Below are 44,362 nucleotides of genomic sequence, written 5' to 3' on the forward strand. Positions count from 1 at the left end.
ACGAAACTGGGTATTCCCGAAGGGAAAGCCTGGGAATGGGCAAACACCCGAAAGGGGTACTGGCGTATCGCAAAATCCTTTATTCTTCACCGCTCTATCACAAAAGAAGCCCTTTCCAAGAAAGGACTTCTCAACATAGAGGGGTTCTATAAGAAAATGCAGGAAACCCACTCAACTTATTGAACCGCCGTGTACGGATCCGTACGCACGGTGGTGTGAGAGGACGGAGGGGCGAACCCTCCTCCTACTCGATTGTCAATCGATATAACGCATCCGTCTCATGGCGGTGATTTTCTCTGTGAATACCGCGATGAGTGACGATCCTGCCTGCTTTTTCTTCGTCATCATGGAATGATCAAGGCTGTATGGTCTCCACAGCTGGTTGTGGGGTACAGCGGGTCTGCGCGGAATATTCTCGGTCGTTTTTCGTGCCCAGCTCAGCGGAAGTTTTCCTGCAGCTGGCGAGGCTCTCATGGACCAATCACCCTTGCAGATAAAGAAGGCCCTCACCCAAAAGGGGAGAGGGCCTCTTTTATCATGATAAGAATGGATGCATTTTCATCTAAGAAGACGGCGTCGTGCGCATTGCTTGAAGGCGGGAAAAAAGAAGACGCCTTTCTTCACTTAAGAAGCCTGCAGCCCTCACTCTTACGCCCGAATGGGGGCTGCGCGCTTGCTTTCTTTTGGTTATGTCCATCCACGTTTCCTGTCCATGAGACAGAAAGATATGCTGGTGGATGATCAACCTGTACCGCCCAGAGGGAGTCTCCGCCCATCAGGCAGTCTCCTGACTGGAGGAAGGAAGTCCAACACGCTTTCCGCGGAACTGTCGTGTGAAAATAAACAGAGCCGTGATGGCGGTCAGGCTGATGAAGAGGAATAAATTAGAATAGAGAAATACTGCTTCTGAGCGGGCCAGGGGATTCAGCTGCAGGTCTGTTCGCTCCAGATCCAGAAAAGCGCCGAATACCGCACTGGAAACTGCGCCGGACATGAAGTTCATCAAGTTGAACATCCCCATGCCGACGCCGTTTTTCCCACTCGGGATGATGTCTGATAAAAGGTTGGCAGTGGAACTTTGGATCAACGGAAAAGCCATATACTGGATCATGATGCAGAATGCGACGAATACCGGCGGAAGGCCCGTAAATGTCGAGATGAGAAAGCTGCCTGAAACAGCCAGAATGAAGGCGCTTCGGAGCACGGGGTAGCTGCCGTGCTTTTCAACGAGCCGCCCCCCTTTCTGCCCAAGCAGAGCGGCCCCCATCGCCCCGGGGAAGAGGAGCAGTCCAATCTGCATCGTATCCAGATCGTATAAGGCGCGGGCCATAATCGGTACGATGAAAATCATGCCGAACATGACGCTCGTTCCGAGAAAACTGGTCAGCACAGCAGTTGTGTAGTCCCGGTCCTTCAGCATCGAAGGATCAATGAATGGAGCTGGGTGACGTCGAATATGAAGCACAAAGAAACAGCCGGCAGCGACAGCAGCTGCCAACCCGGCAAAGCTGAACATCGTAATAAAAAAGAGCATTCCAGAGACGCCGGCAGCGATCAGCAGCGCCCCGACGATATCAATGGTCCCCGGCCTTGTTTCTTCATCAGGCAGCCAGGCCCTCAGAAAGGGAATCGCTGCTAAGGAAATGACCGAAACGATAAAAAGCAGCCGCCAGTCAAACGCGCCACCGAGCAGACCGCCGACAATCGGACCGACCCCCGAGGCAAAAGCGACGACAGCAGAAACAGTTCCGAAAACCCGTCCACGCTCTTTCGGCATGAAGCGGGCTGGAATGATAAAAGCGAGCGCAGGGATCGTCGCACCACCCGCTGCCTGAATAAACCTTGCTGCGAGCAGCATCGGATAGTTCTGAGCGAAAAGACCGATGGCCGCACCGGAGGCGAAAAGAATGATACCAATAGTCAGGAGTCGTTTAATTGGATACATGTCTGCGAGTTTGCCGTACATGAGGGCACCGACGGCGAAGATCAGGATGTATCCGGTCATCACCCACGTCACCTGGGATGGGATAAGGTCAAAATCTTCAGCGATGTCCGGAATAGCAACATTGAACATCGTGCCGTTCATGACGGTGAAAGTAAGTATAAGAGAGAGAACAAAGACGAGCTTTTTTTTCTGGCCCTTCGTTAATTCTGGTGTCTGTTGTTCATCCATTTGTTTCCTCCCAAAGTGTGATGTCCGGTCAGCGGGATATGATCAGACGAAAAGTGTGTGAAACAAAAACAAACAGGGTATAGAAGCTGTACAAATATTGTACATTTCGGGAATGGAAAGATGTAGGGCTTGCATTATTGTACGATGGCCCGCCTGAAGTGTCAAAATAACAAATTGTATGGAGGAATCATTGTGGCATATCATGTAGCAGCCGTGAGAGGCAGTCTTCGGAAAGAGTCATTGAATAAACGGGTATTGGAACATATCAAGACGATGTCGACCGAGGAGATACAGATCGAAGAAGCATCCATCGATGCCCTTCCTCTATTTAATGCCGATCTGGAAGAGGGGGGAGATCCGCACGACGTGGCAAGCTTCAAACAGCAGCTCGCAGCTGCGGATGGCATTCTGATTGTGACGCCGGAATATTCGCACGGAATACCAGGCGTGTTAAAAAATGCGCTGGATTGGGCAGGAAGCATGAGTAATCAGAACGTGCTCAGCAAAAAACCGGTCATGCTGACGGGCGCTTCGCCGAGCGGGCTCGGTACGGCGTTCTCCCAGGGACAGCTGCGGCAGGTTTTGGATGCATGCGGAGCTTATCCGATGCCCCAGCCGGAAATTTTCATCGGCGCAGCACATCAGAAACTGGGAGAGAATGGACTTCAGGATGAAGATACGATAAAATTACTCGAAGATGGACTGCAGGCGTTCCACGACTGGATCGATCGGCTCTCCTGATCAACAAGCATAAAGCAGATAAAGACGAGGGCCGGCGGAAGCCGTGATTATAGACATTTCTGCAGTCGACATTGTACTGTAGATGCTCTAACGAAGCCCGTCAGAAGAGCTTCTTCTGACGGGCTTCGTCTCTGCTGGGATGGTTTGTGCAGAGCAGGCAGGACATCGATGGTGAAAAGAGGTTGATGAGTGATGGAATTAAAGGACTGGGGGTACGGGAGAAAATACAACATTAAAGCAGTCTTCTCTAAGTTTCCTCACTCCACGGTGATTTTTCGATCCTTTCCGGACTACTATTTTATCTATACCGTGCGCTGGTCTGAACAGGATCCTGTTGTCAGCAGGGAGGATTTGATTCAGATGGAGAAAATCATGAACGAGCGGCTCGGTCTGCTGGAAAACTATGAGAAGCGGGTGGAGCGGCGCGGCAGGTGGAAGCGGCAGTAAGCGCGCGTTACGACATGAAGAATGTTCCGAAAAGCCATGCACCGCCGAAACTGAGGATGAATGCTCCGGCTCCGGCAGAGATGACCACTATTGTTTTACGGCGGTCGCTGAGCGCCGCGAACTTTTGTAACATGCATCGTCCCTCCTCTATAAGCATTGGTATCATGAGGGAGATGCTTTGTAAAGCTTTGTGAGCAGAATTTTTGAACATACACAGGAACTCGTATAACATGACCTTATTGTCTCCATGTGTAAAATAAAGGAGAATGATGATGGACAACAGAGAAGAAAAAATCATTCAATCGTTTCAGCAAGATGAACAAATGATGGCGATGGTGTTCGTCCAGTACTGCATAAATCAGGCGTTAGACCCTGTGGAAATATACAGGCGCGCCTACGGCAGTACCGACAGTACAGTGCTCCACCGGGCACTGGAGCTGGCTGTCTCTAAAGAGGAGGCAGGGCCGATCGAAAAAGAAACGCTGTACGCAGTGCTTTCCATGTACGGCAACGAAGCTCTAGCTGAAGAAATTGAAAAAACAAACAGAAAAGAGGAGTAACAGATGAAAAAATTTCTATTACCTGCAGCTGCGGCTGTCATTCTTGCTGCGTGCGGTGCCGAGAACAACAATGAAAATGAAAACGAAAATGAGAACGGAGCCGATAACACGTCCGGAAGTGAAGCAGAAGATGGGGAGGTGTTTGAAGTAGCGGTCATCCCATCCCAGTCTATCGGTGAAATGCAGGAAGGACTCGACCGCCTTGAGGAACATCTGGCCGATAGTCTGGAGATGGACGTCGAAGTTGAACATTATCCCGGTTATAATGCGGTAGTGGAAGCGATCAACTTCGGTCATGTGGACCTCGCATACTTCGGACCGGTAACGTACTTAATTGCCCAGGAATCCAGCGGAGCGGAAGCCGTCCTGACACAGACGGTGGACGGTGATCCTTACTATCACTCCTATATATTGACCCAGCCGGACGCGCCCTGGGAGGACCTGGATGAGCTGCTGGAAGAGGTAGAAGACGTCAGCTTTGCTTACGGCAGTCAGTCCTCCACTTCCGGGTTTACGATTCCAGCCTACGAACTGTATGACCGAGGTGTTTACGAAAGCGAAAGCACGTATGAATTCGACAGTGTTCAGTTTACCGGCTCTCATGACATCACGGCGAATGCTATTGCGAGCGGGGATGTAGACGCTGGTGCCATCGACAGTGCCATCTTCCAGGCGCTGATCGAAGCAGGGGATATTGAGGAAGACGACTTCAAACTGCTTTGGGAGTCAGAGCAGCTGTATCAATATCCGTGGGCAGTGCCCGAGGGAACCAGTGAAGAGAGAATCAACGATGTGCAGGATGCGTTCACATCGATAGAAGATGACGAGATTTTATCCATCTTCGGCGGTGCTGATGCTTTCATCGAAATTTCCCCGGATGAGTATGACAATGTGATGGAGGCAGCGCGTCACTTTGATATGCTTGACCCGGAAACACTGGAAGATGATGATGACGAAGAAGAAGATAACGAAGAAAACAATAATGAGGATGACGCATAAGAAGGGTTGTTGATGATGGTCTGGTTCCAAAAGAAATTCTTTATTTATGCAGCCATCATAGCTGCCCTGCTGATCGTAAGTGCCCGTGGAGCTGATTTTTCATTCACGGCACTTATTGACCAGAGCAATACGTGGGAATTCATCCGGGATAATTTCTATCCCCTTCGGACGGATCTTCTGCCTTACCTGCTGGAGCAGTCGCTAATTACTCTGGCAGTGGCTTTTTTTGGGACCTTTACTGCCCTTCTCCTTGCACTGCCCATCAGCCTGCTGGCTGCCGAGAATACGGCTTCCGGCAGGTTCAGTTTCTACATCGTCCGATCGGTGTTGAGCCTGATCCGCTCGATACCGGAAATTGTCTTCGGCCTCATTTTCGTCGTCTCGCTGGGGCTCGGACCATTCGCCGCACTGATGGCGATCTTTCTTCACAACGTCTCCGTTTTGGGGAAGCTGATTGCTGAGCTGGTGGAGTCTTCAGATAAAGGACCGCAGGAAGCGATGAGTTCAGCCGGTGCCGGCAGAAGGACCGGTCAGATTTTTTCGATTCTTCCACAAATCTGGCCGAATGTACTCTCCCACTATTTTTACCGGCTGGAAGTAGCGATCCGTACTTCGCTCGTGCTCGGAATGATCGGCGGGGGCGGGCTCGGCCAGAGCCTTATGAATTATTACAACAGCCTCGCCTATGATTCCATGGCAACGGCCATCGTCGTCATTATGGGGCTTGTCATTATTGTCGATTTATTCGGCGGGATCGTGCGTAAACGCGTAATATAATCAATCTAAGCGGAAAACGATGGAGGAAGCACAATGCTGGAGATGAAAGAGGTAGTCGTTCAATATGAATCCGGCGCTGACCCGGCTGTTCGGGACTTGACGCTGTCCTTCGAGCAGGGAGAATTCGTCTGTGTTCTCGGTAGAAGCGGGGCGGGAAAATCGACCTTTATCCGGACGATCAACGGGCTGCAGCCGCAGACGTCCGGGCAGATCACCGTGCTCGGCTGTGAACTGAAAAAAATGTCGCAGAAAAAGCAGCGTAGCATGCGCAGGGAAATCGGAATGATTTTCCAGCACTTTCATTTAATCCCTCGATTAACGGTGGAACAGAACGTCTTTACCGGCCGGTTTGGGCATAAGCCGGCATGGAAAAACTTCCTGGGGTTATTCTCAGACGAAGAGAAATCACTGACGGATTATTACTTAAATGAAGTCGGACTTCTGGAATACAAGAACCGTCGCGTGGAGCGGTTGAGCGGCGGTCAGAAACAGCGTGTAGGCATAGCAAGAGCCATGGTGCAGCGCCCCTCCATCCTGCTCGGCGATGAACCTGTTGCAAGTCTGGATCCGACAACGGCGGACTATATTTTCCAGATACTCCGCCAGCTGCACGAAGAAAAAGAGCTGCTGACAGTCATCAACGTTCACGACATAGAACTGGCCAGAAAGTATGCCACAAGAATTATTGGCTTGAAACAAGGCCATCTCGTATTTGACGGGAGTCCCGGTCAGCTCTCCGATCATCATTTAAAGCAGATTTATGAATAAGAAATTGGATTCCGGTCTTTGGAGAGAGAGAACAGCATGATGTCTCTTTTACTCCATATCAACACCGGGCTGCAAGACGTGATATGTGCTGCCTGCTGTACTCTTACTCTACGGCCGGCAGTATTTTTTCTGTCGTTATTCGTGGGAGAAGTTTGGTTTCTCTACTAGCAGCAGCTGGTGGAAAGAGGCAGGCTGCTGCGTACGTATCCTGCAGCGTCGACGCGGGAAGAACCTCGTGCCGCGCAAAGCAGCCCACCGCTGTTCCTTTTGGTTCATGTTGTACTAGAGAGGCGATCCCGGCAGCCATGGTACAGACGAGAGAGATGACGCAGGATCTTCACGACCAATGCTTTCTTTCATATACAGGAACCACCGCAGCATGCAGCTGGGTGGCCAACCGGCTTACACAGCTGTCAAGGTGTGCAAAAAAGGTGCACGAATACACGGAAGAAGGCAGGATTTATTCTAGAAATGTCGAATTGGTTGTCAAGTAGGATCAGGCCGTTCTATTTTTCATACAAGAATCGAACCACTGTACCGTGAACCGCCGTGTGACGACCGGCGAGCAGTTCATCCTGAGAAGAATACGCGGATGGACGCGGTCAAGCCTGAAAATCTCAGCCAGGAAAGGAGGGTTTTTTTGGATCATTCCCCTCCAGCACAGAAAGAAGAAGTTTCCATATCTGACATGCAGAGCAGGGTGCTGCACGTATCCTCGCTTGCTATTATCGTCATCGGCCTTCTCCAGCTTTCCGTGCATCTCGCAAATGAGCTGTCTCTTGAGGCAGATCCGATGTCTCAGCTGGTGCTTCCGTTGTATCTGATTGTTACCGGCGTCTACTTGTTTCGACGCTATATTCCCTATGCTGTCCAGGCATGGGTGAATATTGGAGCAGTGGCTGGAACAGGAACCTTGAGTCTGCTCTATTATGGCATGGTAGGACCCGGCATTATTTTTGTTATCGCAGCCTCGTTTCTGGCGGCGGTACTCGTGTCCAGAAGGCAGGCCGGTATCTTTATGGGAGCCTGTTTTCTTATCACGGCACTCATCGGTTACTTATGGACGGCAGAACTGCTCAGCTATTCCTTTTCGCTTCAAGTGTATGCGTTCTCCATGGATACGTATATCTCACGCATCGTCAGTGTTGTTTTCTTCGGCCTGCTGATTCTCCTCAATCAGCGCATGATTGTCGATTTCTTAACGAAAGCCGTCCGTCGGCTGACGGAGACAACGGAAGTACTCGAAAATCAAGAAGAAGAACTGAAGGCGCAGAACGAAGCACTGCACGACCAGCGCCGGGAAGCTGTCCGAAGCGAGGCGAAATACCGGACGATCATTGAGAATACGGAAGACTTCATCTTTACGATGAGTGAATCCGGTCGTATCCTGTCGGCAAATAAAGCACTGCAGCAGGCTGTGAACATGAATGAAAGGCAGCTGCAGGATCAGCTCGTATCAGAAGTGCTCGTCGTGCCTGAGGTGGACGATACGTGGCAGAACGTACTGCAGGAAGTGAAAGGAGTCACGGGGAGTGCTTCGCTGCTGATTGATGTCTCTCTTCCGGACGGTGCGTACGAGACGCTGCACCTGTCTCTCCGGCGGGTGGAGGGTTCGAATGAGGAGGATCACCTGATCGTCGGACGGGCCAGCGATGTCTCTGATATATTAGTAAAAGAGCAGCAGATCTGGGATCTTGCCTACAAAGATCAGTTAACCGGGCTCTCGAACCGCCGGCATTTTGAGAAAACTGTCACCCGATTTATAGAAGAAGACAGCGACGGCACGATGCTGTTTCTGGATCTCGATGATTTCAAAAAAGTGAATGACATGATGGGGCATCACGCAGGAGATGAAGTCCTTCGGGTGATGACAGACCGTATCTCGGCTGTACTGGGCACCCATGCTTCCCTGGCAAGGCTGGGAGGAGATGAATTTGCTGTGTTCATCCGGCGGACGAGGAACACGGACGCAGTCCGGGAGATTGCCGGCAAGCTCATTGAAGAAATCCGCAGACCGGTGACTGTGGAAGACATGCCGTTCTACTTAGGTGCCAGTATCGGAATCTCGCTTTATCCGGAGCATGGAGAGGACTATGATACGTTGACCAAGCTTGCCGATACGGCGATGTACCGGGCAAAAGAAAAAGGGAAAAACCAGTACTTTTTCTATCGCGAAGGCATACAGCTATTGCAGCGGGAGACGATCCTTATGGAAGCTGCGCTGAGAGAAGCGGTACTGCATGAGGACATCACCATTTACTTTCATCCACTTGTGCAGTCTTCCGATGAAAAAATTATTGGTGCTGAAGTGCTTATGCGCTGGAACTCAGCTGAATTAGGCTCTATCCCGCCAGATACGTTCATCCCTTTGATGGAACAGACCGGTTTGATCGGTCCGTTTACAAAGCAGCTGCTTGACAGTGTATTTGAACTGCTGCAGTCATTGGAAGTGGAAGGGATGTCCAAGCTCACAGTCAATATTTCCCCGCTGCAGCTGCAGGACCCTGATTTTATTCAGCAGATCGAGCAGCAGCTGATGAAGACCGGAGTACCGGCATCGTGTCTGGAGCTGGAACTGACAGAGACCATGCTGATCGAACATGTGGAGGATGTGATCGAGCACGTGCATGCGCTTCGTCAGCTGGGCGTCCGCGTGGCTCTTGATGATTTCGGAACCGGCTTCTCATCGCTGAGTCATCTCCAGCGCATGCCAATCGATACGATTAAAATCGACAAAAGCTTTATCGCTGACATTCTCCACGGGCCGCACCAGCTTCATTTCATTCAGTCCCTGATCTTTATGTCCCACCATCTTTCCGCAAGTGTGACTGCCGAGGGTGTTGAGAATGAAGAGCAGGCCGCCATTTTGAGACAATCCGGTTGTGATATACTTCAAGGATACTGGATGTATCCGCCTATGTCAGAGCAAGCATTTCTGTCCATGTATCAGAAAGAACTAAAGGAGGATTAATATGTTCTGCAGAAGAGCTGTACCAGAAGATGCGAAGGAAATTCAGGATATTGCTGTGCAGTCCTGGCACGATACGTATGAAGACCTGATTCCAAGAGATGTACAGCAGGCCTATCTGGATAAAGTTTATCATGAAGAGAAAATCATCGAGCGGATGAAAGAGTCCAATTTATTCATCTGCGAAAAAGCCGGCAGAACGATCGGTTTTGCGGCCTTCTTTTACGAAACGCCTACCTCTGCCGAAGTAAGTGCTATTTATGTTCTCCCCGGAGCTCAGCGGGAAGGAGTCGGCTCCGCGCTCATGGAGCACCTGTGGAGTCACATGCAGAATGTGCGTGATGTTTACGTGGATGTGGAAGCCGGCAACGAGAAAGCTGAAACGTTTTATACTGCAAGGGGATTTAAAAAAGAAGCAGAATTTCAAGAAGACATAGAAGGATACCGGCTGCCGACAATCCGTCTGCGTCTGCGCATGCAGTAACTGCGCAGGAGGGCGGGGGATGAGTTTATTCAAAGGAATGGCCCCTATTAAGAAAGAAGATCCTCTTGCAGCGGCTCGCTGCATCTCTGTCCGCAGCCGGTGGTGATCTTGTGGACCGATCCGCCTTCTTGAACCTGAAGAGGCCCTCACCGTTTTTGGTGAGGGCCTCTTTATGCCTTGCGAGAAGTAAGTAGAAAGTTAACCGAAGGAGACAGCGGCTCCGCGCGCTGTAAGGGAAGAACGAAGACTCCGTTCTTCCCTTACAAACCTGAAGCGCATCCTGTTCCGACCAAAAGGCGCCCTGCGCTATTGGTCTGCAGCTGGACTACAGGTACTTTTTTCATCGATCGATGTAGGAGCCTTCCTTCTAGCAGTGCAGCTGCCGCGTCCTGTGCGCGGAGAACCCGCGGCTGAAGGGTTAAGTGCTTCTGCTCTTGAAACTTCACCCCTGTTCTCTGCTGCGGCGGGAATAAATGATGAGCGCTGTCCAGATACAGAGGAAAGCGGCGCCATCAATCCAGCTGAACGGTTCGCCGTAGACGAGGGTGCCGAGAACAAGCATCATCGTAGGCGCGATGAATTGAAGAAACCCAAGCACGGAGAGAGGGATTTTTTGGGCTGCGGAACCGAACAGCAGAAGTGGCACGGCAGTAGCAGCTCCGGTCCCGGCTAAGAGCATCATCGTCATCGGACTGCTTTCCATAAACGAAGTGCCGCCTCCGTAGACAGTAAAGTATAAAAGAGCAGGGGGAAGCAGGAGCATGGTTTCAATGGTGAGGCCTGTTAAAGACGCAATCTTGGTCTGTTTCTTCACAAGTCCGTAAAAGCCGAAGCTGAGCGCCAGCGCCAGAGCAATATAAGGAAAGACGCCAGAGGCTGCCGTCATGAGCAGCACGCCGAATGCGGCGAGGGCGACAGCGCTTTTCTGGCGCACACTCAACGACTCTTTAAACACGAGAACGCCAAGGACAACATTGATCAATGGGTTGATGTAATACCCGAGGCTCACTTCGACAATCCGTTCAGCAGAGACGGCCCAGATAAACAGGAGCCAGTTACAGCTGATCAGGCCGGCCGAAAGAAAAATACCCGCGATGATTTTCGGATGCTCTCTCAAATACCGTAGATCTTCTCGAAAAGCGTCCATCTTTCTCCAGGCTGCAAGTAAGAGCAGCATAAACAGACAGGACCAGACAATCCGATGGGCAAGAATATCCACAGCAGCAATGTGATCAAGAAGCTTCCAGTAGATCGGCAGGGTGCCCCAGACCACGTAAGCACCGATGCCAAGAAAGATGCCTTGTCTATAGTAGTCGTTCTGCACGGTATCCCTCCTTTTTCTGTGAATGATGGATGGTTTGATCAGGAGGACGTTCCACATGATTTCGGGCATAGTTAAAATCCCACCAGAAAACATCTGACGGGATGGGTCATCCAGAATCCGAAAGGCTTTAGTCTAGCAGGCTTGTCGATAGGATCGTTACGTTTTTGTGAGACTGGGCAGGAAGAAAGCAGGCCGGAAATAAAAATGCAGCAGGGGGACGGATAAAGAACGAAAAGTACTGAATATCAGCATCCCCCTGCTGGATTAATCATATTATAATCCTTCTCACCGAAAAAAGCCAGCTTTCTTTTATTGACAATACCCATTGGGGTATATATACTGAACGTATACCCCAATGGGTAAGGAGGATGAACATGCAGGTGGCAGACTGGTTGACAAGAAGCCCAAAAGAATATTGGAAAGGGGACGTTTCGGCGGGTATTCTCGTCGCGGTGATGCTGGTTCCTCAAGGGATGGCCTACGCTATGCTGGCTGGGATGCCCCCGGTAACAGGATTGTATGCAGCCGTTATTCCTATGCTGATCTATGCTATGTTCGGCTCATCCAGACAGCTGGCTGTGGGACCGGTAGCCGTCGTATCCCTGCTCGTTTATACAGGTGTTTCTCCTCTGGCGGAACCCGGATCTCCGGAATTCATTTCGCTGGCACTGCTTCTGATGTTGATGTCGGGAGGTATTCAGCTGATATTTGGTCTCTTGAAGCTTGGATTTATTGTGAAGTTTTTCTCCCATGCGGTGATCAGCGGATTCATCTCGGCAGCTGCATTGATCATCGCCTTTAGTCAACTCGAACATGCCCTTGGTATTTCGCTTCAGGCAGACAGCATTCCCATGATGCTTGCAGAGCTTCCATCGCATACAGGAAATGTCCATCTGATCACGCTGATGATCAGTGCAGGTGCGGTATTCGTCCTCCTTTACGGAAAAAAATGGATGAAATCGGTTCCGCCTGCGATCGTGGTGGTCGCCGCAAGCATTCTCCTTACAAGCCTGCTGTCATTGCAGCAGCAGGGCGTGCATATCGTCGGAGAGGTACCGGGTGGTCTTCCGCCGCTGACCCTTCCGGCAGTTGATTTTCAGGCAGTACAGCTGCTTCTGCCGGCTGCCCTGACAATATCGTTGATTGGATTTATTGAATCCTATGCGATGGCGAAAGTCATGGCGGAAAAAGACGGTATTCAGATCAGTGCAGATCGGGAACTCCGCAGTCTTGGACTCGCCAATGCAGGAGGATCGTTTTTCGGAGGTTTTCCAGTTACAGGGGGATTCTCAAGGTCGGCAGTGAATTACGATGCCGGCGCAACATCCCAGTTCTCCTCGGTGATTGCTGCACTGCTGCTGCTGTTGACGCTGCTGTTTTTCACCGATCTGTTTTACTTCCTTCCGCAGGCTGTTCTGGCTGCTGTCATTATTGCGGCTGTGATCAAGCTCGTAAACGTGAAAGAGGGCGTTCATTATTTCCGCGTTAACCGAACGGACGGGGCAGTCTGGCTGGTGACTTTTGCAGCAACGATCATCCTGGGGGTGGAAACGGGTATTCTTACCGGGATTCTCTTCTCTCTGGCAGCGCTGATCTGGCAGAGTGCCTACCCTCATATGGCGGAACTCGGCTATGTTAAAGAAAAAGACGTGCTGCGTAATGTGAAGCGTTACCCAGATGCTGTTACGACGGAGAAAAACATCATTCTTCGTATCGATGCCCCGTTTTACTTTGCCAACGCTGCCTTTGTAACAGAAAGACTGGAAAATGTGATTCGGGAACGAGAAAAGACAGAACGCATCATTCTTGATTGTTCGGGGGTCAACATGATGGATGCTGTCGCAGCAGAGGAAGCATTCAAGTGGAAGGCAATGGCAGATAGAGCAGGCAAAGAACTTTTGTTTGCAGAACTCCGTGGTCCAGTCAGAGATACGCTGCAGCGTGCCGGGTGGCCGGAGGAAGATCTGTACCTGACCTTGAAGGAAGTGGAAGCATATACATTGACGGACGCCCCTTCCATTCGTTAAGATATACCCAACCACGTACTCAGGAGGACGAATGACATGTTTAATGAAGTATATGATTACCCTTATACAGTTGACGAGACAGTGAATCGCTTAACAGAAGCTTTTCAAAACGAGTCGTTCGGCGTTCTCTGGGATTTCGATGTGAAAAATAAACTGGACGAAAAGGGTGTCGGACTTGAGAACCAATTCCGTATTCTGGAAGTCTGCGCACCGGATATTGCCAAAGACATGCTGAACATCAGCATGAAAACAGCTTATTTTCTGCCGTGTAAAGTCGTCGTCTATGAAGAAAATGGAACGACCAAAGCAGGAATGCCGCGGCCGGAAGTGCTGATGGAGCTTACAGAAGTGCCGGAAGCTGCTGAGAAAGCAAGAGACGTGGAAGAAAAAATGAACCGGGCCTTTAAAGCCGCCAAATAAAAAGAAGGAGGGGTGTATCATGGAATATACTCCACAGATGAAAAACCGCGTCAAGCGTGTGGAAGGGCAGGTACGGGCCGTCCTGCGCATGATGGAAGAAGAGAAAGACTGCCGCGAAATTGTCGGCCAGATGTCCGCCGCGCGCAACGCTATGGACCGGGCGATAGGTGTCGTTGTCAGTTCCAATCTCGAACAGTGTGTGCGTGAACAGATCGAACGCGGAGAAGACTCCGATGAGCTGATTCAGGAAGCTGTGCAGATGCTCGTGAAAACAAGATAACGAAAAGCTGAATTTATTTCAGCTTTTCCTATTGACTTCTAATACCCCTATGGGTATAATAAAGGATGTAGCAGGCGGTGCGGCCGCTAAAAAATTTTGATTTGTAATATACCCATACACGTATTAGTATAGGAGGATGGAAGATGGAAGAGAAAAAGAAAACGAATATCATTTTATTCAGCGGAGATTACGACAAGGCAATGGCTGCGTTTATCATTGCAAACGGGGCAGCTGCCTACGATCATGACGTCACGATTTTTGCTACATTCTGGGGATTGAATGCGTTCCGTAAAGAAGGCGGTGTGCACACTGATAAAGGCAGAATGGAAAAGATGTTTGAAAAGATGATGCCGCGCGGAGCAGAAAAAATGGGTCTCTCGAAAATGAATTACGCAGGCTTCGGTCAGAAAATGATCAAGAACGTCATGAAGAAACATCAGGCAATGCCGCTGCGGGACCTCATCGCCATGGCACAGGAGCAGGAGATCAACCTCGTCGCCTGCACGATGACGATGGACCTGCTTGGATTGAAGGAAGAAGAGCTGCTCGATGATATTCAACTCGGCGGCGTAGCTGCCTACCTGGCCGAAGCAGAAGACGGTCAAGTGAATCTCTTTATTTAATAAAATACCCAAGGAGGTATATTGATGACCATTTACGTGAATGAAAAACTCGATGCAAAGGGTCTGGCATGTCCAATGCCGATTGTAAAAACAAAAAAACAGATGGAAAACATGCAGCCAGGCGAAGTGATTGAAGTACAGGCGACTGACGAAGGATCTCTTGCGGACCTTCAGGCCTGGGCAGGTAAGTCGGGTCACCAGTACATTGGTACGAACAGGGAGAACGGCGTGCTCTTTCACTACCTTCGTAAATCCAGTGGGGAAGAAAATACCGAACACAGCTTCGAACCGATCGTGGATAACGAAGCTTTAAAGCAGAAGCTGCAGGAGGATATCCAGCTGGTGGATGTAAGAGAGGAAGCAGAATACGCATTTTCTCATATACCTGGAGCCGTATCAGCACCCTTGGGAGAACTCGATGCGAAGATGGAAGAGCTGGATAAGGACAAGCCGGTCTATGTCGTCTGCCGCACGGGGACACGCAGTGACCTTGCAGCACAGAAGCTGTCGGATGCTGCATTCAAAGAAGTATTCAACGTCGTTCCGGGCATGAGCAGCTGGGATGGAGAAACAGAGGGACGCTGAGCCCTCTCTGCACTCATTCGATAAAAACAGGAGGAGATTTGATGGCAGTAACAGCATGGACACCAGCAGAGACAGCAGCGAAAGTGATGAACGAGGAAAAGGTTTTTATTCTCGACGTTCGTAACGAAGATGCCTTTCAGGATTGGAAAATTGAATCAGAGCACTTTGAGTATTTAAATATTCCTTACTTTGACATGCTCGACGGAGTGGAAGATGTAGTAGAACAGCTTCCGAAAGACAAAGATATACTCGTTGTGTGTGCCAAAGTCGGTTCTTCCGAGATGGTAGCAGACATGCTGTCGGATGAAGGGCTGGACGTTGCCTATCTGGAAGGTGGGATGAAAGCCTGGAGCGAGCACCTGGAACCAGTAAAAGTAGGCGATATTCCGGGAGGCGCGCTTTATCAATTCCTCCGCCTCGGCAAAGGCTGCCTGTCGTATATGGCGGTTTCCAATGGGGAAGCCGTTGTCATTGATGCGGTTCGTATGACCGACACCTTCGAAGCGTTCGCTCAGAAGCAGGGAGCCGTCATCAAACACGTACTGGATACGCACCTTCACGCGGATCATATTTCCGGCGGAAGAATGCTGGCTGAAAACACCGGTGCTTCGTACTGGCTGCCCCCAAAAGATGCAGGTGAAGTAACCTTCCGCTATGAACCATTAGAAGATGAGCAGACCATCGCCTTTGGTGAAACGGAAGTTGCCGTGCATGCGGTATATTCACCAGGGCACACGATTGGCTCGACCTCTTTCATCATGAATCAGCAGTATCTATTCAGCGGAGACATTCTGTTCGTGGATTCTATCGGCCGCCCCGACCTGGCAGGGAAAGCAGAAGACTGGGTCGCCGATCTTCGGAACACGCTCTATCAAACGTATGCTTCGCTTTCTAAAGACCTGATTGTGCTTCCGGCCCATTTCATGAACATGTCGGAAATTGGAGACGATCATACGGTGAAAGCAGAGCTGGGTGAACTGTTCAAAAAAAACCACGGACTGAACATGGAAGACGAGGAAGCATTCCGCAGAACCGTCACGGAGAACCTGCCGCCGCAGCCGAATTCCCATGAGGAAATTCGTCAGACGAATATGGGAAAGATCACCCCGGAAGAAGAGAAGCAGCGTGAAATGGAAATCGGCCCGAACCGCTGTGCCGTTCAGCAGTAATAAAAATAACGTTGAGGAGAGATAAACATGGAAGCAGCTCAAATGATAGACGCAAAAGGAATGGCATGCCCGATGCCGATTGTAAAGACGAAAAAAGCGATGGATAAACTCGATTCAGGTGACGTGCTCGAACTGCGGGCAACAGATCAAGGGGCCAAAGCAGACGTGGCGGCATGGAGCAAATCCACAGGCCACGAACTTTTGGAACAAAAAGAAGAAGGCGGCGTGCTTACTTTCTGGATTAAGAAAAAATAAAGGATGAACCCTTAAGTCGAACCGGGAGTGTCTGCCGGTTCGGCTTTTCTCTTTTGGTGATAAGAATGAATTCATTATGGTTCAAAATAAATGAAATGTTGGGGAAGAGGTGCGTGTCCGTGACATCTTTTCATTTGTTTCAGGTGGACGCCTGCTTGGTCCCTCTGGCATCAACGCCCTTCCCTCCTGAAAAGGATTCGTTTTTGTTTTTTCAAAGAGAAGGCTACGTGCCTTTTGAAAAGCGTCTGAGTATGCCTAAGCCGATTCCCCCACCAGGATGTGAATGAGAACGTTCATTTTTCTCAAAAAAGACTGCGGAGCGCGCTGGGAAGAAAGAAAATCTCTTTCTTCCTGTCAAAAGATTTACGCGGCACCGCTCGCCGCTCCGACCAAAAGGCGTTCCGCAATGTTGTTCGGGAGAGAACCTGGGAAGTATTCTCCTGCAAACGGTGTGCACCTTCAGCCCATCCCCGGCTCCGGTGCGGGCGTGACAACAGGCGGCATGTTGAATAGAAAAAGATGTTTCCTCCTTCCATCTGCTCCCTCTTTACTAATTCTTTCGTAACAAAAAAGTTTTTCGATTCACCAATCAGGGAATGTGTGGTACAAAGACTTGAGTAGAAAGGAGTGGCAGTCTGATGTCTTCTTTAATGATGATGACCCACCGGACGATGCAACCGGAAATGGAACAAGAGCCGCTGTTCTGGGGATTGAGCGAGAAAGGTCGGTGTGAAGCCGAAGAAATAAGGGAGGAGCTTCCTTCTTTTTCTTTTGTCTACAGTGGAGCGTATCGGAGTGCGGTAGAAACTGCCTACATTGTAGCGGCTGGCGCCGGGGTGAAGTGGGGCGGACTCCGCGAAACGTTAAAAGATCCTGAACTGCCTGTCAGTAAACCGGAAGAGGCATCGAAGTTTTTTAACTACCCTGCCTCGGTGGAAGCAGGAAGGCTACCTGCTGATATGTGGCTGGAAGAAGCACAAAGCATCGTGGCAGATAAAATCGGCAGCGAGATTCGGGACAACCTGCTGCTCGTAGCCTCTCCGCAGCTTCTTGCTTTTATCGCGCACGTGTATACCGGGAAGGACCCGGAAGAACTATACGAGCAGCTCTACCACGGCAGAATCCTTATCTGCAGAGAAGAAAGCATTTCTGTCCGCCATACGGATATAGCAGCAGAACACCGGGATGCAGCAAGGTGCAGAGAATGAACCTCCTTCTTGTTGGCGATACGCACCTGCCTAAAAAAAGGCGTTTTTTTGACGATGAGGTACAACAGGAGATTCTGGCAGCAGATCATGTGATACATACGGGTGATTTTACGTCTCTGGAAGCATACCAGTGGTTTGAATCCCACACGTCCCTGTCCGCGGTTTACGGAAATGCGGATGAAGAGGAAGTGAAAAAACGTTTAAGGCCTTCACTGGAGATGCAGGCCGGCGCGTGGAAACTGGCTGTCATGCACGGACATGAAGGGAAGGGGAAAGGTGCGGAAGAACATGTCAGACGGGCCTGCAAGGAAACAGATGCAGATATCGTGATTTTCGGCCATTCCCATATACCGTACTGCAGATGGCATGGCAGCACCTTGTTCATCAACCCCGGTTCCTTGACCGACAGCAGAAAAGTACCGATGCGCTCCTGTGTGCACCTGGATTTGTCCGTACAGGCACCGGTCGTCGCTTTTCGGTATTTCTCTGGACGTTTCTGATTCCTGCATGATATGATTGTGTGCGGAATAAATAGGGATAGAGGTTCTAGCTCAACCCTCTATAAAAAACTAGGTCCCGCACATATGAACCCGTGTGCAGACTTTGCTGTGAGCTGATATTCAGCCGCAGCCTATTTTTTTGGACCTGAGGAAAAGGAGATACACCATGTCTGAAAAAGCAGTAGTCGTTTTCAGCGGTGGACAGGACAGCACGACTTGCCTGTTCTGGGCGCTGGAACGTTTTGATGAAGTACACCTCGTGACATTCGATTATCAGCAGCGGCACAGCCAGGAGCTGGAGACAGCAGCGGCGATCGCCGACGAGCTTGGGCTGCATCATAAAGTGATGGACATGTCGCTGTTGAACCAGCTTGCACCGAATGCGCTCACACGGGAAGATATCGATATTGAAACCGGAGAAGATGGTCTTCCGTCCACCTTTGTTCCCGGGAGAAATCATTTGTTCATGTCCTTTGCAGCCGTTTACGCCTATCAGCTCGGAGCTCGCCATATTATTACAGGCGTGTGTGAGACAGATTTCAGCGGATACCCCGACTGCAGGGATATGTTTATCAAGTCGCTGAATGTGACCCTCAATCTCGGCATGAATGCTGATTTCATTCTTCATACGCCTCTGATGTGGCTGGATAAAGCCGAAACCTGGGAATTGGCGGATGAGCTGGACGCGCTGGACTTTGTCCGGACGAAAACACTCACCTGCTATAACGGAATACCCGGCGACGGGTGCGGCAGCTGTCCAGCATGCGAACTGCGCAGTGCAGGGCTGCAGAAGTATTTGAAGCAGAAGGAGGCCCGATGATGTTTGGTTTCCGTATTGTAGAGAACCTGCAGAAGCTTGGTAAAGATATTCAGCGGTCTCAGCTGAAATACCACCATAAACGGGTGATGGTTTCGAAAGAATTTACGTTCGATGCTGCGCACCATCTGCACGATTATGAGGGGAAGTGCAAAAATCTCCACGGCCATACGTATACAGTAGTATTCGGTATCAGCGGGTATGTAGATGACCGTGGAATCATGATGGACTTCGGCGACATCAAAGACATCTGGAAAGAAGACATTGAGCCATACCTGGATCACCGCTATCTCAATGAAATGCTGCCGCCAATGAACACGACGGCGGAAAACATGGTGGTCTGGATCTATGAAAAAATGGAGGAGTCGCTTCACCAGCAGCAGGCTTCCTCGTCCCAGCATTTCCGTACCGAGTTTGTCCGCCTCTTCGAAACCCCGACCAGCTATGCTGAAGTAAGAAGGGAGTGGATGGAACATGGCAGCAGGTAAGATCCCCGTACTTGAAATCTTTGGGCCGACCTTTCAAGGGGAAGGCATGGTTATCGGTCAAAAAACAATGTTCGTCCGTACGGCAGGGTGCGATTATTCCTGCTCCTGGTGCGATTCAGCGTTTACGTGGGATGGCAGCGCTGCCTCTGACATCCGGATGATGACTGCGGAGGAAGTACTGGAAAAACTTCGTCTGAAAGCAGGAACGAACTTTTCTCATGTGACGATCTCAGGAGGAAACCCGGCTCTGTTGGAAGCCATTGGTCCGCTCGTGGATCTTCTGCATGAACATCACATCGATGCTGCGCTGGAAACCCAGGGGAGCCGCTGGCAGGACTGGTTTTATCAGATTGATGATCTGACCATTTCTCCGAAGCCGCCGAGTTCGAACATGACACCGGACATGGAACGGCTGGACACGATAGTGGAGAAACTGATCGAGGCAGGACGGGCTCCTAATACGAGCGTAAAAGTGGTTGTTTTTGATGAGGCTGACTTTCAGTTTGCCAAAAAGATTCACCACCGCTATCCGTCTCTTGCTTTTTATCTGCAGACGGGCAATGACGTACTGGATGAAAAAGCACCAGTGGAAAACTTGTCTTCCCATCTGCTTCATCAATACGAGAAACTCGTGGATCGAACGATGGAGGATGAAGCGATGAACCGTGTCCGCGTGCTGCCGCAGCTGCATACGCTTGTCTGGGGAAACCAGCGGGGCGTCTGAATACACAGGATCAGGCTTGGATACGGTGGACAGCATTTGGTATACTAACACCTGATTTCACATATTAAAAAAGGCACAGCATATCTGCTGTCACATCGATTAATCAAGGAGGAATCAGCAGTTATGAGCAGTAATTATCAAGTTCTGCTTTACTATCTATACACGGATATCAATAATCCGGAAGAAAAAACGCAGGAACATCTGGAGTATTGTAAAAGCCTCGGGCTCCGCGGCCGTATTTTAATTGCCGGGGAAGGCATCAATGGAACAGTGTCCGGGACAGTCGAGCAGACAGAACAGTACATGGAAGACATGAAGGCGGATCCGCTTTTTCAAGATATTACGTTCAAAATCGATGAAGCGGACGAACACGCATTTAAAAAGATGCATGTCCGTCACCGTCCGGAGCTGGTGACACTCCGGCTGGAAGAAGAAGATGTGGATCCAAGACAGGTGACCGGCCGTTACCTGAAGCCAAAAGAGTGGCTGGAAAAGCTTCAGGATCCAGACACAGTGGTTCTCGACGCACGAAACAAATACGAATACGACCTTGGTCATTTTGAAGGTGCGATCCGACCGGACATCGATACGTTCCGCGAACTGCCGGAATGGGTGGATGAGAACCGCGGGCTGCTGGAAGGCAAAGAAATCATGACGTACTGCACCGGTGGTATCCGCTGTGAGAAGTTCTCCGGGTGGCTGAAAGAAAAAGGATTCGATCAGGTGAATCACCTTGAAGGGGGCATCATCACGTACGGAAAGGATCCAGAAGCGAAAGGACGGCTCTGGAAAGGCCAGTGCTACGTATTTGACGAGCGTATCAGTGTTCCGGTGAATCAGGAGGAGCACGTCGTTGTCGGTCGGGATCATTTCGACGGGGAGCCATGCGAGCGCTACATCAACTGCGCGAATCCGGATTGCAACGATCAGATTCTTGCTTCTGAAGAAAACGAAGTATTCTACCTTGGCGGATGTTCGCACGAATGCCGCATCCATCCGAGAAACCGATTTATTGAAATGAACAGCATGAAAGCGGACGAGGTAGCTGAACAGCTGCAGCGTATCGAAGCATACCTCGGTGAAACCGCCCGCTGAAGACGGCAACAGAGGAATCCCCTTCGTTTCGGTTGCCCGGTCCGGGTGCTTCCTCTTTCTTTCACGAATTCGCCAGACTGTTTCTGGCGAATTTTGTCTATTATGCGGGTGGTGAGGCAGGTGTGATCATCAATACGTTTGATAGATGAATCGAATGTTGGTTCCATATACGCCTGTTAATGTCGAAAAATGTCGGTTGAATCACCTTTCCTTTTATGCCGGCCGCATCTACAATGAATCCAGATCTAATTTTACAAGGGGGGATCCCCATGCTGGAAGCACTGATTATTTTTACAGCGCAGTTATTGTATGTTCCGATGCTGACGCTGCGTACCATCATGATGGTCAAGTCAGAGAAAACGAAAGCCGCCGGACTTGGTGTGATGGAGGGTGTGATTTACGTTGTGGCAGTCGGTCTAGTTTTAAGTGACTTGTCCAACTTTTACAATATGGCAGCGTACGCGCTCGGTTTCGGTGCTGGTTTGTATATCGGCGCCTATGTAGAAGAAAAGCTGGCTATAGGTTACGTCACCATCGAAGCAAATATTCCAAACAGCAATCCGGAACTGACCACCCATCTCCGGGAAGTAGGATTCAGTGTCTCTACCTCCACTGTCCAGGGGATTAATCACGAACGATACATGCTTTTCTGCACGGCAAGAAGAGACAGAGAAAAAGAATTTTACCGTATCATCGAACAGCATGAAGAAAGTGCCTTTGTGGCCTCCTATGAACCGCGTTCGTTCAAAGGCGGCTATATTACAAAAGGCATGCGGCGGCGGAGAGAGAAGTATAAAAAGAAAGAGGAATCAGCATAAGTGGGAAGGGGTCTGCTCGGCCTGCACCTGAATGACTTTATTTTCTTCCTTTGTCGTACAGCTGCGTCCTTCCCATATAAGAGCGGACAGCTTCTTCCGCTGAGCGGGAAGACGGAGACGCTGTTATCCTGGCCCCGTCCACCTTGCCGATAAGACCCTTACCCTAACATGGGAAGGGCCTTTTTCCTTTGCAGGAAAAGAGAAGATGTCAAAGCAGGATGAAGGCAGATCGGCTCGCTGAGCGGAAAGAACGAAAACCTGTTTTTCTATCTATATACATACAGGGAGCTGCACGCAGCTCCAGCCGAAAATCGCGGTTCTCGGTTATGGACAGCGGCTGTTTTCTTTATAATAATAATATTTACAAAAACCGGAAGAAATAGCATTTACTCATTTTACATGCGATATATAGGTATTCACTTAGTTCTTGGAAGTCATTATGGCTTGTATTGGCAATTAATTAAATCATTAATAGAAAAAATATAATATTCAAAAAATATTATTTACTTCGACAACAGGTTGTAGTACATTTAAACATGTAGTACAACCTATTTCGGATTACATATTATTAGGGGGATGAAGCATGAAAAAAAGCAAGATGTTAAAGACAGCAGGTATGGCAGCTGCTGCAGTGATGTTCACGGCAGCCTGCGCAAGTGAGCCGGAAAATGACGGCGGCGGCAACAACACAGCGGCACCGGATAATAACACGAACAACGAAGCAGGTAATGAACCAGAAGAAGAGAACGCAGAAGAAGGAGACGGAGAAGCAGGAGATCTGGTAGACGGAAACGATTTAATCGTCGGTGTTCAATCGGATATTTCCTCACTGGATCCGCATACTACGAGCGATGTTCCATCCGGGAATATTCAAATCAATATTTTTGAATCCTTGACTACCATTGACGAAGAGAATGAACTGCAGCCGAACCTCGCTGAAAGCTGGGAAGACGTGGAAGACGATGTTTGGGAATTCGAACTTCGCGACGATGTGGAATTTCATGATGGTTCTTCCTTTAATGCGGAAGTCGTTCAAATGAACATCGACCGTATTCAGGACGAAGAAATCGCGTCCCCAAGAGCGGGTCTATTCGAAGTTATTGAGGAAGTCGAAGTAGTGGACGACTATACAGTCCGCTTCCACACCGATGCGCCTTTCTCTGCTCTTCCCTTCCACATGTCCACCTATGCGTCCAACATGATCTCTCCAGAGGTAATTGAAGCAGATTACGAGAACATCGAAGACGGTAATCAGCCGGGGGACTATGTGAATGAAAACCCTGTAGGTACGGGCATGTTTACATTTAATAACTGGGAGCCGGGCAGTGAAGTTGTGCTCGACCGTCATGATGATTACTGGAATGGCGAAGTAGCTGTTGATTCGGTCACGTTCAGTGTCATCCCGGAAGACTTGACACGTGTCGGGGAACTTGAAGATGGCGGCGCTCATATTATTGATCCGGTAACACCGTCCGACATGGACCGGGTAGAAGAAACGGATGGCACGAACATCTTCCAAACCGATGCAGCAAGCATTACGTACATGGGTTTTAACGCTGATAAAGAGCCGTTTGATGACCCACTGGTTCGCCGTGCAGTATCTCTTGCGGTAAACAAAGAGAACATGCTGGAAGGAGTGCTGGAAGGCACAGGTACTCCGGCGCTTGGACCAATCAACGAAACGCAGTTCGGCTATTCTGACAATGTAGATACGGTCGAGCAGGATATCGAAGAAGCACAGGCACTTCTGGAAGAAGCCGGACACGGTGACGGCTTCGAAACAACACTCTGGACGAATGATTCCCGAGAACGTATGGATGTTGCAGAGCTTGTTCAGGCGGACCTGGCACAGATTGGCATTGATATTGAAATCGAAGTCGTCGAGTGGGGTGCCTACCTCGATGCAACGGAACAAGGCGAGCATGACATGTACATCCTCGGTCTGTCGCTGCCTACGATGGATGCAGACTATCCAATGCATGAGCTTTTCCATACGGACAGCATTCCTACCGGAAACAGAACGTTCTGGTCCAATGAGACACACGATGATCTCGTACAGGAAGCGCGTGTAGAGCTCGATGAAGAGCGAAGGGTGGAATTGTACGAAGACGTAGTGAACAACCTCCTTGAAGAAAGCCCGATGTCCTTCCTGTATCATCCGGATCACATCATGGGGTACCGTGATGAAATCTCCGGATTCTGGGCAGATGCATCCGGTCTATATCAGCTTCATGATGTAGAAATCAACGAGTAAACTTCATATTGGACTTTGACTTGATCCCGCCTGGAAGCCTCGCCTTCCAGGCGGGATGTTTTTTTGCAGCGCAAGAAGAAAGAAGTATACATTCAAAAGAGTTCTAAAATTAATGTTGGAGTAGAGGTTCATGTTCGCGACATCTTTTCTTCCGTTTCAGGCGGATGCCTGCCAAGGGGCGCTGCCCGCAATGCTCCTCACGCTGGGTGGAGTTTCGGACGGTGCTTCATTAAACCGGCGTCTCTCCCGGAAGGCACGACAGCAGTTGACGACCTGTATCCTGTGACAGGCATGCGATGCCCTCATGACCCTCCGACACACCGGATGCGAATGCTCAAGGCGCTTCGATCGCTGCGGCAGGTTTGCAAGAGGACTGCACTGCTTTTCCTCCAGGGTGTTTGCTTTCATTGGCCGGAGGGAATAAGAATAAAAAATCTTTTTTTCAAGGTGTTTCACAGCGTATAATAGACGTATGAAGGAGGTGTCGCTTCTATGGCAGTGAAAACAATAACGATGGGACTTGGTTGATTCTGGGGACCTGACGGCCGGTACGGCCGTGAAAAAGGAGTCATCCGAACGACAGCCGGGTACGCAGGAGGAACAACCTCCAATCCGGTCTACAAGCGTATGGGGGACCACACCGAGTGTCTGGAAGTAGAATACGAGTCCGAGATCATCCGTCTGGAAGCATTGCTTGACTTGTTCTGGGAGCAGCACAGCGGAAAGAATCACCCGATCCGGGGAAATCAGTATGCGTCCCTGCTTTTGTACAGCGATGAAATGGAAAAGCAGATCATGGAAGAGAAAAAAAGCGAATGGGAAGAGAAAAAAGGGCATCCGATTGATACGAGAATCGAACCTTTTTCCGGCTTTACAACCGCCGAAGATTATCATCAGAAATATATGCTGAAGCGGCACAAACGTGCAATGAAGCCGATATATCTGGAAATGAATGAGAGCGACGTTCGAGATTCCACGCTTTGTGCACGGCTGAATGCTCTGGCAGGGGGCTGGATGTCAATGCAGGAGATCAAAGAAGAATTTCCGTCTGAAAAACTGCTGGGGCAGATCAGGTGGTAGGTTGAAGGAGGAGCAGGTTCATGACGGATCAGGAAACGGAACACGAACTGCCGCAGGTGAAGCGGCGGCCGCTGCAGCAGTTCGCAGCTTGGTGGCAGGAACGTTTTATAAAAATTCCTGCATGGGATAGAGGTCTGGAAGGTGTTGCTGCGGCCATGATACTCGCTGGCTTTGCCGCAGCATGGATTGGAGCTCTCTCCAATCCGACAGGTCTCGGGACTTTTCTGGATGTCCTTATTTATATGACCGCGAACGCGGGCATTTCCGCAGCGTTCATTTTTACCGCATCCTACTTACTGTCGTTACTCTATATACCGCTGCCACGCATCATTCTGAGCGCTTCGGCCTATACGGCTCTGCTCGTTTTTTACATACAGGATGAAGCGGGTTTCGGGGTGTTTTTTACGACGGTCATGACGGGCGTGTTTATCATCAGCGCCTATATGCTGGGAGCGGTATTTCATCTGGCGGTCAGTCGGATGGTGTTGTGGAAACGGCTGGCTGCCGCAGCTATTCCCGTTTTCTGGTTCATTCTGCTTTTTGCTTATCATCCGACGATTGCAGAGCATAACAGCGGACATGAGCTGAACGAAGACGACTACATTACTCCGCTTTCGGCGGAAGATCCCGGTGCGACAGGTCCTTATGAAGTAGAAACAGTCTATTATGGCAGCGGAGAAGACCTGCACCGTGATCACTTCGCTGACGAAACCGATATTACTTCCACCTCCGTCAACGCGTCCCATCTTTTTGGAGAGGGAGAGTGGGAAGGATGGCGTACCGAGTATTGGGGTTTTACGGATGAAAACCTGCCTTTGAACGGAGAAATGTGGCTTCCTGAGACAGAAGGTCCCTTCCCCGTCGTTCTGATAACACACGGGAATCACCGAATGGAGAGCTTTTCAGACGATGGCTATGCCTATCTCGGAGAGCACCTGGCCTCGCACGGGTACGCGGCCGTGTCGATTGATCAGAATTTCATCAACTATTCCAACTGGACCGGCAGTCCAAATGAGAACATGAAACTGCGGGCGTGGCTCTTTATGCAGCATCTCCTTGAACTGGAACGCTACAGCGAAGATGAGAACCATCCGCTTGCAGGCAGTTTAGATTTAACGAGTGCTGCACTTATCGGCCACTCGAGGGGCGGTCAGGCGGCAGCGATGGTACCGGACTATGAACGGTTCTTCCAGGACGATCCTACGCTGGAAGGGATGGAGAACATCGATGCGAGCCGTGTCATCGGCCTGGCACCGACGGACCAGGAAGTCGATGATATGCGACCGGCACCAGAGAACATTGATTATCTGACCCTTCACGGAGCAAGGGATGGAGACGTCCACAACTTCCGTGGTGACCGGCAGTTCAGCCGCATTTCCCTGGAGCCGGACAGCGGACGCCTTCTCTCTTCTATTTACATTGCCGATGCGAATCACAGTCAGTTCAATACTTCTTGGGGGCGTGCAGATATGAGTATGCCCGGTGATATGTTTTTGAGCCGGGAGCAGATGATGGCACCGGAAGACCAGCAGCGGTTGACGAATGTGCTGGTGACAGCATTTCTGGAGACGACGCTGCGAGGAGAAACGGCGTATCTGCCTCTTTTTGAAGATATCAGACATGGAGAAGAGTGGCTTCCTTCATCCACCTATGTGCATCGGTTCAAAACGAGCAGCTACAGTCCGCTCGTGACGTTTAACCGCTCGAATGAAAAAGAAACGTTTCCGGAAGGGGTAACTGCTGAAGGAGAAGGGTTTACCGAATGGGAAAAAGCGTCTACGGTCGACAGGGCCGGGAATCGAAAGGCGCCGGATGGTGTGCTGATGGAATGGGAGGACGAAGGCACCTATACGCTGCAGCTTCCTGAGAATTATGCGTCTTCCTACTTTGAGGAAGACGTAGAGGCCTTTTCGTTTACTCTGGCCCAGCTGGATCATCTTCTTCCCGAACCGGCACAAGGAGATACGACCCCTTCTCTGGAACTTGAATTTACGTTTCGGGACGGTGGATCCGAGCAGGTGGATATCAACAGCATGTATGAAATACCTGAAGCAGTATGGACCCAGTTTACACGGTATCCGCAGCTGGAAGCAGAATTCCGGGAAGGGAAGTACGAGAACCCGGTGGAACAAATCTACCAGACGATGCTGGTCCCCGTATCTCTCTTTGACGACGAAGTGGATATGCAGAACCTGGAGTCCATTTCGTGGAACTGGGGCAGCGGCCCCGGCAGGATTATGATGGACGATATTGGTTTTGAGCGGCCTTAGCCGTCCGGTTCTGCACTCGAAGCATGCAGGGCACCGACCAAAGAAAGATAAACGAAAGCAGACCGGCCGCATGCGGCCGGTCTGCTTTTCCGTTGGGTGACAAGCATGTATACGTTCTAACGCTGCGCGGGAAGTAAAAAGATCCTTCTTCGTCTCAACAAGCCTGCGGCATACGTCGTCCCGACCAAAAGGTGCTGCGCGCTTTTGTTCATGGATGAAGGAGCAAAGCGGTAAATGCCTTCTCCTTCTCGACCGCTTTGCGCTGCGTCCTCTGGCCTCCATCATTGTAAACGATCTTCAGGCTCTGCTGAATACCCTGCTGTCCCGATGCGGACGTCCGCTATGAACGGGCCGGCAGGTGTAGTCCGACTTCGTCCACTGGCATGTTGATTTAGTCTTCTTCGGAAATATCCCCATAGATGGCATTCATCTCTTTTATGAAAGTGCCGTTGTATTGGCTGACAATCGTCATACGGGCTCTGGCAAGTTCGACTTCCGTCTTGCAGCTTTTCCCCCGGCATCTCACCGTGTTCTGCCCGGGATGAATGACGTAGGGATGACGTTTTCTGCAGGATGGACACGTAGCCCGGATCATTTGAATCACCGGACTTCGGCTGTACGCGGTCTCTTGATGGCCTTTCGACAGCTTGTTCTCTTCCTGAAACAAATGCGCATTGGTCGCCGCCCGGGAAGTTCTCCGCACCAGCGTATCGAGTTTCAGCGCCGGTTTTTTGTTTCTGGTCGGATTTTTAACGATCGTAATCTTTCCGTATTCGTCCGCTTCCATGACCCCGTAGCCGGCAGGGAGCTCCTCTTTTTTGAGCATCCCTGCCGGCGTGAGGATATAAGCATAATCTGCTACGGCGGCATACCCCGAGGGAGAAGCGATGACGTCGTCCCGGAAATAATCCTGGCGGGAGGTTTTCACTTCAATGATCCGTGCTTCTCTTCTGCGGAAGCTGATCCCGACGGCGTCCGCCGTCCGTTTTTTTCTTCTGCACGAGTATTTCACTTCCACCGCGCAGAGATCTGTCATCTTATGCTTCAGCCAGTGAAGGGCCTGCATTTTTAAAAACTGGTGCTGGTGCTGTTCCATGGCCGGCAATCGGTCCTTTCCTTATTGGAGATCGGTTACGTAAAGAAAAATACATCCACGAGAAAAATACCGATGAGAAGCGCTTGGATTAAGGCTTTAGCAAAGGTTCCGGCGAGAAACCCGAGGATAGAGCCGAATGCGGTTTTCGCTGCCTCCCGGGGTGTACGCTGCTGGACAAGTTCTGTCAGAAAGACAAGTAGAAACGGAAGGACGAGAATCCCGAACGGCGGGATGATAAAGGCACCGAAAATGAGTCCCACCGTAGCAGCTGTCATTCCATGCTTTGTGGAGCCGTACTTCTTGACGAAAAACATCCCGGCGATATAATCAGCCACGAAAAGGACAATGGTGAGTACAGCAAAAGACAGCCATGTCCACCAGCTGACAGCACCGCCGTCAATCAGCAGCGCGTAGAGAATGACACCGCCCCAGATGACGAGGACAGATGGAATAATTGGATAGAGCAGGCCGATAAAGCTCAGAACGAATAAGACAGATATGATGGCCCATACAAGAATATCAAGCATCGGACAGACCTCCTTTCTTTTGCGCAGATGCGTGCAGTTTTTTCATTAGATGAGGAGCATTTCGCAACACATAATAGCTGTAGGTCCCGCGGTTCTGGTAAGCCGTATTTCTCGAGATCAGCCCTGCGTCCTCGAGTCTCGTAATACCCGGCGTGATCTGTTTAATTGTACAGACATGATCCTTATTTGTATGAAGGAGCAGCTGCCACAACAACTGTTTATCCCCGGAAGGAAGCCGTTGCAGCTGCAGCAGTGTTGCCCGCTCCTGGGAAGGAAGCTGTTCAGGACGGAGCAGCATGTGCGTCTCTCCCTTCACAATATGATAAGAGCCATGAGTATAGTATAATGGAAATCACGTCCATAATCCTAACAATACAACTGATTTTTCGAAAGGAGGAACATTTCATGAAAGCGCTTGTAGATCGAGGCGGTGGAAGTCTTGACGCATTGGAACTGTCAGACATGCCTGTCCCTGAGCCCGAAGACAATGAAATCAGGATCAAGGTGGTTCAGGCTGGGCTCAATCATAGAGATTTATTCATTCCCCATAGGAATAAAGGAAACAAAGAACCCGTCATCCCAGGTTCCGACGGTGCAGGCATCGTGGACGCCTGCGGAGGTGATGTCGAGGCATTCCAGCCGGGAGATGAAGTAATTATCAACCCGGGACTCGGGTGGGAGGAGAATACTCCGGCACCGCCTGATTCCTTTCATCTGCTCGGTTATCCGGGCCACGGCACTTTTGCTGAATATGTCACCGTGCCGGCCGCTCATGTTGAATTAAAACCTCCCCATCTCAGCTGGGAGGAGGCAGGCGTTCTGTCTCTTGCCGCATTAACGGCGTTTCGAGCCCTTTTCACGAAAGGCCGCCTGCAATCATCCGATACCGTCTTCATTCCTGGAGCCGGCAGTGGAACGGCAGGTTTTTTAATTCCTTTTGCGAAAAAGACGGGCGCGGAAGTGTTCACATCGTCGCGTTCAAAAGAAAAACGGCGCAGAGCGCTTGCATTGGGGGCGGATGCTGCTGTCGATTCTTCCGGAAACTGGCAGGACGAACTGGAGGGCAGGCAGGCTGACCTCATTATTGATGCCGTCGGCGCTGCGACGTTTCAAAAATCCATGGATCTGCTGAAGAAGGGTGGCAGAATGGTGATCTTCGGTTCTTCTACAGGAGACACGGTGGATTTTCATCTGCGGTCGTTTTTTTACGGACAGTATGAACTGATTGGCAGCACCATGGGAAGCCACGAAGAATTTCATCAGATGCTTGCTTTCGTCAGTAAACACAATATCCGGCCGGGTCTCGACAGTACCGTGCCGCTTGAACAGATTAAAGAAGCCCTGCAGCGTCTGGAAGACGGGCTTCAGTTTGGTAAAATCAGCATAACCGTCTCAGAGGAGGTTTGACATGCAGTTCCCACCGGCATCCGTCAATCAATTTTTCCGCACGTACCAGATTACGCAGTTTGCCGTTTCAGACGATGAAACCCGGCTGTACTTCAACACCAACATGAATGGGACCATGAACATCTGGGCTCTCGATCTCCCGGATGGGTTTCCTTATTTATACGGCGCCACCGGTCAGTCTGCTTCGTTTATTCAGCCGGATCCAGAAGGGCGCTTCACGGCGGCAGCATTGGATGATGATGGTGATGAGAATTATCAGCTCTATGCACTGCCGCCGGAAGGCGGATCGCCTTCCCTTCTTTTTGACACGGAGGAAGGGGAAAAACATTTCGTTCATGAAATCCGCAGCAGTGGCGATGTGTATTTCGCCTCCAACAAGGAACAAGCAGCCGTCCTGTCGGGTTTCAGAAAAAATATCTTCACCGGCGAAACAGAGAAGCTGTTTGAAGGTGCAGAGGGTGCGACGTTTATCAAAGCTGTCAGCCCCGACGGTCAAAAAACCGCTGTGACCGAACTCCGGTCCAATTCGCATCTGCCTGCCTACGTCGTGCATGGCGATGTGAGAAAGCCGCTCAGCATGAATCCGGAGGGTGTTCACAGTACGGGGGATGCTGTCTTTGTATCAAACGATGCCCTCTACATGACGTCCAACGAAGGAGGAGAGTTCCATGACCTCTGGTACATTGATCTTCATCAAGGGACTAGGAAAAGAGTCATGCAGCTTTCTGGAGAAAATGTAGAACAGTTGAAATGGCACGAGGAATCCGGCAGCCTGCTCATTCAAACATCCAAAGGTGTGCGGGATTATCTGTATCTTCGGAGCCGGGATGGCTCAGTGGAACAGCTGGAAGCCCCGGTGGATGTCATCGAACAGATCAGTCTCGCGAAAAGCGGCGCTGTTTATGTGCTCGGGATGAAAGCAGTCGACCCGGTGAATATCTATAAATATGAACGAGGCACATGGAAGAAAATCACTAAAAATGAAGTGCCGGGAATGAAAGAAGAGCAGCTGACCGCACCGAAAACGGTGCAGTACGAAAGTTTTGACGGACGGAAGATAGAGGCACTCTGGTTTCAGGCGCCTGCCGATGCGGACAACGGCCATGTCATTTTCTGGCCGCACGGCGGCCCGCAGGCAGCGGAACGCAGCCAGTACCGTGCGGTTTTCCAGTGTTTTTTAAACGAAGGGTACTCGATTTTTGCCCCGAACTTCCGAGGCAGTACGGGATATGGGGCATCCTTTATGAAGCTGGTGGAACAGGACTGGGGAGGCGGCCCGAGAAAAGACTGTGTTGCAGGGATTGAATGGCTTTTCGACCAAGGTTACTGCGATCCGGGGCGCCTGTTTTTAATCGGCGGATCTTACGGAGGCTATATGGCACTGCTGCTTGCAGGGCGTCACAGCGGCTATTTCCGGGCTGTCGTGGATATTTTCGGCGTATCCAATCTCTTTACGTTCATCGAATCCGTCCCAGACCATTGGAAGCCTGTCATGGCGAGCTGGCTCGGTGACCCTGTCAAAGATGAAGCGCGGCTGCAGCGTGATTCCCCCGTGACGTACCTGTCGTCGATGCAGCAGCCGATGCTCATTATTCAAGGAGCTAATGATCCAAGAGTGGTTAAAGAAGAGTCCGATCAGATCGCGGACGCATTGAAAAGACAAGGAACGAAAGTAGACTATCTCGTTCTCGACGATGAGGGCCACGGTTTCTCGAAAAAAGAAAACGAAGTGAAGGTCTACAAGCGCATACTTGGCTTTCTGCGTGAACATCAGCAGTCTTCCGAAGAATGATTCAGCTGCGTTCCTGTTCTTCGGCTAATTTTTTTCGAATGGCTTCTCTAGGTTCCCAGCAGTTGAATTTGTATTCCGGTCTGGTTTCATATCCGAGCCGGATGCAGTGATATACCATCCCCGCGTCTCCTTTTGCTGCATGAAAATGTTCGCACGTTGCACAGCAGTGGTAGCGGTTCTCCATGAATCATCCCTCCCTGTTCAGCTTTCCGGCTATTGTACCATGGAGAGGGGGGGCGCGGGTTCTCCTTTTCGTCAAGGAGCAGCAGCCCATCAGACGAAAGAGAGGCAGCTACATAACAAGCAGTGCAGAAGCGGAGGACGTCGGAAGACCTCTGTTTCCTGAGCAGCCTGCGCTGGAAATTTACTGATGCTGGAATGCAGCGAACCAACATCGTCGACTGTCCTGCAGGCCGATCAAACAAATCACGATACAAGGAGAGATTCACATGGAGAAATGGACGGTACCTTATTCCGGTCTGGAGGCCGGGCCCGTCGCGCTCGGATGCATGAGAATGAGCAGCCTGGATACCACTGAAGCGGAACGAGTCATCAAAACGAGCCTCGAAGCCGGTATCAATGTTTTTGACCACGCTGATATTTATGGAGGCGGGGAGGCAGAGCGCGTTTTCGGCAGAGCCGTGCCGCTTCACGGGAGTCAGCGTGAAAACATGATCATCCAGTCCAAATGCGGCATTAGAGAAGGGTTTTTCGACTTTTCAGAGGAACATATTTTGTCTTCCGTTGACGCAGTGCTGCAGCGGCTCGGAACAGACTACCTTGATGTTCTTCTTCTTCACCGCCCGGATGTGCTCATGGAACCGGAGGAAACAGGGCGTGCATTCGATCAGCTGTTTCAAAGCGGGAAGGTACGCAATGTAGGGGTCAGCAACATGAACCCAGGACAGATCCGCCTCCTGCAGAGCGGGATGGATCGGCCGATCGCCGTCAATCAAATGCAGCTCAGCCTTCTTCACACACCGATGATCGACGCCGGCCTTCAAGTGAACATGCACTGGGATGGAGCCGTTCAGCGGGATGGGGGAACGCTGGAATACATGAGGGAGCAGGACATGACGCTTCAGGCGTGGTCTCCGTTCCAGCATGGCATGATCGAAGGGCCATTTATTGATCAGCCTGCATTTCCGGAGATAAACAAAGCACTGTCCGACATGGCCGAGAAGTATAATACTTCCAAGGAGGCAGTCGCTGCAGCATGGATTCTCCGGCTTCCGATGAAAGCACAGACCGTCATCGGATCGATGAACACGAGCCGTATTCAGAGAACGGCGGAAGCAGCACAGATAACATTAACGAGAAAAGACTGGTACATGCTTTACCAGGCAGCCGGAAATAAACTCCCATAATGAACATGGTTGAATGGAAAGGAGGAAGGGATGCATGCTGAAAGGCAGCTTCTTCATGATTCTGGTGACCATGTTCTACGCAGGCAATATTCTTGTCGGCAGAGCGCTCAATGAACTGCCGCCCTTTACGATTGCCTACACAAGACTCCTGCTTGCTTTTCTGCTCCTGCTTCCTTTCGCCCCGGCTGCCTGGAGGCACCGAGGGTTATTCTGGACGTACAGGTGGCCGTTTTTCTGGATGACCGCAGCAGGGGTTACTTTTTTTAATACGTTCATTTACGGATCTCTTCAATATACAACAGCGGCAAACGTCGCTGTATTGGAAACGTTGATTCCAGCAGTCACGGTCATCGCAGCTTTTCTATTGTTACATGAACCTTTGAAAGCGAGGCAGTGGACAGGAGCGTCGATCTCTTTTTTTGGCGCCCTGTTTGTGATCACAGAGGGACGCATAGATACACTGTTGACGATGGAATGGAATCCGGGAGATATCCTCATGTCTGGTGCCGTCATCTGCTGGACCGCCTATTCCCTTCTCGTAAGAAAATACATGCATCTGTTTCCCTCGCTTGCAGCGCTTTTTTTGATGAACTTTTTATCTATTCTTATGCTGCTGCCGTTTATCGCTGTAGAATGGTCGCTCGGGGGTGTACCCGTGCCATTTACGCTGAATGAAATAAGCGGGCTGCTGTATCTCGGCATTTTTCCCTCTGTGGTGGCGCTGTTTTTGTTTAATAAGGCGGTTGCCGCACTCGGCGCAGGCAGGTCCTCGATCTTTTTGAATCTGCTTCCCGTCTTCACGATTGCCGGCTCGGTCCTTCTGCTCCAGGAACCGGTTTCTTCTCCTCAAATTATTGGGGCGGGAGTGTTAATTGCTGGTGTCATGATGTCGACACTTCATTCAGGAAAAGGGTAGACAGAATCAGAAAAAAGTGCAGTTGATTTCGAAAAAGGGGTAGCATTTTTTAATTTGCTGTACTATACTAAGAATTAGCTTATTGAGGTCCGGAAATGAAAGTAAGAAGGCGAACTTGAGAAAGTTCCTCTTGCACGATTTGAAGAAAGACTCTCAACAAGTAATATTTAGCGGTATGTAATTCCGCGCAGGAGGATTATGCATGACTGAAGGTACAGTAAAGTGGTTCAACGCAGAAAAAGGTTTCGGTTTCATCGAGGTTGAAGGACAGGACGACGTATTCGTTCACTTCTCCGCTATTCAGGAAGAAGGCTTCAAGACTCTCGAAGAAGGACAAACTGTCTCTTTTGAAATCGAGCAGGGTCAGCGTGGACCCCAGGCTGCTAACGTACAGAAGCAGTAATTGTACTTGTAAAAGCTCCCGGCTTACCGCCCGGGAGCTTTTTCGTGCGTGAAAGAGGGGCTTGGCGGCCGCTGTCCGTTTCGTTCGACTCGGGACTGCGGCCGCGGTCCTGTATAGAACCGGCGGAGGTGGAGAAGATGAGAGTTCTGGTTACAGGCGGTGCGGGGTTTATCGGCAGTCATACAGCAGCCGCTCTTGTGGAAAAAGGCTTTGCGCCTATTGTGGCGGATAACTTCAGCACGTCCAGTACAGAGATACCGGAACGGATAGCTGCTGCATCCGGCGGGGAAGTAAAATCCGTGCAGGTGGATTTTCGTTACCAGCAGGACGTCGAACGTATGCTGGAAGAGGAACGACCAGAGGCGGTCATTCATTTTGCCGGCAGAAAATCAGTAGAGGAATCGTTAGAACAGCCCTTGGCGTATTATGAGCATAATATGGCTGCATCGATTCATCTGATTCGTGCCATGAAAAAGACTGGCGTAAACCGCTTGATTTTTAGTTCATCCGCCACGATTTACGGGACAGAGGCACCCGTACCAGCTGCTGAGACAGCACCAGCTGTTCCGTTCAACCCTTATGGTCGATCCAAGCTGATGGTCGAGCAGGTGCTGCAGGATGAGGCGGCAGCGGATCCAGATTGGCGTATAGCGGTGCTCCGCTATTTTAATCCGGTCGGGGCACATCCCAGCCGGTTGATCGGCGAGAATCCGAGAACAAAACCTGGAAACCTGGCACCAGTGCTGATGCAGGTGCTGCGCGGAGACCTTCCATATCTGCGCATTTTCGGAAACGACTATGATACGCATGACGGGACGGCGGTACGGGATTATGTCCATGTGTGCGACGTGGCGGAAGGCCATACGGCAGCGCTGCAGTACCTGGAGGATCATCCCGGCTGTCACTTATTCAACATCGGGACTGGGACCGGTGCGAGCGTCCTTGATATGAAAACGATGATGGAAAAAGTCTCCGGCCGGACAATTCCATTCCGCTTTGAGCCGCGGCGCAGAGGTGACGCAGCAGTCAGCGTGGCCGACGTGAGCCGCGCCGAACAACACATGAACTGGCGCGCAGCACGCAGTCTAGAGGATATGTGCAGAGATTTATGGCAATGGAAAAAATCAATCGGGGAAGTATAGGCGCTGAAAGCGTTTTATTTGCGCACAACGGGTATAATGGTAGTAAGGAGGTGTTGATCGTGAAACGACGGAATGTTCTGCTTCCTGAGGAAAGAGAGAATGCAGCATCGGACGACATGATTTACGAAGGCGCACCTGTTTATTACCCGGATCCAGATGAAGAAACCGAGGATGCGCGGGAGCCGCTCCACTGACGATGACCCCATAGACGGAACGAGCAGGTCTCACCGTCGGCAGCCTTCTGCTCGTCATGCGGGAGCTGGATGCGCTGTCTTCCGGTTAAAAAGAAAATAGCCGGATCATGCTGAGGCTGAGGAGAAGTCCGTGGAGCACGCGGGCGGACACGAGTATCGGTACATGATTTGGCACTGGACGTAGCGCTGGCGGTAATGTACTGTCCTGACGGCGGAATGTCCGAGTGGAGGAGCTGTGAAGGCAGTTCCTTTTTTCATGTTGTCGACATAGATAACGTGTTATCAACAAGAATGGGCAGGCCGCACTTTTTACGTGAGGCTTTTGCCAAAAGGACCAATAAGATACAATGAAAACATAACGTTTGTTTCAAGAAGGGGGGCAGACAGAGAAGGCAGCCAACACGTCGTCTCTGTCATTATAGATGAACAGTATCATAGAAACGCTGCCTGCATTTTTGCAGACAGCTTGGGAGAAACATGAATTTACAGACTGGACGAGGGTCCAGAAAGAAGTGCTGCCCGAAGCTTTTGAAGGCCGGCAGCTGATCGTGGAGGCACCAACCGGATCCGGGAAGACGCTTGCCTATCTCCTGCCGGCACTCAAAGATGCAGATCCGGCGTTAAAGCAGACGCAGGTAGTGATAGCCGTCTCGACGAGAGAGCTCGCGATGCAGGTACTGCAGGAAGTTCAGGCATGGTCTGCAGACAGCACCCTGACAAGCGCAGCCATGATTGGGGGAGCCAACGTCAAACGACAGCAGGAAAAATTGAAGAAAAAACCGGCTGTCATTGTGGGAACGCCTGGTCGTCTCATGGAACACATCAGCAGCCGGAAATTAAAAATGCATCAAGTACAGTCCCTCATTCTGGATGAGGCGGACCAGCTGTTTGCTCCTGAGCATATCGAGAGTACCGAAAACTTGATGAAGTCCGTCCAGCGGGACTGCAGGAAGATGATTGTATCCGCGACGATTCCGCCTAGGGTGGAAAAGCTGGCGGCAGAAAAGCTCGATGATCCGAAAATCATCCGCATTGAGCCCGATCAGGCATTTCTTGAATCCATGACCCATGTCTATATCGAAGCGCCGCTGCGGGAAAAAGGAAATATGCTGCTTCGTCTCACCGCAGTGGAAGGATTCCGTGGTATTGTATTCAGCAATGACCGGTTCGAATTGGAAAAACTCGCAGGGAGACAGGAAGGCAAAAAACGTGCAGCCGCAGTGCTTCATGCAGAGACATCCCGTGAAGACAGGGAGAAGGCAATCAAATCCGTACGAAGCGGGGAGGTGTCCGTCCTGCTCGCGACCGATGTGGCCTCACGCGGCCTCGATCTGCCGGATCTCTCGTTCGTCGTGCAGATGGATACGGCAAACGATCTCAAGCAGTATATCCACCGTGCGGGACGCACCGCACGTGCCGGTAATACAGGGACAGTGGTCTCCATCGTGACGGAGGGAGAAAAAGAGCGCCTGGAGCAGATGACGACATCGCTTCATATTCCTCTGCAGAAGGGAATATTAAAGCAGGGAGCACTTGTACTGGAGGGAAAACCATGATCCGACAGGCGGTGATTGAAGACGCAGAGGCCATTGCGGCGGTGCAGGCAGCAAACTGGCAGGACACATATGAAGGCCTACTGCCTCCTGCAACAGCCGCGTCCTGGACCACAGAGGAGCGTACTGTCCGATGGAAAAAGCAGATGGAGCAGGCGGTCTCCGGTGGTACGAATCTGTTTGTCTATGAGGCAGGAAATCAGATTGCCGGTTTTGTTCTCGCTGGAACGACCAAAGATGCAAGGCTCCGCATGCGTTATTCCGGGGAGATTTATGGAATCTACGTGCATCCGGACTGGAAGAAACAGGGGATCGGCAGGGTGCTGCTCGAGGCTGGTTTCTCTCATCTCCGTGATAAACAGCACCGACGAGCCGGCTTGTGGGTACTTTCTGATCAGCGGGAACGACACTTCTTTGAACGAATGGAAGGCGATCCGGTCTATGAAGCACCTATTACCATTGCAGGGCGGTCCTATCAGCAGACAGCGTATGGATGGGAAGACCTCACAAGGCTGATTCCGACTTCTCACTGACAAGGACGCAGAGGAGTCGTATCGGAAAGCAGCTCCTGGCCGCAGTCGGAGCTGGGCCGCTTTCTGCGCCCGCGGACAGATCGGTTAGAAACGGCACGGGACAGGCGCAGCAGCTTCCCGTCGTGGACGAAGTATAAGAAGAGAATCAGGAGGGATGCCGCAGGAATAGCAGCGGGCCAGGCACATCAGCGCCGCTTCCAGCGGCTGCCCTCCCGCTGCCGCAGCCGCTTCATGGCTGCGGCATTTTGGTGCTTTTTGAGGCTGGATGCTTCAGGGTCTGGCCTGATCGAAGTGATTTGTCCATCCTCAAGCGTGATCCATACCTGCGAACCGGTCAGCTCGGCAGGTAATGCTGTCTCCGGCACGAGCCATTCCTCCCCATGTTCGTGCGATAGAATGACCGCCATTCCTTCTTCAAACCGGTCAATTTCGGCCTGCACATCCTTATTCGACACAGGCGGCACCTTCTTCCAGGATCTCCTCGATGGTCTGATCACCAATACCGTCAATCTTTGTCAGCTGCTCGACAGCATCCCAGCCGCGACCAGCGATGATCTCTTCTGCACGGGCAGGACCGATATGAAGAATATCCTCCAGTTCGTCCGCATCTGCATCATTCAAGGAGATGCATCCTTCTGCGTGGCGGCCGTCTCCGCCGGCCTGACTGTCTCCTTGGGCAGCCTTCCATGCGTCGCCGCTGCGCTCCGTTTCAACATCCAGTACATCACCGTCTGAGCGCATGACGATGGTGCCGTGGCTGTAGGTTCCGTAGACATCGACGCGATGCTCCTGCAAAAGGTCTAGCACCTCCTCATGCGGATGGCCATACTGATTGTCGACACCCGCTGATGCGACAGCGGCAGCAGGATCGACTGCTTCCAGAAAAGACGGGATCGTGGAAGTAGAGGAGCCGTGGTGCCCAAGCTGAAGCACATCTGCCTCCAGATCGAGATCCGCCTCCAGCATGTCTACTTCCGATGGTGCTTCTGCATCACCAGTAAACAGCAGCGTATGATTTCCAAAAGTGAAAGATGCGGCAAGAGACCCCTCGTGAAAATCACCAGTGACCCGTTCTGGATGAAGGATATTGACAGTAAGCGGTCCTAAATCAAACACATCTCCTCGTCTCGGCTCCTCATACCGGACTCCGGAAGCTTCCACCGCATCTACGGTCTTCGCAAATGTCTGTGTGTCATGTTCATCCCCGGACATCCAAACTTCGCCCACGTCTATCGATCCAAGGATACTATCCATTTGACCGATGTGATCGGCGTGCGGGTGGGTGGAAGCCAGTACATCCAGATGCTCAATCCCAAGGCCGTCGAGGTATTCCACAACAAGAAGGTCCTGCCAGTGACCGGCATCCAGGAGAAGGTGAAGAGGATCTCCGGTGCCGTCCTCCATGATAAACAGCGTAGCATCGGCCTGACCGGCATCGATAAAGTGCACTTCCAGAGACGCGTGTGCATCTGCAGGGTCATCCGCTTCGGAAGGATCGGCGTTTCCCTGATCTCCGTCCTGTTGATCGGCATTGTCGTTCGTATCCGGCAGATTTCCTTCGCTGACGGCTTCCTCGTCGTCCTCATTGTCGTCATCGGTATTTTGCTGCGGCGTTTCCTCCACCTTCTGGCTGCCTGGAGATTCCCCGTTCTCTTCCGCTGATCCGCAGGCTGCCATCATCAGCACCAGGCAGAGCGTTGTCTCTTTTCTCATTGCGATCCCCCGTTCTATCGGTTTCGGCCATTGTTCTTGTTATATGAAAATTGTATCATAGGCAAGAGAGCACCAGGTGCTGAAAAAAAGGGAGGGACCCTCGTGTGGTTATATGATCTATTTCTCGTTCTGTTCGGGGTCGGGCTTGGGGTCTTTGCAGCAGACCCGATCAAAAACCTCTTTACGGGCAGATGGAAAGAGCAGAAGAAGCAGCAGCATCGAGTCGCTCTGCTGAGTTATTTACGTGAACAGGAAGGAAAAACATTCAGCAGAGAAGAGCTGAACGAGAAGGTATTCCGCGGAAAAAAAGCCGAAGCAGAAGTCGAAAAACTTTTGCAAGAGACGGCCGAATCAACACTGATTTATGCCGTGGAAAAAAGGGGAGAGAGGCTCTGGACGTTCGACCGGAGCGCTTACGACAAAAACAAACACAAATTCCAGTAACAGTCTCCATGCATACGGTACCGGCAACAGAGGAAAAGGCCTTCCCTGTTCCCTTCGGCAGGGGTGGGATCCACCGATTGGAGCGCTTCCGCCTGCCGGCATAAAAAAATCACGCCTGACTTCAGGCGTGATCCTCCGTGTACGTGCGTCTAGGCTGCGGCTGAAGCCGGCAGCCTGCGTTATACTTTCTTTACCTGAATCGGTTCATCCCACTCACAGGCATCTACCTCATCGACAGCTTCTGGGTCTGCAACTGCCCACTCGACATAATACTTATTATCTTCCTGATCGAGCGCATGTGCTTCATACGTGTCACCGGTCGAGGAGACCTTTGGCTTTTCGATCGTGCGGTATTCAATGCCTTCCACTTCTACAATCGTGCTGTTTGACGCGTTCAGTTCATCAAATTTCATCTTGTACCTGCCTCCTTTTCGATTCTGCTCATTCTTTACCCGGTGCAGTAGCTGCTTAATCATCCAAATACCGCTGCTTGCAGATTTTCTTTCCTAGTGATATTGTATATAAAGTCATTCTTTTGAGGTGAAATTATGAGAACGCCACGATGGATTTACTTTAAACAAATCTTCTCGTCGAAATTCCAGGCGAGCTGCACGAAAGCAAAAATAGAGGATAACTGGGGAGGCGGCTATGAGGTCGGGCCATCTGTCGAAATTCGAAGGCTGAAAAATGACCGCTACGTCGTCCGCTACACGTATGATGAATAAATATCATGGATACTGTTGACACATGAACAGTATTCAGGTATATTAATAATTGTCGTTCCGATACGTTTATAAGATCCGTTAGCTCAGCGGGAGAGCACTTGCTTGACAGGCAAGGGGTCACTGGTTCAAATCCAGTACGGATCACCATATAATGACATTGTTACCGTTGCGCTCTGCCGCAGCGGTTTTTTAGGCACACGCGCGCATTCAGAGAAGCAGTCGGATCCGTTTTCTGCGGAAAAAACGGAAACGTGCCGTGCTCCTGCGGGCAGGTGGAATCCCTGTACTGGTCGGCCGTCGGCGTTCGTACGAAGCACGAAGCTGCTGTACAAATGAATACATAAAAAGGCCGTCCCCTTGAAGGGAGGGCCTTTGTTGATTGGTGAGGAGGGCCGAACGATCGCGTTACCCGGGAGGTCCGGGCAAGGCGCGTGCGGCTTCATCCGGTCGTTGTATTGAACCGGCCGCAGCCTGCAGGTGAGCAAGCCCGCGTATCAGGCCATCCGCTCTTCGTGATCGCGGTGCTCAATTTCTTTCTCATCGAGTTCTTCAGCGCGGTCGCGCAGACGATGAGCAAGGCGGCTCGATGCATTGGCTGCGATGCTGCAGACGAGATCATCCAGGAAAGTATGGACCTCATCTCCGTCTTTAGAGTCCAACTTCCGTATAATACCAATTTTTTCTTTGTCGAGATAACCAAACGTTGTAACGGCAATACTTCCGTAGCCAAACACTGATCCGAGAGCAATGGTTTCGTCTACGCCGAACAGGCCTTCATCGGAATCGACGATGGATTGCAGCGGTTCGGAAAGCTCTTTTTTCTCAGCAAGTTTATCCAGTTCGATGCCGACAAGGACAGCGTGCTGGATTTCTCTTTTTTCCAGTACCGCATTGATACTGTCCACACAGTCTTCTTTCGTGAGGGAATCGTTATATTCCGACTGCATTTCGTAAACAATATCTGCGATTGCAGAGATGGCCACACCCCGTTCTTCAAGAAGGTCCCGGGCTGCTTTTTCCACTACGTGTGAATGAATAGGTTCTTTTTGTGTCAAGATGATCACTCCTTATTAGTCCATATTAACATAATCAGGGGCTTGAGTCCCGGAAGCAAGCTGATTCTAAGAGGAGCTTTGTATTCTTAGAGAAAGTATATTATGATGAAATCAATCAATGATGAATGCAGGAGGCAGATAATGATGAAGTATGGCATTGCAGTTTTCCCTTCCAAAAAACTTCAGGACCTGGCAAATTCCTACCGGAAACGCTATGATACAAAATATTCGATGGTTCCCCCGCATTTAACGCTGAAAGAACCTTTTGCGGCGGACGACCAGGAACTTGAGCAGATGATTAACCATATACGTCAGGCAGCAGAAACGTGTCGTCCGTTTAAACTGGAAGTATTGAAATACAGCAGTTTTTATCCTGTAACGAATACCCTGTACATGAAAGTTGCTGAGACGAAAGAACTGCTGGATCTCCAGCAGTCCTTGAATGAAGGGCCTTTGGAACAAAAGAAGGAGCATCCGTTTGTTCCTCATATTACCATCGGACAGGAAATGAACTATGATGAACTCTCGGACGTGTTCGGTCGTCTGAAGCTGGAATCGATTCATCATGAAGAGATGATTGACCGATTTTCGCTCCTGTATCAGCTCGATAACGGCACCTGGACGGTGTATCAAACGTTTCTTCTGAGTGGGTCTTCTGAATGATTGAGGTAAAAAAGGCCGTCACACCAGTAGAACACGAGGATGTATACCGGATGAGAAAGACGGTGTTTGTCGATGAGCAGCAGGTGCCGGAGCATATTGAAATTGATGACAAAGAAGAAGAAGCCTCGCACTTTATCGCATATAGTGAAGGGCATGCCGTCGGTGCCGCCAGGATGAGATTGGATCACAAGCTGGCGAAGGCGGAACGAGTCTGTATTCTTCCATCTCATCGCGGCAGAGGGATCGGCAGGCTGTTAATGAAAGAAATCGAAAGGGAAGCGGTGCGTCAGGGAGCTGCTGTCATGGCATTGAATGCCCAGACACATGCTGCAGACTTTTATACAGCTCTCGGCTACCGTATCGTTTCTGAAGAGCCTTTTCTCGACGCGGGGATTCCCCACGTCTCGATGGAGCTTGCTCTTTCTTAGTTCATAAGAAAGTTGTCATGTTAGAAAAGGGCGTTGCGCGATGCGCAGGAGGAAAGAGGTACGTTTTTTCCTTCAGGAAGCCCGTGGCACCCGTCGTTCTAATCCGACCGGGCCCTGTGATACTGGCCGCAGATGTCAGGCGCGTCGCGGAGAAAAAAAGTCGTGCATACAACGAAGCCTGTCAGGCAGATCACTGCCTGGCAGGCTTCGTATGTCCTGACTTTTGCAGTTTTATCGAAATAAATAAGCGGTAACCCTTGAGACAGTAAGGGTTACCGCTTATTTATTATTTTTATTATTGTATTATGAATGTATATATGTTATGGTTGTTATAAGGAGGCGAGCATCTTATGAACATGCAGGTTTATCAATCAAGAGGCAAAGAATACGTCCGGATTATTGAATCCTTTCGTGATCCTCAGACGAAGAAACCGAAGGTGCGCGTCCTCGAAAATTTCGGTAATAAAGAGGAACTGCTTGCCTCTAACCCTCATGCACTTGAAGAGATTGAAGCAAAAGTCCAGCGCATGAGAGCAGAAAAGCAGGATTA

49 protein-coding genes, 1 tRNA gene and 3 pseudogenes are annotated in these 44,362 nt (G+C 50.6%); 41 read left to right on the top strand and 12 right to left on the bottom strand.

Features of this window, described 5'->3' with window-relative positions; all coding sequences use genetic code 11:
- Window positions 1–183 (top strand): annotated as a pseudogene (locus tag G477_RS21485) (group II intron reverse transcriptase/maturase); the annotation flags it as partial.
- A 72-nt stretch (window positions 184–255) separates the two neighbouring features.
- Here G477_RS21485 and G477_RS0113790 read toward each other — a convergent pair.
- Both G477_RS0113790 and G477_RS0113800 read right to left on the bottom strand, forming a co-directional pair.
- Window positions 256–474 (bottom strand): hypothetical protein, encoded by a 219-nt coding sequence (locus tag G477_RS0113790; RefSeq protein WP_026698442.1) that lies wholly within the window; start codon window positions 472–474, stop codon window positions 256–258.
- Window positions 475–775: 301 nt separating this feature from the next.
- Window positions 776–2,173 (bottom strand): MFS transporter, encoded by a 1,398-nt coding sequence (locus G477_RS0113800; protein ID WP_026698443.1) that lies wholly within the window; start codon window positions 2,171–2,173, stop codon window positions 776–778.
- Window positions 2,174–2,365: 192 nt separating this feature from the next.
- On the opposite strand from G477_RS0113800, the gene G477_RS0113805 reads away from it, so the two are divergent.
- Complete coding sequence (locus tag G477_RS0113805) at window positions 2,366–2,914, top strand: NADPH-dependent FMN reductase (RefSeq protein WP_035212071.1); 549 nt, start codon at window positions 2,366–2,368, stop codon at window positions 2,912–2,914.
- Between the two features lie 189 nt (window positions 2,915–3,103).
- Window positions 3,104–3,361 (top strand): hypothetical protein, encoded by a 258-nt coding sequence (locus G477_RS0113810; RefSeq protein ID WP_415783295.1) that lies wholly within the window; start codon window positions 3,104–3,106, stop codon window positions 3,359–3,361.
- Window positions 3,362–3,368: 7 nt separating this feature from the next.
- Here G477_RS0113810 and G477_RS21625 read toward each other — a convergent pair whose 3' ends face one another.
- Window positions 3,369–3,494: a hypothetical protein gene (locus tag G477_RS21625; RefSeq protein WP_281171160.1), complete on the bottom strand. Its 126-nt coding sequence runs from the start codon at window positions 3,492–3,494 to the stop codon at window positions 3,369–3,371.
- 139 nt (window positions 3,495–3,633) lie between these two features.
- Between G477_RS21625 and G477_RS0113820 the strand changes: the two genes are divergently transcribed.
- The 6 genes from G477_RS0113820 (at window position 3,634) to G477_RS0113845 (ending at window position 9,917) form a co-directional block, all read left to right on the top strand.
- A complete protein-coding gene (locus G477_RS0113820; RefSeq protein WP_026698446.1) occupies window positions 3,634–3,921 on the top strand; it encodes a hypothetical protein in 288 nt (95 codons plus the stop codon).
- A 3-nt stretch (window positions 3,922–3,924) separates the two neighbouring features.
- Window positions 3,925–4,920, top strand: coding sequence for a phosphate/phosphite/phosphonate ABC transporter substrate-binding protein (gene phnD / locus G477_RS19690; protein WP_051288036.1), 996 nt, complete (start codon window positions 3,925–3,927; stop codon window positions 4,918–4,920).
- A gap of 12 nt (window positions 4,921–4,932) precedes the next feature.
- Window positions 4,933–5,697 carry a phosphonate ABC transporter, permease protein PhnE gene (gene phnE, locus G477_RS0113830; RefSeq protein ID WP_245575540.1) on the top strand — a complete coding sequence of 255 codons (765 nt, stop codon included), beginning with the start codon at window positions 4,933–4,935 and terminating at the stop codon, window positions 5,695–5,697.
- Window positions 5,698–5,730: 33 nt separating this feature from the next.
- Entirely contained in the window at window positions 5,731–6,465 is a 735-nt protein-coding gene (gene phnC, locus G477_RS0113835; protein ID WP_026698448.1) for a phosphonate ABC transporter ATP-binding protein, read from the top strand.
- Window positions 6,466–7,105: 640 nt separating this feature from the next.
- Complete coding sequence (locus G477_RS19695) at window positions 7,106–9,436, top strand: EAL domain-containing protein (protein ID WP_170203886.1); 2,331 nt, start codon at window positions 7,106–7,108, stop codon at window positions 9,434–9,436.
- Window position 9,437: 1 nt separating this feature from the next.
- A complete protein-coding gene (locus G477_RS0113845) occupies window positions 9,438–9,917 on the top strand; it encodes a GNAT family N-acetyltransferase (RefSeq protein WP_035212075.1) in 480 nt (159 codons plus the stop codon).
- A gap of 442 nt (window positions 9,918–10,359) precedes the next feature.
- On the opposite strand, the gene rarD is transcribed toward G477_RS0113845, so the two are convergent.
- Window positions 10,360–11,241: an EamA family transporter RarD gene (gene rarD, locus G477_RS19700; protein ID WP_035212085.1), complete on the bottom strand. Its 882-nt coding sequence runs from the start codon at window positions 11,239–11,241 to the stop codon at window positions 10,360–10,362.
- Window positions 11,242–11,615: 374 nt separating this feature from the next.
- Here rarD and G477_RS19705 point away from each other — a divergent pair, with 374 nt between their 5' ends.
- From G477_RS19705 to G477_RS20600, 17 genes and pseudogenes are all read left to right on the top strand, one after another.
- Window positions 11,616–13,268, top strand: coding sequence for a SulP family inorganic anion transporter (locus G477_RS19705; RefSeq protein WP_245575541.1), 1,653 nt, complete (start codon window positions 11,616–11,618; stop codon window positions 13,266–13,268).
- Window positions 13,269–13,304: 36 nt separating this feature from the next.
- Window positions 13,305–13,688 carry a DUF302 domain-containing protein gene (locus tag G477_RS0113865; RefSeq protein ID WP_026698450.1) on the top strand — a complete coding sequence of 128 codons (384 nt, stop codon included), beginning with the start codon at window positions 13,305–13,307 and terminating at the stop codon, window positions 13,686–13,688.
- 19 nt (window positions 13,689–13,707) lie between these two features.
- The gene (locus G477_RS0113870; protein WP_026698451.1) at window positions 13,708–13,968 is read left to right on the top strand and encodes a metal-sensitive transcriptional regulator; all 261 of its coding nucleotides are present in this window, start codon (window positions 13,708–13,710) and stop codon (window positions 13,966–13,968) included.
- A 143-nt stretch (window positions 13,969–14,111) separates the two neighbouring features.
- Window positions 14,112–14,591: a DsrE/DsrF/DrsH-like family protein gene (locus tag G477_RS0113875; RefSeq protein WP_026698452.1), complete on the top strand. Its 480-nt coding sequence runs from the start codon at window positions 14,112–14,114 to the stop codon at window positions 14,589–14,591.
- Between the two features lie 24 nt (window positions 14,592–14,615).
- Window positions 14,616–15,176 carry a sulfurtransferase TusA family protein gene (locus tag G477_RS0113880; protein ID WP_035212077.1) on the top strand — a complete coding sequence of 187 codons (561 nt, stop codon included), beginning with the start codon at window positions 14,616–14,618 and terminating at the stop codon, window positions 15,174–15,176.
- Between the two features lie 41 nt (window positions 15,177–15,217).
- Window positions 15,218–16,345, top strand: a complete 1,128-nt coding sequence (locus tag G477_RS0113885) for an MBL fold metallo-hydrolase (RefSeq protein WP_026698454.1) — start codon at window positions 15,218–15,220, stop codon at window positions 16,343–16,345.
- A 27-nt stretch (window positions 16,346–16,372) separates the two neighbouring features.
- Window positions 16,373–16,600 carry a sulfurtransferase TusA family protein gene (locus G477_RS0113890; protein ID WP_026698455.1) on the top strand — a complete coding sequence of 76 codons (228 nt, stop codon included), beginning with the start codon at window positions 16,373–16,375 and terminating at the stop codon, window positions 16,598–16,600.
- Window positions 16,601–17,238: 638 nt separating this feature from the next.
- Window positions 17,239–17,808 carry a histidine phosphatase family protein gene (locus tag G477_RS0113895; protein WP_026698456.1) on the top strand — a complete coding sequence of 190 codons (570 nt, stop codon included), beginning with the start codon at window positions 17,239–17,241 and terminating at the stop codon, window positions 17,806–17,808.
- Window positions 17,805–18,308, top strand: a complete 504-nt coding sequence (locus G477_RS0113900; RefSeq protein WP_026698457.1) for a metallophosphoesterase family protein — start codon at window positions 17,805–17,807, stop codon at window positions 18,306–18,308. Before G477_RS0113895 ends, G477_RS0113900 begins: the two co-directional genes overlap by 4 nt.
- Window positions 18,309–18,474: 166 nt before the next feature.
- Window positions 18,475–19,128, top strand: coding sequence for a 7-cyano-7-deazaguanine synthase QueC (gene queC / locus G477_RS0113905; RefSeq protein ID WP_035212079.1), 654 nt, complete (start codon window positions 18,475–18,477; stop codon window positions 19,126–19,128).
- Window positions 19,128–19,613: a 6-carboxytetrahydropterin synthase QueD gene (gene queD / locus G477_RS0113910; protein ID WP_026698459.1), complete on the top strand. Its 486-nt coding sequence runs from the start codon at window positions 19,128–19,130 to the stop codon at window positions 19,611–19,613. Before queC ends, queD begins: the two co-directional genes overlap by 1 nt.
- Window positions 19,600–20,337, top strand: a complete 738-nt coding sequence (queE, locus tag G477_RS0113915; protein ID WP_026698460.1) for a 7-carboxy-7-deazaguanine synthase QueE — start codon at window positions 19,600–19,602, stop codon at window positions 20,335–20,337. Before queD ends, queE begins: the two co-directional genes overlap by 14 nt.
- Before the next feature lie 123 nt (window positions 20,338–20,460).
- Window positions 20,461–21,432 (top strand): oxygen-dependent tRNA uridine(34) hydroxylase TrhO, encoded by a 972-nt coding sequence (gene trhO, locus G477_RS0113920; RefSeq protein ID WP_026698461.1) that lies wholly within the window; start codon window positions 20,461–20,463, stop codon window positions 21,430–21,432.
- Between the two features lie 269 nt (window positions 21,433–21,701).
- Complete coding sequence (locus G477_RS0113925; RefSeq protein WP_026698462.1) at window positions 21,702–22,250, top strand: DUF2179 domain-containing protein; 549 nt, start codon at window positions 21,702–21,704, stop codon at window positions 22,248–22,250.
- Window positions 22,251–22,833: 583 nt separating this feature from the next.
- Complete coding sequence (locus G477_RS0113930) at window positions 22,834–24,504, top strand: glutathione ABC transporter substrate-binding protein (protein ID WP_026698463.1); 1,671 nt, start codon at window positions 22,834–22,836, stop codon at window positions 24,502–24,504.
- 540 nt (window positions 24,505–25,044) lie between these two features.
- A pseudogene (locus tag G477_RS19710) lies at window positions 25,045–25,584 on the top strand (peptide-methionine (S)-S-oxide reductase); the annotation flags it as partial.
- A gap of 20 nt (window positions 25,585–25,604) precedes the next feature.
- Entirely contained in the window at window positions 25,605–27,854 is a 2,250-nt protein-coding gene (locus G477_RS20600) for a poly(ethylene terephthalate) hydrolase family protein (protein WP_051288042.1), read from the top strand.
- 391 nt (window positions 27,855–28,245) lie between these two features.
- On the opposite strand, the gene G477_RS0113950 is transcribed toward G477_RS20600, so the two are convergent.
- From G477_RS0113950 to G477_RS0113960, 3 genes are read right to left on the bottom strand one after another with little or no spacing between them, the layout of a single operon-like run.
- Window positions 28,246–28,950, bottom strand: coding sequence for an MmcB family DNA repair protein (locus G477_RS0113950; protein ID WP_156897364.1), 705 nt, complete (start codon window positions 28,948–28,950; stop codon window positions 28,246–28,248).
- 35 nt (window positions 28,951–28,985) lie between these two features.
- Complete coding sequence (locus tag G477_RS0113955) at window positions 28,986–29,477, bottom strand: DUF456 domain-containing protein (protein WP_026698465.1); 492 nt, start codon at window positions 29,475–29,477, stop codon at window positions 28,986–28,988.
- Window positions 29,470–29,775: a hypothetical protein gene (locus G477_RS0113960; RefSeq protein WP_026698466.1), complete on the bottom strand. Its 306-nt coding sequence runs from the start codon at window positions 29,773–29,775 to the stop codon at window positions 29,470–29,472. Before G477_RS0113960 ends, G477_RS0113955 begins: the two co-directional genes overlap by 8 nt.
- A gap of 107 nt (window positions 29,776–29,882) precedes the next feature.
- Here G477_RS0113960 and G477_RS0113965 point away from each other — a divergent pair, with 107 nt between their 5' ends.
- Together G477_RS0113965 and G477_RS0113970 are read left to right on the top strand one after the other, a co-directional pair.
- The gene (locus tag G477_RS0113965; RefSeq protein WP_026698467.1) at window positions 29,883–30,884 is read left to right on the top strand and encodes a zinc-binding dehydrogenase; all 1,002 of its coding nucleotides are present in this window, start codon (window positions 29,883–29,885) and stop codon (window positions 30,882–30,884) included.
- A gap of 1 nt (window position 30,885) precedes the next feature.
- Complete coding sequence (locus tag G477_RS0113970; RefSeq protein ID WP_026698468.1) at window positions 30,886–32,676, top strand: S9 family peptidase; 1,791 nt, start codon at window positions 30,886–30,888, stop codon at window positions 32,674–32,676.
- 1 nt (window position 32,677) lies between these two features.
- Here G477_RS0113970 and G477_RS0113975 read toward each other — a convergent pair whose 3' ends face one another.
- Window positions 32,678–32,860 carry a hypothetical protein gene (locus G477_RS0113975; protein ID WP_026698469.1) on the bottom strand — a complete coding sequence of 61 codons (183 nt, stop codon included), beginning with the start codon at window positions 32,858–32,860 and terminating at the stop codon, window positions 32,678–32,680.
- Between the two features lie 265 nt (window positions 32,861–33,125).
- Between G477_RS0113975 and G477_RS0113985 the strand changes: the two genes are divergently transcribed.
- The 7 genes from G477_RS0113985 (at window position 33,126) to G477_RS0114015 (ending at window position 38,784) form a co-directional block, all read left to right on the top strand.
- The gene (locus G477_RS0113985; RefSeq protein ID WP_026698471.1) at window positions 33,126–34,043 is read left to right on the top strand and encodes an aldo/keto reductase; all 918 of its coding nucleotides are present in this window, start codon (window positions 33,126–33,128) and stop codon (window positions 34,041–34,043) included.
- Window positions 34,044–34,077: 34 nt separating this feature from the next.
- Window positions 34,078–34,959 (top strand): DMT family transporter, encoded by an 882-nt coding sequence (locus G477_RS0113990; protein WP_026698472.1) that lies wholly within the window; start codon window positions 34,078–34,080, stop codon window positions 34,957–34,959.
- Between the two features lie 202 nt (window positions 34,960–35,161).
- The gene (locus G477_RS0113995; RefSeq protein ID WP_026698473.1) at window positions 35,162–35,362 is read left to right on the top strand and encodes a cold-shock protein; all 201 of its coding nucleotides are present in this window, start codon (window positions 35,162–35,164) and stop codon (window positions 35,360–35,362) included.
- A gap of 137 nt (window positions 35,363–35,499) precedes the next feature.
- On the top strand, window positions 35,500–36,504 hold the full coding sequence (gene galE, locus G477_RS0114000) for a UDP-glucose 4-epimerase GalE (RefSeq protein ID WP_026698474.1): 1,005 nt from the start codon (window positions 35,500–35,502) through the stop codon (window positions 36,502–36,504).
- 59 nt (window positions 36,505–36,563) lie between these two features.
- On the top strand, window positions 36,564–36,698 hold the full coding sequence (locus tag G477_RS21630) for a hypothetical protein (protein WP_281171163.1): 135 nt from the start codon (window positions 36,564–36,566) through the stop codon (window positions 36,696–36,698).
- Window positions 36,699–37,153: 455 nt separating this feature from the next.
- Window positions 37,154–38,254, top strand: coding sequence for a DEAD/DEAH box helicase (locus tag G477_RS0114010; protein WP_170203888.1), 1,101 nt, complete (start codon window positions 37,154–37,156; stop codon window positions 38,252–38,254).
- Window positions 38,251–38,784, top strand: a complete 534-nt coding sequence (locus G477_RS0114015; RefSeq protein ID WP_026698476.1) for a GNAT family N-acetyltransferase — start codon at window positions 38,251–38,253, stop codon at window positions 38,782–38,784. Before G477_RS0114010 ends, G477_RS0114015 begins: the two co-directional genes overlap by 4 nt.
- A 185-nt stretch (window positions 38,785–38,969) precedes the next feature.
- Here the strand turns inward: G477_RS0114015 and G477_RS0114020 are convergent, their stop codons facing one another.
- Complete coding sequence (locus G477_RS0114020; protein WP_026698477.1) at window positions 38,970–39,239, bottom strand: DUF3006 family protein; 270 nt, start codon at window positions 39,237–39,239, stop codon at window positions 38,970–38,972.
- On the bottom strand, window positions 39,229–40,497 hold the full coding sequence (locus G477_RS19720; RefSeq protein ID WP_084406268.1) for an MBL fold metallo-hydrolase: 1,269 nt from the start codon (window positions 40,495–40,497) through the stop codon (window positions 39,229–39,231). Before G477_RS19720 ends, G477_RS0114020 begins: the two co-directional genes overlap by 11 nt.
- 102 nt (window positions 40,498–40,599) lie before the next feature.
- Here G477_RS19720 and G477_RS19725 point away from each other — a divergent pair, with 102 nt between their 5' ends.
- The gene (locus G477_RS19725; RefSeq protein WP_051288045.1) at window positions 40,600–40,941 is read left to right on the top strand and encodes a hypothetical protein; all 342 of its coding nucleotides are present in this window, start codon (window positions 40,600–40,602) and stop codon (window positions 40,939–40,941) included.
- 179 nt (window positions 40,942–41,120) lie between these two features.
- Here the strand turns inward: G477_RS19725 and G477_RS0114035 are convergent, their stop codons facing one another.
- The gene (locus tag G477_RS0114035; protein WP_026698478.1) at window positions 41,121–41,354 is read right to left on the bottom strand and encodes a hypothetical protein; all 234 of its coding nucleotides are present in this window, start codon (window positions 41,352–41,354) and stop codon (window positions 41,121–41,123) included.
- A gap of 135 nt (window positions 41,355–41,489) precedes the next feature.
- Between G477_RS0114035 and G477_RS21405 the strand changes: the two genes are divergently transcribed.
- Both G477_RS21405 and G477_RS0114045 read left to right on the top strand, forming a co-directional pair.
- Complete coding sequence (locus G477_RS21405; protein WP_170203890.1) at window positions 41,490–41,666, top strand: hypothetical protein; 177 nt, start codon at window positions 41,490–41,492, stop codon at window positions 41,664–41,666.
- A 72-nt stretch (window positions 41,667–41,738) separates the two neighbouring features.
- Window positions 41,739–41,813 (top strand) — tRNA-Val (locus G477_RS0114045).
- 347 nt (window positions 41,814–42,160) lie between these two features.
- On the opposite strand, the gene G477_RS0114050 is transcribed toward G477_RS0114045, so the two are convergent.
- Entirely contained in the window at window positions 42,161–42,721 is a 561-nt protein-coding gene (locus tag G477_RS0114050) for a phosphatidylglycerophosphatase A family protein (RefSeq protein ID WP_026698480.1), read from the bottom strand.
- A 144-nt stretch (window positions 42,722–42,865) separates the two neighbouring features.
- Here G477_RS0114050 and G477_RS0114055 point away from each other — a divergent pair, with 144 nt between their 5' ends.
- The 3 genes and pseudogenes from G477_RS0114055 to G477_RS0114065 all read left to right on the top strand — a co-directional run.
- Entirely contained in the window at window positions 42,866–43,384 is a 519-nt protein-coding gene (locus G477_RS0114055) for a YjcG family protein (RefSeq protein WP_026698481.1), read from the top strand.
- Window positions 43,381–43,812 carry a GNAT family N-acetyltransferase gene (locus G477_RS0114060; protein WP_035212081.1) on the top strand — a complete coding sequence of 144 codons (432 nt, stop codon included), beginning with the start codon at window positions 43,381–43,383 and terminating at the stop codon, window positions 43,810–43,812. Before G477_RS0114055 ends, G477_RS0114060 begins: the two co-directional genes overlap by 4 nt.
- A gap of 350 nt (window positions 43,813–44,162) precedes the next feature.
- Window positions 44,163–44,362, top strand: a pseudogene (locus G477_RS0114065) (IS1634 family transposase); the annotation flags it as partial.

The organism is Alkalicoccus chagannorensis DSM 18086, from assembly GCF_000429725.1.
Lineage (GTDB): Bacteria > Bacillota > Bacilli > Bacillales > Salisediminibacteriaceae > Alkalicoccus > Alkalicoccus chagannorensis.

What these genes read in the sequence shown, in the direction of transcription:
- G477_RS21625 (WP_281171160.1), bottom strand. Translation starts at nt 3,494, where the DNA reads ATGTTACAAAAGTTCGCGGCGCTCAGCGACCGCCGTAAAACAATAGTG.
- G477_RS0113895 (WP_026698456.1), top strand. Translation starts at nt 17,239, where the DNA reads ATGTCTTCTTTAATGATGATGACCCACCGGACGATGCAACCGGAAATG.
- galE (WP_026698474.1), top strand. Translation starts at nt 35,500, where the DNA reads ATGAGAGTTCTGGTTACAGGCGGTGCGGGGTTTATCGGCAGTCATACA.
- G477_RS19705 (WP_245575541.1), top strand. Translation starts at nt 11,616, where the DNA reads ATGCAGGTGGCAGACTGGTTGACAAGAAGCCCAAAAGAATATTGGAAA.
- G477_RS0113960 (WP_026698466.1), bottom strand. Translation starts at nt 29,775, where the DNA reads ATGCTGCTCCGTCCTGAACAGCTTCCTTCCCAGGAGCGGGCAACACTG.
- G477_RS0113820 (WP_026698446.1), top strand. Translation starts at nt 3,634, where the DNA reads ATGGACAACAGAGAAGAAAAAATCATTCAATCGTTTCAGCAAGATGAA.
- G477_RS0113985 (WP_026698471.1), top strand. Translation starts at nt 33,126, where the DNA reads ATGGAGAAATGGACGGTACCTTATTCCGGTCTGGAGGCCGGGCCCGTC.
- queC (WP_035212079.1), top strand. Translation starts at nt 18,475, where the DNA reads ATGTCTGAAAAAGCAGTAGTCGTTTTCAGCGGTGGACAGGACAGCACG.
- G477_RS0113870 (WP_026698451.1), top strand. Translation starts at nt 13,708, where the DNA reads ATGGAATATACTCCACAGATGAAAAACCGCGTCAAGCGTGTGGAAGGG.
- G477_RS0113900 (WP_026698457.1), top strand. Translation starts at nt 17,805, where the DNA reads ATGAACCTCCTTCTTGTTGGCGATACGCACCTGCCTAAAAAAAGGCGT.
- G477_RS0113995 (WP_026698473.1), top strand. Translation starts at nt 35,162, where the DNA reads ATGACTGAAGGTACAGTAAAGTGGTTCAACGCAGAAAAAGGTTTCGGT.
- queD (WP_026698459.1), top strand. Translation starts at nt 19,128, where the DNA reads ATGTTTGGTTTCCGTATTGTAGAGAACCTGCAGAAGCTTGGTAAAGAT.
- G477_RS20600 (WP_051288042.1), top strand. Translation starts at nt 25,605, where the DNA reads ATGACGGATCAGGAAACGGAACACGAACTGCCGCAGGTGAAGCGGCGG.
- G477_RS0113865 (WP_026698450.1), top strand. Translation starts at nt 13,305, where the DNA reads ATGTTTAATGAAGTATATGATTACCCTTATACAGTTGACGAGACAGTG.
- G477_RS0113875 (WP_026698452.1), top strand. Translation starts at nt 14,112, where the DNA reads ATGGAAGAGAAAAAGAAAACGAATATCATTTTATTCAGCGGAGATTAC.
- G477_RS0113965 (WP_026698467.1), top strand. Translation starts at nt 29,883, where the DNA reads ATGAAAGCGCTTGTAGATCGAGGCGGTGGAAGTCTTGACGCATTGGAA.
- G477_RS0114060 (WP_035212081.1), top strand. Translation starts at nt 43,381, where the DNA reads ATGATTGAGGTAAAAAAGGCCGTCACACCAGTAGAACACGAGGATGTA.
- phnC (WP_026698448.1), top strand. Translation starts at nt 5,731, where the DNA reads ATGCTGGAGATGAAAGAGGTAGTCGTTCAATATGAATCCGGCGCTGAC.
- G477_RS0113800 (WP_026698443.1), bottom strand. Translation starts at nt 2,173, where the DNA reads ATGGATGAACAACAGACACCAGAATTAACGAAGGGCCAGAAAAAAAAG.
- G477_RS0114035 (WP_026698478.1), bottom strand. Translation starts at nt 41,354, where the DNA reads ATGAAATTTGATGAACTGAACGCGTCAAACAGCACGATTGTAGAAGTG.
- G477_RS0113990 (WP_026698472.1), top strand. Translation starts at nt 34,078, where the DNA reads ATGCTGAAAGGCAGCTTCTTCATGATTCTGGTGACCATGTTCTACGCA.
- G477_RS21405 (WP_170203890.1), top strand. Translation starts at nt 41,490, where the DNA reads ATGAGAACGCCACGATGGATTTACTTTAAACAAATCTTCTCGTCGAAA.
- trhO (WP_026698461.1), top strand. Translation starts at nt 20,461, where the DNA reads ATGAGCAGTAATTATCAAGTTCTGCTTTACTATCTATACACGGATATC.
- G477_RS0113950 (WP_156897364.1), bottom strand. Translation starts at nt 28,950, where the DNA reads ATGGAACAGCACCAGCACCAGTTTTTAAAAATGCAGGCCCTTCACTGG.
- G477_RS0113930 (WP_026698463.1), top strand. Translation starts at nt 22,834, where the DNA reads ATGAAAAAAAGCAAGATGTTAAAGACAGCAGGTATGGCAGCTGCTGCA.
- G477_RS0113955 (WP_026698465.1), bottom strand. Translation starts at nt 29,477, where the DNA reads ATGCTTGATATTCTTGTATGGGCCATCATATCTGTCTTATTCGTTCTG.
- G477_RS0114015 (WP_026698476.1), top strand. Translation starts at nt 38,251, where the DNA reads ATGATCCGACAGGCGGTGATTGAAGACGCAGAGGCCATTGCGGCGGTG.
- phnD (WP_051288036.1), top strand. Translation starts at nt 3,925, where the DNA reads ATGAAAAAATTTCTATTACCTGCAGCTGCGGCTGTCATTCTTGCTGCG.
- G477_RS0113880 (WP_035212077.1), top strand. Translation starts at nt 14,616, where the DNA reads ATGACCATTTACGTGAATGAAAAACTCGATGCAAAGGGTCTGGCATGT.
- G477_RS0113790 (WP_026698442.1), bottom strand. Translation starts at nt 474, where the DNA reads ATGAGAGCCTCGCCAGCTGCAGGAAAACTTCCGCTGAGCTGGGCACGA.
- G477_RS0113845 (WP_035212075.1), top strand. Translation starts at nt 9,438, where the DNA reads ATGTTCTGCAGAAGAGCTGTACCAGAAGATGCGAAGGAAATTCAGGAT.
- G477_RS0114055 (WP_026698481.1), top strand. Translation starts at nt 42,866, where the DNA reads ATGAAGTATGGCATTGCAGTTTTCCCTTCCAAAAAACTTCAGGACCTG.
- phnE (WP_245575540.1), top strand. Translation starts at nt 4,933, where the DNA reads ATGATGGTCTGGTTCCAAAAGAAATTCTTTATTTATGCAGCCATCATA.
- G477_RS0113885 (WP_026698454.1), top strand. Translation starts at nt 15,218, where the DNA reads ATGGCAGTAACAGCATGGACACCAGCAGAGACAGCAGCGAAAGTGATG.
- G477_RS0113890 (WP_026698455.1), top strand. Translation starts at nt 16,373, where the DNA reads ATGGAAGCAGCTCAAATGATAGACGCAAAAGGAATGGCATGCCCGATG.
- G477_RS0113925 (WP_026698462.1), top strand. Translation starts at nt 21,702, where the DNA reads ATGCTGGAAGCACTGATTATTTTTACAGCGCAGTTATTGTATGTTCCG.
- queE (WP_026698460.1), top strand. Translation starts at nt 19,600, where the DNA reads ATGGCAGCAGGTAAGATCCCCGTACTTGAAATCTTTGGGCCGACCTTT.
- G477_RS19720 (WP_084406268.1), bottom strand. Translation starts at nt 40,497, where the DNA reads ATGAGAAAAGAGACAACGCTCTGCCTGGTGCTGATGATGGCAGCCTGC.
- G477_RS0113970 (WP_026698468.1), top strand. Translation starts at nt 30,886, where the DNA reads ATGCAGTTCCCACCGGCATCCGTCAATCAATTTTTCCGCACGTACCAG.
- G477_RS0113975 (WP_026698469.1), bottom strand. Translation starts at nt 32,860, where the DNA reads ATGGAGAACCGCTACCACTGCTGTGCAACGTGCGAACATTTTCATGCA.